The following is a 57,671-nucleotide window of genomic DNA, read 5'->3' as shown; positions in this document are numbered from 1 at the left end:
TAGAAGCTTCATAAAATCATTTTATTATTAAGTTTTTCTTTTTACTGAACTTGCTCTTTTGTGAGTTCAGTCAATGACTTTTCTTGTATATGGTAGAGTTTAGGTATCGAAACTCTGCCATTTTTTTTATCTATGTTATATTTTCCCCAGTTTTTAAATTTTGACTATTTGAGGCAAACCGCTTGGCGACCCCATTTTGGTACAACACAGCACTCCATTTATTAAAACCGTTTTATCGCTGGCGAATAAAAAGACGTGCAGAAAGTCTGGAATTATATCATCAGGAATGTCTGGAAAGATTTGGGCCGTTTGAAGATCCGAAGAATGTAAAAGCCATCTGGTTTCATGCGGTTTCAGTCGGGGAAACCAATGCTGCACAGCCACTCATTGAGCACTATCTCAAACTTGGACAGCCAGTTTTAGTGACCAATACTACAAAAACAGGTCAGGCACGTGCCAAGTCACTTTTTTTAAAAGAACCGTATCTAGATTTATTTCAAGCAGTCTATTTGCCTGTAGACCAAAAACCGCTTTTAAAACAATTCTTCGAATCATACAAACCGAGACTTTTAGCATTAGTTGAAACTGAGCTTTGGCCCAATTTAATTGATCAAGCCAAGTTACAGCATGTGCCTTGTTTGTTGCTTAATGCTCGCCTATCTGAAAAGTCAGCAAAAGGCTATAGCAAAGTCTCAAGTTTAACTGCCGGTATGTTAAAGCAAATCGACTGGGTATTAGCACAAGATAGTGCAACCCGTCAGCGTTATGTCGAGCTTGGTTTAGATGAGCATAAAAGTCAGGTCGTTGGAAATATTAAGTTTGATATTCATGCGCCCGAGGCTTTTATTAAAAAAGCTGCCCAATTGCATCAGCAGTGGTATTTGGAAAACCGTCAGGTTGTGACGATTGCCAGTACACATGCACCTGAAGAACAACAAATTTTAGAAGCACTTGCGCCTCATTTAAATTCCAATCGTGAGTTGGTATGCATAGTTGTGCCTCGTCATCCTGAACGCTTCGATGAAGTATTTGAAATTTGTCAAAATTTAAATTTAGTTACGCATCGTAGAAGTATGGGGCAAAGTATTCATGCCAGTACGCAGGTTTATTTGGCCGATAGCATGGGTGAGCTTTGGTTATGGTACGCTTTAAGTCAAGTGTGCTTTGTAGGTGGTTCTTTAAATGAGCCGGGTGGTGGACATAATATTTTAGAACCTATGGTTTTAAATGTACCTACAGTGGTGGGGCCGCGTTATTTCAACTTTCAAACAATTGTCGATGAGTTCATTGATGAAAATGGTGTACTGATTGCTCAAGATGCACAGCAGGTCGTTGATATCTGGTTGGCTTGTCTGGCAGAACCTGAAGCTACTGAACAGCTCGTTACACAGGCGCATAAAGTATTGCAGCGTAATCAAGGTTCGCTACAAAAACATATTGGGGTGATTAACCGGTATTTGGCCGAAAAACCATGAATATTGTTTTACTAGAACCTGAAGATACTCAGTCAGAAATCTGGTCGATTCATTCAAAGCGTCAATTACAACATTTACGTGAACATCTTGATATTACGGTTGGCCAAAATCTGAAAGTTGGTATTCGTAATGGCACGCGTTATGTCACAGAAATTGTTTCGATTGATGAGCAAGAAGTGTGTATACGCCCTATTCGTGAAGAAGCAGTACCGGCAAAACTTCCAGTTCATTTAATTGTGGCTTTACCAAGACCTAAAGTTTTGCGCCGTTTAATTATGGATAGTGTGACTTTAGGTGTTGAAAGAATCAGTTTGATCCATAGTTATCGCGTTGATAAAAGCTATTGGCAAACTCCATTTTTACAGCAAATAGATAACTATGTGACGCTTGGACTTGAACAAGCAGGTGACACCATCGTTCCTGAAATTCAAATGTATAAACGTTTTAAACCTTTTGTTGAAGACGTTTTGCCAACCCTCATTTCAGAAACATCTCCTGCCTATGTGGCTCACCCTTATGCCGAGCAGAGTATGCCAAGTAACATTGACCATGCTTGCAGTATTGTCGTGGGTCCCGAAGGTGGCTTTATTCCCTATGAAGTTGATTTACTCACAAAAAACGGCTGCCAAGCTGTGAGCTTAGGCAACCGTATTTTAAGAACCGAAACGTCTATTTCTTATATTTTAGGGCGTTTATTTAGCTGAGTTCTCAGCATTCAATGGCAAATGATTTGCAGCCATTTTTAATTCCTGAATTGGGTAAGGAATATTAATGCCATTTGCATTGAAGGCTTGTTTTACTTCGGCTTGAATAATGCTTGTAGATGATGAAATATCTGTCTCAGTGGTGTTAATCCACCAGCGTACCGTAAGGTTAACCGAGAAGTCTGCTAGAGCTGTCACGTTAACCGAGAAAGCAGGCTGACTCAGTACATTTCGGTCATTATTGAGAATATCTAAAATAATTTGTTTCGCTTTTTGCTCATCGTCGTCATAACCGATACCGACTACGAACTCACAGCGTCGTTGTTGGTAAGCCGTATTTACCGTTAAAGCACTCGTATAAACAGTTGCGTTTGGAATAACGATACGACGGCCGTCTGGTGAGCGTAAGAAGGTTGCACGAATCTGAATATCTTCAACAGTCCCTTCAAGTGAATTCACTACAATCGAATCGCCAATACGGAATGGCTCGCTCAATAAAATCAAAATACCTGAAAGCAGGTTTTGGAAAATATCTTTAAATGCGAAACCAATTGCGACAGAACCGATCCCTAAAGCGCTCATAAGTTGCCCTGGGGTAAAACCTGGAATCATGATGACAAGCGCAATTAAGAAACCAAAGAATAAAATTGCTGTACTGCCGACACGGTTTAAAACAAGAACCAAATTTTGGCGAGTATAAGAGCGATTTTCTAAAGTCTTACGAACAAAGAATTTAAATAATTTGGTCAGTAGCCAAAAAATAATAAAAACGGTAATCGCAATGCAGATATAAGGTACACGTTCCCAAAAACTATCTACGATTTTGTCGATAGTAGTATAGGCATCATGATATTTTTCGGTATGTGCTAAAACCGTTTGGGTGGTTTTAGTACCTGCTTCTTGCAAAAGTTCGCCTGTATTTTTTGCAACATCCGTTAAGGATTTTTGTTCATCAGCCACGACAAGTCTCTATTGAATAAATTCATGAAAGCTCTTTTAGCTTTCATCATAGTAGGAGATAAAATGTGCGCCTACTATAATGAGTTCAACTAAATAATAAAGTGTTTTTTAATTAAAAGTATTGCGTTCCTTTTTGTAAAATTTGTGTTGGGGTTTGAATAGTATCGGTACCAGAGAAGTAGTAAAAAAAGCCTGCGGTAGAAATAAGGCTAATCAAAATAGCCAATAAAATAAACCAAGCCATCAGTTTTTCAATAAAGGTTGAAGGTCGAGCTGGACCATATTGATTTGGACCTGCTGTACCGGAAGCAAGCAATAAATAGATCATGAAAAAGAACTGTACGACTGGAATAAATAACAGCAGCCCCATCCAACCACTTTTATTTAAATCGTGCAAACGTCGAACAACGAGAACAATATTTAAATAAATCAAAAATAGCCAAAAAGCCCAGACCACTAACGCACTTACGCCAGAAAGAGAACTGTAAAACTCAAAATTAAATAGATTACTTGAAAGCTGAAAACTTCCAAGAAATGAGGCCAGAATGAAATAACCTATAAGAGTGACTAAATAAATTAGGCCATAGCCACCCAAATAACTCATGCGGTTAAAGCGACCATGAATTGAAAAAGGGCTGTCTTTAAATGGAAGTTGTGGTGGACGTGAAGAGGGCGTTTCGGCAAACATATTATTTTATTCCTGTGTTGCGTATGAGAGACAAAATAATCTTTGTTGATGATCAAAACCATCAAATCTTGAAAAAATTATAAAAGTAAAAGCTATAGACAAATGTTTTAAATCAACTTAATTTTATAAAAATGTTCACAATTTCGTGTGCTTGAGCAAGTGATCAATATATGACCAAAGTCGCATTGTTTAGACTTTGAAAGAGTCATCATACTGCAAAGGCATGCAAATAAGATCCAGTAAAATAATAGCCACAGTCTCGAGATGGGATGCACAAGATCAAGGAAGTTGCGTATGAATGAGATCTATCCAGTACCAGAGGAATTTAAAAAAACAGCTCGTACTGTTGAAGCAGACTACTTTAAACGTTATCAACACTCTATCGAGAACCCAGATGAATTCTGGGCAGAGCAAGCTAAAATTGTCGATTGGATAAAGCCATTTACCCAAGTTAAAAATACCAGTTTTGACAAAGACAATTTCAAAATTGAATGGTTTGCTGATGGTGAGTTGAACGTATCAGCAAACTGTTTAGACAGGCATCTAAAAGAACATCCTCATAAACCCGCCATTATTTGGGAAGGAGACCATCCTTCTCGTCATAAAATCGTTTCTTATAAAGAATTACACGATGAAGTCTGCCGCTTTGCCAACGTTTTAAAGAAATATGGCATTGGTAAAGGTGACCGTGTTGTGTTGTATATGCCAATGGTGACTGAGGCTGCAATTGCTATGTTGGCCTGTGCCCGTATTGGTGCGGTTCACTGCGTGGTATTTGGTGGCTTCTCGCCAGACTCGTTGGCAAGTCGTATTGAAGATAGCCAAGCTAAACTAGTAATTACTGCAGACTCAAGCCTACGTGCTGGAAAACTATTACCCCTCAAAGAAAACGTTGATTTGGCTTTAGCATTGCCGGGTACTGAGTGCGTTGAAAACGTGATTGTGGTTTACCGCAATGCAAACCCGATTGAAATGAAGCCGGGTCGTGATTTGTGGTATCACCTCATTATTATGGAGGTAGATGCAAACTGTCCTCCAGAACCAATGAAGGCAGAAGACCCTTTATTTATTCTTTATACTTCGGGATCGACAGGAAAACCTAAAGGGGTGTTGCATACCACGGGTGGATACTTAGTCTATGTAACCAGTACATTTAAAGAGGTCTTCGATTTAAAACAAGATGATGTTTACTGGTGTACAGCTGATATTGGTTGGATTACAGGACATAGCTATCTGATTTATGGTCCGTTGGCAAATGGTACGACGACCTTAATGTTCGAAGGTGTGCCTCAATATCCAACATGGGCACGTCTTGGTCACGTGGTCGATAAACATAAAGTTTCTATTCTATATACAGCGCCAACTGCGATTCGTGCCATGATGCGAGAAGGCGATTCGTATGTACGTGAAAGTAATCGTAGCAGTTTGCGTTTACTTGGTTCGGTTGGTGAGCCAATTAACCCAGAAGCTTGGAACTGGTACTACAACGTTGTTGGCGAAGGCCGTTGCCCAATTGTTGATACATGGTGGCAAACCGAAACAGGTGGTATTTTGATTGCGCCATTGCCAGGTGCAACAGCATTAAAACCGGGTTCGGCAACACGTCCGTTATTTGGTATCCAACCAGCCATTGTAGATGGTGAAGGTAATGAACTAGACGGTGCCGCTGAAGGGAATCTTGTAATTAAAGATTCATGGCCGGGTCAGATGCGTACCATTTGGGGCGATCCTGATCGCTTTATTGAGGCATATTTCTCTACCTTTAAAAATACTTATTTTACAGGTGATGGTGCTCGCCGTGATCAAGATGGTTATTACTGGATTACAGGTCGAGTTGACGATGTTTTAAACGTTTCAGGCCATCGTTTAGGTACGGCTGAAATTGAAAGTGCTCTTGTTTCGCATGAGTCAGTAGCAGAAGCAGCGGTAGTGGGTATGCCCCATGATATTAAAGGACAGGGCATTTGTACTTTCGTGACCTTACAGGCGGGTGTGCCAGAGTCGGAAGAACTGCGTAAAGAGTTAATTAACTGGGTACGTAAAGTACTCGGGCCAGTAGCTTCGCCAGATGCACTGCATTGGGCACCTGCATTACCGAAAACGCGTTCTGGTAAAATTATGCGCCGTATTTTAAGAAAGATCGCGGCAAACGAGCTTGATAGTTTAGGTGACACCTCAACCTTGGCTGAACCGGCTGTAGTAGATCAGTTAATTGCAACGGTTTATCCCGATAAGCAAAACTAATTTTAAAAAGCCCCATTTGGGGCTTTTTTATTGAGATTCATTAAGTGTTTGCTAAAAAGTCAGCAGTATTTTGTACATTCGCAAACGTACTCAGCGCAGTTAAAAAAGCTGTTTGTACGTCTTCAGCTTTTGTAGTCTTTCCAGCATAGCTTAAGTCACGTGTTGCAGTAGCATCTGCAATTAATATGGGTTGATAGCCAAGTTCTTTGGCTGCACGTGTCCCTGAGTCAATACACATATGTGTCATCATGCCTGTAATCACGAGTTGTTCAATTTGATGCGCTTTTAAAAGTTCTTCTAAATTGGTTTCTAAAAAACTGTTTGGATAATGCTTTGTCACGATTAATGAATCACTGCCAGCACTAAGTTCAGGATGAAGTAAAACCCCATCTGTATTTTCTTGAAAGAAACTCGCTTGTGGCGGGTTAATATGTTGCACATAAATAATCGGTAAATTTTTCTCGTTAAAATATTGTTCAAGCTGCTTTATTTTATCGAGCGCTTGATCTGGTCCAACCAATTCCATTTTGCCATTTTTAAAATAATCATTTTGAACATCGATAACTAATAGTGCTTGTTTCATGAGAACACTCTTGTTTGTATAAGATAAAACAAGGTTATTCTCTACTGGCAAAATCGGCTATAGTCCTATGAAAGCATTAACGCCAGTTTTCTTTCGCCATGAAAAATGAATATTGAATTAGACCCGATTGATCTAAAAATTATTGCATTACTCAAGCAAGATTCCCGCTTAACCAATAAAGAAATCGGGCAGCGAGTTCACCGGACGGGCCAGGCTGTGGGTACTCGAATTGCTCAATTAATGGATGCAGGGGTTATCAAAAATTACACCATTGCCGTTCAATATTCGTATAAACAATTTATTCATTTGCATCTAAATGAACAACGCGCTTTTGAAGAAATTGAAAATTTAGTAAAGCAATACGAACAAATAGATGAATGCTTTAAAGTCATGGGCAATGCTTGCTACATGATTGTCAGTCATTTTGAACCTGCAGCATTAAATGAATTTATTGAGGTTCTTTCAAAATGGTGTCGCTATTCAGTTGAAACTGTCGTTCGAGAAGTTAAGAAACCTTAAAAAATAAAAGCTCCAAGCCGAGTCTTGGAGCCAATAAATCTTTATTTTAATTTGTTGTTTTTATTATCTTGCGCTGTTTTTAACTGGAGTTTTTTAGGCTGATTTCGCTTGGATTTCTACCTCCTTTTCCTGTTGAAGTTCTAACTCACGAACGAGCGGTAGAACTTTTTCTCCGAAATATTCCACCTCTTCAATAAAGTGTAAGAATCCGGAAAGTACCAAATCGACACCTACATTCTTAAGCGCCACAATACGCTCTGCAATTTGCTGAGGTGTACCAATTAAATTGGTTTTAAAGCCGTCGTTATATTGCACTAAATCTTCAAAACTTGATTTTGCCCAGTTACCTTGTTGCTCTGGAGAGGCTGCACCTGCTTCACGTGTTGCATCGCCAAAGGCATTTACGGCTTCAGTATTAGCTTTATCAATAATTTCTTGAAGTACCGCTTTTGCTTCTTCTTCGGTATCTCGAGCAATAATGAAAGCGTTCACACCAATTTTGACCTGATGGTTATTGGCTTTTGCTTTGATACGAATATCTTCTACTTGTTTTTGAATTTCTTCGACAGTATTGCCGTTAGTGAAATACCAGTCAGAAACACGAGACGCCATGTCACGTGCGGCACGTGAACTGCCGCCCTGAAAGACTTCAATGTGAGGTTTTTGCAAAGGCTTTGGTTTAAGCGTGTAGTTTTGGAACTGGTAGTATTTACCATCGAAACTATAGTTATCGGTGGTCCAGATTCCTTTTAGCGTACGAATAAACTCTTCAGAGCGAACATAGCGCTCGTCATGCTCTGGCCATTCCTCACCAATCGCATCAAACTCGCCTCTGAACCAGCCACTCACCACATTAATCGCAATACGGCCTTCAGTTAGATAATCAATTGTCGCGAGCTGTTTAGCTGCAAGTGCCGGTTTCCAAGGGCCGGGCAGAATAGCCGCAATCACCTTAAGCTTTTCAGTTTTTGCCAGTAATGCATGACTGAAACTCACGGATTCATGCTGGTTTTCTGCCCCATAGCCCGCCGTAAAACGAATTTGAGTGAGCGCATATTCAAAACCATTGTTTTCGGCTGCCTGAGCAAGTCGAACATTGTAGTCATAACTCCAGTCTGTACGCTGTTCGATGTTGCTCACAACAAGGCCACCGCTTACATTCGGTACCCAATAAGCAAATTTAATCGGTTGTTGTAATTGCTTCATGGTGCGCTCTCCCATTCGTTATTTTTATTTAGCGATATTGCGCTTAGGCAACATGCGTTAATGATTTACCAGACTTGTGATGCAAACGAGACTCTGCTGCATCAAGGTTTGGTACAGCTGCTGAAGGTAATACTTCTTCTTGCTCAATTTGCTTGTTAATACCAAGTTCTTGATTTGCTTGCTGAGTCTTAGATTTGATTACCTCTGCACGTTTACCTTTTGCTGGTGCCCATTCTAAAATTGGTAATGCACGAGCCACTGCTAGCGTAATACGGTCAGATAGTTGCTCGCTTTTTACCGCATATTCAGGGGTAAAGTCGCGATCTGTTGCATATACGCCAATTGGTAAAGTTTGTGCTTGGAAGAAGCTAAATAATGGACGAAGCTGATGCTCTAGTACTAAAGCATGGCGATCACTACCACCCGATGCTGCTAAAAGTACAGGCACATCGACTAAAGCTGTTTGTTCAACAAAATCGAAGAAATGTTTGAAAAGACCAGTAAAAGAGGCACGGTAAACAGGAGTACCGACAATTAGAGCATCTGCTGCTTCAACCGCTGCAAGATCATCTTGTACACGCTGCGGAAGTTGATTGCGATAAAATGCACCACCAAGTAATGGCCCAATTTCGCTTAATTTAATAAAATGAACTTTAACATCGATTGCTTCTGATAATTCATCAAGAATGGCTTGAACCAGACTTTCGGTTTTAGATGGGGTATTTAAGCCACCAGAAACGGCAACAATATTTAAAGGTTTTGGTGATGTGATACCAGTCATAATTTGGTCCTAAGCCTAAAAAAGAACATTGGACTTATTAATCAACATCAACGATAAACTGTAAAATAACGAAATTGGTCAACCTTATCAGTTTTAAATATAAAAGATTAATCATGGATTTTTATAGTTTGGTTTTCTATTAAGCTACTGTTTTTATTTTATATAATTATAGGTGATATATTTTTTATAATAAAAAAGAAGCTTATATAAAAAACAGATTAATTTTTATTAAAAGTTAAAAAACATCTGAAAATTTTGTCTAAGTTATGCATTTATCAATATTTTGCATAAAAATGGATACGATGAACGTATCTTTCATCTAAATAGTAGGGTTACAATAGGCCATACTTATGCTCAAGATTACTTTAATCGCTTATGAATATTTTAATCGTTGATGATCATCCTTTGTTTCGTCATGCTTTAATTCAAGCAGTACGTTATAGCCTGCCACAGGCACAAATTCATGAAACAGCTTCGGTTGATGAGTTTTATGAGCGTTTGGAAAATGGGGCAGAACCTGACCTAGTGTTACTCGATTTAAATTTACCGGGTGCTTCAGGTTTCTCCGCTCTCGTTTATGTAAGAGCTCAGTATCCTGCTATTCCAATTATTGTAGTTTCTGCGCATGAAGAAACTTCAATAATTCAGCGTGCAATTGCGCATGGCGCGATGGGTTATATTCCTAAATCGGCTCATCCAAGTCATATTGGTGAGGCGATTCGTCAAGTTTTAGATGGCGAAATTTGGTTACCACCAAACCTACCGTCAAATCTTAATCTTGATCCAAGAGCGGCAGATGAAACTGCTTTAGCGGAACGTATTCAGTCTTTAACCCCTCAGCAGTTCCGTGTTTTGATGATGGTTGCTGAAGGTTTGCTAAATAAACAGATTGCCTATGAACTCGATGTTTCAGAAGCAACCATTAAAGCGCATGTAACCGCTATTTTTAGAAAATTAGGTGTACAAAATCGTACCCAAGCTGTATTAGCAATTAGTGCATTAAATATTGAAGATAAGAAAATTTAAAAATAAAAAAAGACCTCAATTGAGGTCTTTTTTATGTTCCACTTAGGCAAGGCAATCTTGCTTAGGTGTGAGGCTGTCGCAGTACAGTGGGTTAAGAGCACATTGCAAATCATCGATCTGTTCTTGGGTCACATAGCCTTTACTTTTTAAATATTCAGCTACACGGTCATCACGCAAGCTTAAGAAAGCTGCATCATAAACACCTAAATCAACAAACAGGGCAGCTGTTTCCAGACTGTTGAATCGATCAAGGAAAATGTCATTGCCATACATTAAGAAGATATGGTCAAGTTTTGCTTTTTCATCAACATGCAGACGTTCAGCAAGTTGATGTGGAGGTGTTTTAATAAACAGTAAGTCAGAAAGCTCATCAAACTGAGTCATATCTAACTGGTTTTCGCCAAGTTTGACATGACCTAGCCAAGCTTTGAAAACTAAAACAGCACCACCACGTAGAAGCATACTCCAGATTTGATGACGTGTGTCATGGTCAAGATTTTCACTTTCAGCACTAAGAACTTTTAGAAAATTCTCTTCCTGTTGAGCTAACTTATCAAATAAACCTAAACCTTGAGGATGATAAGCAGCAGGTGCAAATACATCAAAATTTAGATCATGAAATACATTAAGCGCGAGTGGTACAGCACACTGATAAATTGTATTGAGTGCTTTGATATGCGATTCGCTAAGCTTGCTATGAGGAAAAATACTTTGCCAATCTAATTCTGGAAGTAAGGCATTAGCACTATATTGACGATAAAACTGTTGAGATGAAAGTTGCCCTTGCGGGTTGTTATCAGAAATATTCATGGCAGTTGTCCTTTGCTTTAATTCAAGAGCTGGCTATAGGCAGAAGTAAGTTCAAATATAAAATACGTTTGGAATATTTATGTGCTATGAAGAATGCAAGTAGAATACGACTAAAGTCTTATATGGTGTTTTTAAGTAAATAATATTTTTTAAAAACAGATATTTATTAAATTGTAACTAGGTGTACACGTGTTCACTTACAAAAAAGGTGAGCTTTGCCATAGGAAAGTAAGCATTGGAAACTTTGGTCAATCATTCATGGCCTAAAAGAAGACTTTTTGAGCAGTTCTGCCTATTTGCTTAAATTAACCACATAATTTTTGCCAAAAAATATCTCCCAAACCTATAGAAAGCTTGAGAGATGAAAATAATTAGTCAGTTGTGTTGGCAATTTTAAGTCCAGATAACCAAGCTCTTAATGAGGCAGGTTTAAGAGGTTTCTTCAGTAAAACGATATTTAATTCTTTTAATTGCTGTGGTAACTCAGGATGAGAGTCAGCAGTAATTAAAGCAACTGGAACATCGTGTTGACGATTTTGATTAATAAAATCAACACCAAGTTGATTGTTATTTAAGTGTTGGTCGATGAGCCAAACCTGAATATTCTCTTTTTGAATAATGTCTAAAGCCTGTTCAGGTTCAGTAGCTTTGAATACCTGATAACCCCATCGGCCTAATAAACTACTCATACCCTCTAAAATCGTTTCGTCATTGTCTAAGCACAAAATACGGTACGCTTTGGTTTTTAAAGGCACAGCTTGTACAGCTGGTGTTGTAACTTTTGGTGGCTCGACAATAGGTACTTCAATTATAAAACATGAGCCTTTACCCAACTCTGAGTAAACGTGAACTGGGTAATTGAGCAAACCAGTCATACGTTGTACGATCGCAAGCCCTAATCCTAAGCCTTGTTCACCCCAAGGTGATAAATGCCCACAACGTTCAAACTCTTGGAACAGTTTAACTCGTTGTTCTTCGGCAATACCTGGTCCGGTATCCCAAACGCCAATTCGAATATGTTTCGGCTGTTGTGCAGAACGGAGTACACCTACGACTACTCGGCCTTTAGCAGTATAGCGTAAGGCATTGCTGACAAAGTTTTGAATAATACGACGAATCCACTGTGGGTCGGTATCAATCCAGAACGATACATCATGAACTTTTAGTGAAATGTTTCGCTGTGCAGCGATCGATTTAAACTGCAACTCAAGGTCACTGAGTAAATCATGCAAAGGATAATGCTGTCTTTTTGGCTGGATACTGCCACCTTCTAAACGAGCAATATCGAGCAGGGCAGACAACATACTTTCGGCACCATAAAGTGCTCGGTCAAGTTGTTGTAACGTTTGGCGGTCTTCTTCTGTCGAAATACTTTGCTCAAGCACGGTACTAAACAGACGAGCAGCGTGCATGGGTTGTAAAAGATCGTGGCTTGCCGCGGCAATAAATCGACTCTTGGACATATTGGCTTGCTCACGTGCAAGTTGTTGTTCAGATAAAGCATCAGCAAGCTGTTGAGTTCGATCTTTTACGCGAGCTTCAAGTACGGCTTCGTTCGCACGGAAAGCGGTAATATCAGCAAATGTGGTGACAAAACCACCGCCTGAAATTGGGTTACCTCGCATTTGAATTACGCGGCCGTCTTTACGGATACGTTCAAACTCATGAGCGCTGCCGACTTTCATCCAGTGAAGACGTTTGCGCACATGTTCTTCGACTGAACCGGGACCACATTCGCCACGTTCAGCGTTATAACGAATTAGGTCGGCAATAGGACAGCCCACATAAACAAGGTCTTTTGGATAGCCAAATAGTTTTAAATATTGATTGTTCCACGCGACCAAACACATATTTTTATCAACTACACTGACCCCTTGGGTCATGTGGTCAATCATGGTCATGAGCAGATTTTGATTAAAACGTTGCCATTGTGAGGCTTGGTCTAAAATATTAGCGACTTGGCCTAAAGCGAGGCCGTTATTGATCATTGCTGTGGTCAGCAAGGTACGTGCAGAAGCTGCACCGATAATACCTGCTAGATATTGCTCGGTAAAACGCCACCACATGCCATTGGCAATCGTATTTGGATTGAGTGTGAGATGGTTTTGCTCACAAAAGTTCTCGAATGCTTGTGTGGTTGGCTGCTCACCTGTAATTCTTTTGGCTAAGGCAAATAGATCACCTACTTTTAAGCGAGCTGCGTCATGTGGAAGGTAAGTTAAATCGGTAGAGGTATGCGGTGAAGGTAAAGGCTTTGTTTCATAATAAAAAAAGCTTTCTGCCTGAATTTGTTCAGCAACACTTGGACGATAAATTTTTGAAATCCAGATGTATAACAGAATATTTAAACCGAGCGACCAAATCACGCCATGAGTTAAAGGAGCAAATGACTCAAAACCAAAAAGTGACTCTGGACGTAAAGCATTTATGCCAAATGGGCCGAAGAGCAAAATACTTTGCGCAGTTTCCTGATAGGCTTCTGGTAAGCTACGTAATATGGTTGGAAAGAGTAAGGTGTAACTCCACATTAAAAATCCAACGATGAGTCCAGCGTAGACACCTTGACGACTTCCACCTCGCCAATACAACCCACCAATCAGTGCAGGTGCAAACTGTGCTACAGCACTAAACGCCAATAATCCAAATACTGAAAGCTGGTTAATATCATTAAAGAAATGGAAAAATAAGAAGCCAAGTAGCATTACTGCGACAATACTAATACGACGGCTGAACTTTAGAACTTTAGGTAAATGTTTATCATGACGCGACAGCAATTTAAAACGCCATAAGGCAGGCATAATTAAGTCGTTACTGAGCATGATAGACAATGCAACTGACGACACCAGTAACATACCTGTGGAGGCTGAAAAGCCACCCAAAAAGGCCAATAAAGCGAGCCACTCTTGGTTATAACTTAAAGGTAAGGACAGTACAGCCACATCGGGTACGGTCAGGAATTTGGGTGCAGCATGCAAAGCCCAACTTGCGATTGGAATAATCGCAAGAATAGTCAAAATGAGATAAACCGCGAACCACTTACGAGCACCACGAATATGCTTTTCATCGCGTAGTTCAACCACTGCCACGTGGAACTGACGTGGTAAACAAATAATGGCTAAGCCTGCCAGCAAAGTTTGAATCCAGAAAGTTTCAGGGACACCAAAGAGCTGTACTTCCTGAAAAGTCTGGTTTACATCAGAGGTCATTTGGCTCAGGTTAGCTGGTGATTCAAAAATAAAAAATAAAGCCACACACAATAAGGCAAATAACTTCACGAACGACTCAAATGCAACAGCAAGCATAAGGCCGCCATGTTGTTCCGTGTTTGCAATTTGCCGTGTACCAAAAATCATGGCCAAAATTGCGAGTACACTGGTGAGCAATAACACGCTATTGGTAGTGGTATGAATATGCGAGTTTTGCTCCATAATGACAGAAGTACTTAAAGCAATAGCACGTAGCTGTAATGCGAGGTAAGGAATAATCGCGATAACGGCAAGAATAGTTACTAACGAGGCGAGTACACCACTTTTACCATAGCGTGCTGCGACAAAGTCAGCGATCGAGGAAATCGCATGGTGCTGACGAACTCGGCCTAAACGTCGCCAGATGTCATAACCAAACCAGACAAATAAAAGTGGCCCTAAATAAATAGGTAGGAAGATAACGCCTTCTCGAACGGCAGCGCCAGTTGCGCCATAAAATGTCCATGAAGAGCAGTAAACACCTAAAGTTAAACTAAATAAAAACATGCGGCCACGTGTGCCGAGACGACTGGCATGCTTCTCACCAAAAAAAGCACAGACAAATAAAAGCGCAATATAAAGAGTGAGAACCCCAATAATCAGCCAGCTGTTCATATGACCTACGTAAGTGAAACCTTGTGTCTATCATAACCTATGCCGAAACAAAGCTATAAATTGATTAAATTTTAACGACCAAAGTCTAAGTTACGACTAAGCTGGAATCTTGCTAACTTTAATTATGAAAAAATACATTAAAAAAAAGTGACCAAGGTTGGGCACTAGGTAAGGAGTTTGGTTATGGATCAGAGCCAAGTAGAACAGATTCTACGCAATCCAAAGTTTCAAAAAATGGTCAAGAAAAAAAGTGCATTAAGCTGGACGCTCACAATCATCATGTTAGTGCTATATGTGGGCTTTATGCTACTTGTGGGCTACAACAAAGAATTTTTGATGAGTTCCTTTAGTGGTGGTGTAACGACATGGGGTATCCCGCTTGGTTTAGGAATTATTGTTTTATCTTTCCTACTCTGTGGTGTCTATTCCTATATCGCAAATAATACCCTTGACCAATTGAGTGAAGAAGCGTTGAAGGAAGTTGAAGCCATCACGCACGAGAAAGGACTACACTAATATGAAATGGAATTCATTAAAAGCGAAAGCCCTAATGGGTGCAGCATCGCTCTATTCAACTGTTGCTATGGCAAGCCCAGACTTAGGTGAAGCAGAGCAACAAGCAACCAACTGGCATGCCATTATCATGTTTGTCATCTTTGTTGGTTTCACACTGTTCATTACTAAATGGGCTGCAAAACAAACTCAATCAGCACAAGACTTCTATACTGCGGGTGGGGGAATTAGTGGTTTTCAAAATGGTTTGGCGATTGCAGGTGACTATATGTCAGCGGCGTCTTTCCTTGGTATTTCCGCAATGGTGTTTAGCTCTGGTTTTGATGGCTTGCTTTATTCACTCGGATTTATGGTCGGTTGGCCAATCGTTTTATTCTTGGTGGCAGAGCGCTTACGTAACCTCGGTAAATATAACCTTTCCGATGTCGTGTCATTCCGCCTTGAAGAAAAACCAGTTCGTACTTTAGCTGCTTTTAGCTCACTTGTTGTTGTCGCATTTTACTTAATTGCGCAAATGGTAGGTGCAGGTCAGCTCATCAAATTGCTATTTGGTTTGAACTACAATATTGCGGTTGTCATCGTTGGTCTCTTAATGATGGCATACGTAATTTTTGGTGGCATGTTGGCAACCACATGGGTACAAATCATTAAAGCAGTGATGTTACTGAGCGGTGCGACCTTCATGGCATTTATGGTTATGAAAGCAGTTGGATTTAGTTTCAGCAACATGTTTACCCAATCAATTGAAGTCTTTAGTAAAGTTCATAGCATCAGCTTTGAAGACGCTTCTAAAATTATGGGTCCGGGTAAACTTGCAGCAAACCCAATTGATGCCTTATCTCTTGGTTTAGCACTTATGTTTGGTACAGCAGGTCTTCCACATATTCTTATGCGTTTCTTCACCGTAAAAGATGCAAAAGAAGCGCGTAAGTCGGTTGTGGTTGCAACAGGTTTCATTGGTTACTTCTATCTTTTAACTTTCATTATTGGTTTTGGTGCGATCCTGTTTGTATCAAACAACCCACAGTTCCTTGATGTTGCAAAAATGGCTATGACAGGCAAGCTTGAGCTTGTTGGTGGTAATAACATGGCAGCCGTGCATTTAAGTGACGCTTTAGGCGGTGACTTATTCATGGGCTTCATTTCAGCGGTAGCGTTTGCAACGATTCTTGCTGTTGTTGCTGGTTTAACACTTTCAGGTGCATCTGCAATTTCGCATGACTTATACGCTAACGTATTTAAGAAAGGTCAAACGACTCCAGCTTCTGAACTCCGTATGTCAAAAATTGCAACACTTGGTTTAGCAATCTTTGCCATGATTTTGGGTATCTTGTTTGAAAAGCAAAACGTAGCGTTCATGGTGGGCTTAGCGTTCTCTGTAGCGTGTTGTGCAAACTTCCCAGTACTTGTTCTTTCAATGTTCTGGAAAGGTTTAACTACTCGTGGAGCAGTTATCGGTGGAGTGGTTGGTTTGGTAACCGCAGTTGTACTGATCATCTTATCTAAAGCGGTATGGGTAGATACGTTAAAAATCTCTGATACACCAATCAACCCATTCAACGGTCCTGCGTTATTTGCTATGCCATTGTCATTCCTTTGCTGCTGGTTCTTCTCCGTGACTGATAACTCAGCACGTGCGAAAAAAGAACGCGATGCTTTCGATGCACAATATGTACGTTCAATGACAGGTATTGGTGCTTCTGGTGCATCAGATCACTAAAATCAAAACGTATTAAATATTTCATAAAAAGCCCTGTGGGGCTTTTTTTGTTTCTCCCATATAGTTATTAATAAGAAGCTCCTTAATAAAGAACAACTTGTTTATCCTATTTTTTGTACAGTATGATTTTCTATAATTCAAAACATAACGAAAAAACGGAAAATAATTAAATGCGATCTATCATCGAGTTCTGGGCAAGCTTTCGATTGCTGCCTTCGGCATGGTTGCTGTTTGTGCAATTCATTTTACTTATTTTGGCCATGCTGACTTTTGATAATGAGGCATATAGAACCTTCACTTGGGCGTTGGGAGTTCTTGCTTTACTTATTATTGCTAAGGTTATTCGTCAAACCCCGATGTTTACATTTTTAGGTCTCACATTTGTAAGTGGAGCAATTCTATCTTCAGCATTTATTTTATTAGGCTATGGCAATTTAACGATCCAAATTTTTGCCCATACTTGTGAAGCTTTAGCTTATTTTTCGGCAGCTTATGGTTTATTTCGTTATATGTTTGCCGACCGATATTTAACACGAGATGAACTCTTTGCAGCCGCAGCTGTTTTTACCTTAATTGCTTGGGGTTTTGCGTTTTTATACAACATTTGTCAGCTATTAATTCCCAATAGCTTTCAAAATCCAAACCATGTCCATCACATACAAACCTGGCTAGATTTATTGTTTTTAAGCTTTAGTTTGCAGTCAGCAACAGGGCTGTCCGACCTAATGCCTCTTAGTCCACCAGCACGTGTTTTAGCAATGCTACAAATGTTTTGTGGGGTGATGTATCTAGCACTTATCGTTACGCGTTTAATTGCATTACAGTACATCTCACATGCACCCAAAAAGAATTCTGATAAATAAAGAAGGAGGTGTTTCAATTTATTTACACCTTTGTAACTGCAATATTCTTTAAGTTTATTTAAAGTATTATCAGCTTTCTCTATTGAAAGATATAGCTTTATTCATTCCTGAATGTCTTTATTGGCTTTATGCCTGTCATTTTCATTAAAAATAACATGGAGGATTTATGCCTTCCAAACAAACGAGTTGGTTCGCAAATGTTAATCCCAATGTCTTTTTGGGTACGGTCATTATTATTGCTTTATTCCTAGCAGTTGTTGTGATCGCTCCGAGTTCTTTTGAACTTCTCACGCAGCAGTTAAAACAGTGGATCACTGATTCATTTAGCTGGTTTTATGTTTTATCGGTTGCTTTCTTTCTTATCCTACTGATTTATATTGCCTGTTCTTCGATAGGTCGGATTAAACTAGGCCCTGACCATAGCCAGCCCGAATACAGTAACGGTTCATGGTTTGCCATGTTATTTACTGCGGGTATGGGTATTGGCTTAATGTTCTTTGGCGTTGCTGAACCTGTCATGCACTATGTCAACCCACCAAGCGGTGAGCCACAGACCATTGATGCAGCACAACAAGCTCTGCGTGTGACCTTTTTCCACTGGGGCTTACATGCCTGGGCAATTTATGCTGTGGTCGGTTTAGCATTAGCTTATTTTGCTTATCGTCATAATTTGCCTCTAAAGACTCGTTCGGCTCTTTATCCGCTTATTGGTAAAAAGATTTATGGGCCTTGGGGTGATAGCATCGATATATTTGCCACCATTGGTACGGTATTTGGTGTAGCGACTTCTCTCGGATTTGGTGTCACCCAGATTAACTCTGGTTTACATTATTTATTTGGTGTCGAGCAAAGTACCCATATTCAAGTATTACTGATTATTTTTGTGAGTATTTTAGCCTCATTATCTGTGTTCTTAGGTCTAGATAAAGGGGTCAAACGCTTATCAGAACTAAACCTGGTTTTAGCTTTAATATTATTAGTATTTGTCTTCATTGCTGGCCCTAGTATTTATTTACTTCAAACCACTATTCAAAACACAGGGCAATATATCTCTAACCTTTTTACCATGACATTCAATTTATATGCTTATCAGCCAAATGGATGGATTGGGGGGTGGACTATTTTATATTGGGCTTGGTGGATTTCATGGTCACCATTTGTGGGCATGTTTATCGCGAGGGTTTCACGTGGTCGTACCATTCGAGAGTTTATTGTAGGCGTTCTACTTATTCCAACAGGCTTTACCATTATCTGGATGGGCTTTTTAGGAAATGCTGCGTTATTTAGCATTATTCATGAACATCAAACCACTCTCATTCAGGCTGTTCAGCAAGACTCTTCAGTTGCATTATTTGAGTTTTTAGGACACTTACCTTGGTCTGGTGTCATGAATGTTATTGCAACAATATTAGTCATTCTTTTCTTTGTGACTTCGGCTGACTCTGGTGCGCTGGTTACTGATTACTTAACAGCAAAAACTGATAACTCACCGACATGGCAACGTTTGTTTTGGACAGTACTCATGGCAGTGCTGGCTATTATTTTACTTTTAGCAGGTGGACTTGCTGCATTGCAGTCTTCAATCATTATGAGTGCATTACCATTTACTGTGGTCATGCTTTTAATGAGCTGGGGATTAATAAAAGCTTTGCATCTTGATGTCACGAAAATGCAAGCAATTCAGGAAGCTCGAATTACCCCACGTGCAATTCATAATCCGAGAAGCTGGCAGCAACGTTTAGGCCTAATCATGCACTATCCACATAGTGAAGAAGAGGTTAAGCAATATATTGAAAAGCAAGTTTATAGTGCTTTTGAAAATATTAAGCATGAGTTTAAGCGTCGTCACCTTGAGGTATCGATTAGTGAAGTTGAAGATGGTATGCAACTTCGAGTGGATCATCATCATGAAATTAATTTTATTTATAAAGTTGTTTCACGTGAAACAGTACCCCCAAGTTTTTTAATTGGACGTACTGAAGCTGAAGACGGGCAATATTTCCAAGCCGAGGTGTTTTTGAGAGAGGGCGGACAAAACTATGATGTAATGGACTGGACTCAAGAAGATTTGATTCAGGATATTATTGACCAGTATGAGCGTCATTTACATTTCTTAAATATCGTACGAAGTTAACAACCATAAAAAAAGGACTCAATAGAGTCCTTTTTATGAATTCAATTTCTAAATTAAATTAGAAACGGAATTTAGCATTTAAGCCGATAGTTTGAGTATCGTTGCTTGCATTTTTAACGTCAGCTTTCATGTAAGACGCACCAACAGCTACTGCTGGAGTGATGAAGTAGTTTACGTTACCACCCCAAGCTTGGCGGAATTCACCAAGGTCATTACCTTTGATGTTTGCTACGCCGTCGTTACCGATGAATGCAGCACCAACGCTCAACTTAGGAGTTAAGTAAAGGTCAGTTTTTAAACCGTATTGGTTTTCTTGACCGAAAGCACCAGCAGCTTCAAAACCGATTGCCATGTTAGTTCCGTCGATTGGACCTACATATTTAGCACGAGCTGTAATAGCATCTTGATCGTTTTGGATTGCAGCAGTTTGGTTAACAGCAGAGTAGATACCGTTACTGATGATACCGAAGTTATCTAAAGCGAATTGGTTAGCAACGCTTGTATAACCAACAGTCATCAAGAAGTTAGGTAACAACATTGCACCAACTTCTAATGCATAACGGTCGCCTTGGTCATCACGAGAAATCGCGTTTTTACCATCAACGTCAGTGTGGTTATAAGTAGCGCTAGCATATACAGGAAGGTAAGGAGTTGGAACGTATGCCTCACCTTTAACACCGTATGTACCTACACGGTAGTTTAAGCCGTTGTTTTGGTCGTATTGTTGGTAGCTGTAACCTAAAGACACGCTAGAAGCTTGGTTCAAGAAAGCTGCTTCAGCTAAAGGACCTTTAGTGGTATCAACATTTTTTAAGTAGTATGTACCAGCAACGTCACCAGTGAAGTTTTTATCGTTTGCAGTTGTGTCAACATATTCAGATTGACCTTGAACTTCAAATTGATAAGCATGAGCACCGGTCATGGCTAATAATACAGCAGTGGCTAAACCAAGTTTTTTCATAATCATTTCCAGCGTTAACAAGAGATAAAGCTGGGGTCATTGTATTGTAACAATTTATGAAGTCAATAATAGTTGAATTGTAATGTTAAGGAAATTTGACACTTATGTTAAAAATGGTTAAATAACCATCAATCGAATTGGTTTATGTCAACCAACTAAAAAAATTAGCATTAACAAGAAGCTAAACCTTAAGCTTCATATGGAATTAGCATCAAATGATTTAAAAATAATTACATTTGTAATTGGAAAAAATGATTTTATTAATCGGTTTTAACGTTAACCAATGTGTTGATTTGTTTATTAAATAACCACTCAAATATTGTTCTTGTTTCAGTTTTTATAAATTTTGAGTAATGGTTAACACTATTTTGATAAGTTTATCTAAATAATCTATCTATTTTGAATTATTATATAATTGAATAAGGCAAAAAAAATACGTTTTTAAATCAAAAAAACGATTAAAAAATTAATTCTGATCAATTTAATCAACTTTACAAAATTAGAGATAAGTCACACAATTCAATTGCAAAGTTTACTACCTAACATTTTTAAAGTTAGTAAGACTTTACCAGATACGATGTGGCATCACATCAGACTTTACGAGCTCAGCTTTCCCCAAGGTTGAGCTTTTTTTTATCTATAAGAAAACATTAATATTTGTTAAAAAAATTACATGAAATTTAACGTTTTTTCTTTGTATAAAAATAAATCCAATTTAATGTTGGGTTTCTGATGTTTGGAGAGCCATTTAACAACAAAAGCAGGTTTTTATAGAATTATGAAGCTTACTGTATTTGTAAAATAGAGATTTAATATAGTCATTCCATCATTTACATATTCGATGAGATATTTTATGAAATGTAAAGATGACGCCCTTAATCATATTACCTGAGCTTTGTTGCTGAACTTCTGTTCAGTAAAGTGCTAGGATGCGCATTACTTACTTCATTCTTTAGCAGTGATTATGGTAGGACATTTACGGAGTACCAACTAGAAATGTCAGGATTACGTTCAGAACATATCAGTAATCGACTATTTTTCTTTATGTTGGTCATTATTCTATCGTTACTGTTTATGGCTGTGCCTCTTATTGTCAGTAGCTATCAAGAATATTTAAAAACCAAACAAGCTTTGATTGAAATCAAAAGCTTAAAATTAATTGCTGAAGTTGCAAATAAAGTATCAAAAGAACGTGCACCAGCAAATAAATTAATGTCGAGTAACTCTGCTGACTTTCTAAAAAACCAAAAGAATTTAAAACAATATCGTCTTAGTGTTGATCAACAAATTGATGAAACGATTCGAGTTTTAAGAGAAGAGGGCTATTCGGATTTAGCTGATATTTTAAATACTAAATTTAAGAGTGACTTAAAGCGCGCACGTACAGTTGTAGATGATTATGTTGCTACACCCAAGCAGGCGAGAACTTCCGAAAAGCTTGATAATGCAATTTTAGCGATGTTTGGTGCTTGGGATAGCTGCCGAGATGTGTTGCAAAAGCTGATGTTGCAGTTAAAAAGTAAAGACAGCCAAATTAATAACTATTTTACTTTGATTGTTGTATTAACCGATATGCGGGATCAGGCTGGTCGCACTGCATCCAATGTTATTGCACCGATCACGTTTAAAGAAACGATTCCCAATGACAATCGGGCCCGTTCTTTGCAGACTCAACAACAAGCACGATATTTATGGGCGCTTGTAGACACATTACAGTCTGAACAAGCCAAGACTCAAGAATATCATCGTCTTTATTCAAGAGTTAAAACTGAGTTTTTGGATAAAGGCGTGCCTATTGTTGGTCAGCTTTTAGATGAAAGCCAAAAACACGAGGCTTATCACTTAACAGCTAATCAACTTACCGACCATATTGTTGGTAAATTTACCACTGTTATTGATTTACAAAAGTTTCTACTTAATAAGAGTGTCTCAATTGCGGTTCAAGAGAAATACTTAGCAAAAAAGAAATTCTTTCTGACTTTACTTATTTCGAGTATATCTTTAGCGGCTGCTTTACTCACTTTAATTTATGCAAAGAGAAGAGTCTTTGAACCTCTTATTCAAGCGCGTACTTTAATTCTTGAGTTGTCTCAGAGTACAGACTATCCAGTAGATGATTTGAATTCTAAAAAGGGTGAGTTTATTTCACTGTTTGAGGCAATTGATCGTTTGCAAAAAATGCTCAAGCAAAGAGATGCATTTGAATTTCAACTTAAAAATATAGCCAATACCGATCCTTTAACTGGTGTATCTAATCGTTTGGCTCTAGCAGAATATTTAAAAATTGTTGAGAGTTATCCAAATAAATTTTCAAAAACCTGTTTGATGATTATTGATATAGATCGCTTTAAAGATGTGAATGATCAATATGGTCATATTGTGGGTGATCAAGTCATTAGCCGTATTGCAGATCAGTTAAAAGCGAATGTGCGTGCTTCAGATTTAATCGTTCGTTATGGTGGTGATGAGTTCTTAATCTTGTTAGAGCAGATACCGTTTTTAGATGCCCGTCTATTGGCAGAAAAAATTCGTATTGCGATTTCTTTAGAAGAAGTTGATTTATCTAATACGCATGAAAAATTGCATGTATCGGTCAGTATTGGTTTTGCGATTGGAGCAACAAGCTGGATGGAACTGTTAGAAAAAGCAGACCGTTCACTTTTAAAAGCTAAAGCTCGGGGACGAAATGTCGTAGAGGGATAAGGTCTTATTACTATTTCATAAAAGAATTTATATAACTTAATTTGTGTATGCAGATTTTCTTACCTTACCATTAGAATTCAAAATTCTGTTTTTTAATAATATTTTCAATTAATTATTTGGTTTTCTTTTAATTTTATCTTATGAAATATTCTATCCATTTTTATAGTTGAATTTTTGACTTTGTTTTCAGCGGGTTGACATAGTTTTAAATAGAGTATAACTTTTTGTATAATTTATACGTATAACTTTTAACAATGAAATTATCAGCTTTAAAAAAAGTTCGTCTAGCAAACATGATGACTCAAACTGCAGTTGCAGAAGCTATGGGAGTCAGCCAACCTAATTATCAACGTTGGGAATCTGGAGCTGCCTCTATTCCTAAGAGTAAGCAAGCAAAATTAGCGAAAATTCTAAATTCAACTGTAGATGAAATACTTGGTAATCCTCGACCTTTTGATAATTTAGGAATTCATGATGAGATTAGTGATGAAAATACATATTTTGGAGAAATAGCATTTCATTTCAGATCTGGAAAAGGGCTTTTATTCCCAATTACTGAGGCTGAAAGATCTAGACTACACTATCGATTGAATAGTAAAGGCGACTTTATAGTTGTTGAATCTTTAGATAATAGAATCGCCTTTATTCGTCGAGCTTCAATACAAGATGTTTATCTCTCAAGTGAAGCATTTGATACTTTTGGTCCTGAAAAATATAAAGATTGGTTAGGATTGGATAGAATTGAAGATGAGGAATGGCTGGTTATAGAGAATATTGAGTGTTTAGAGTATGTAAAAGATCTAATAAGTGAAGAAAAAGTAAAAAACTATGTAAAGAAAATACTTTTAACCGAAGAAGAGTTAGATGCATTAATTGAACAAGATCATATAAAGAAGGAAGATAGGGAAAAGGTTAAAAGAGATGCATCTAAACAATTAAAAAAATTGTATGCCAGAGCAACAGAAATTCAATGGCAATTTACTAATGGAAAAATGAGAAGAGAGCCGATGTTTGAGGATCGCAAGTTGTATGAGGCTTTTTCCTGTCTTGAAATAGATCCAGAAGATGCAGACGAAATTATCTATTTACCTACAGAGGGATATCATAGGACAATTTTTATAAATACTTCAGAATTAGATTATATTTTTATTCCCGCACATAAATTTAATTATGGTCGTTTAGAGAGTTTAGAAGAAGAATTAGGTGAATAATAATTAGGCTAGAGGTCATTTAACCTTCTAGCCTAATTTAATTAAACTTTATTTAAGCATCGGTTTTAAGAAGCGACCCGTGTGGGAAATTTCAACCTCAGCGACTTGTTCAGGTGTACCTTCGGCAATGATCATACCACCACCCGAACCACCTTCAGGGCCTAAGTCGACAACCCAGTCTGCTGTTTTAATGACATCAAGGTTATGTTCAATCACCACAATGGTATTACCCTTGTTACGTAGCTCATGCAAAATATCGAGCAACTTAGCAATATCGTGGAAATGTAGACCTGTTGTAGGTTCATCCAAGATATATAAGGTTTTACCCGTATCTCGTTTTGCTAACTCACGTGCCAGTTTTACACGTTGCGCTTCACCACCAGAGAGTGTAGTCGCAGCCTGACCTAAACGAATATAGCCTAAGCCGACCTGAGTTAAGGTTTCTAAGCGGCGGTGAATGACTGGAATTGCACTAAAGAACTCGGCAGCATCTTCAACCGTCATTTCTAAAACGTCAGAAATGTTTTTGCCCTTATAACCCACTTCAAGCGTTTCACGGTTATAACGTTTGCCATGACATGCATCGCAAGGTACATACATGTCTGGTAAGAAGTGCATTGCGACTTTAATCATACCGTCGCCTTCGCAGGCTTCACAGCGTCCACCTTTCACGTTAAACGAGAAACGGCCTGCACTATAACCACGAGCTTTCGCTTCTGGCGTTTGAGCAAATAACTCACGGATTGGTGTAAATAGCCCTGTGTACGTTGCAGGGTTAGAACGCGGTGTACGGCCAATCGGGCTTTGATCAATATCAACGACTTTATCTAGATGTTGTAGACCATCAATTGAATCAAACTTTTCAGCTGTTAAAGTCGTTGCACCGTTGAGCTGTGTTGCAGCCAATGGAAGCAAAGTACGGTTAATCAGTGTTGATTTACCCGAACCTGAAACACCCGTCACACAAGTCATAATGCCAAGTGGAATGGTTAAATCGACATTTTTTAAGTTATGGCCTGCTGCACCAGAAAGTTTGATAAATTCATCTGGACGTGGTGATTCAGTACGTTTTTTTGGCACTTCAATTTTGAGTTTGCCAGAAAGGTATTGTCCTGTGAGTGAGTCGGCATGTTTAGCCAATTCATCATAAGTACCTTCAGCAATAATCACACCACCATGTACACCAGCACCCGGACCAATATCAATAATATGGTCAGCCGCACGAATCGCATCTTCATCATGTTCAACGACTAATACCGTGTTGCCTAAATCACGTAAGCGAATGAGGGTTTGTAATAAACGATCGTTATCGCGTTGATGTAGGCCAATTGATGGTTCATCGAGTACATACATGACGCCCATCAAGCCGGCACCAATTTGTGAGGCTAAACGGATACGCTGTGCTTCACCGCCCGATAACGTTTCGGCAGAACGAGCTAAACTTAAATAGTTAAGTCCAACACTCACCAAGAAATGTAAACGCTCTCGAATCTCTTTAAAGATTTTATCGGCGATTTCACCCTTAGCACCTTCAAGATTTAAATCTTGATAATAACTTTCAGCATCACCAATCGACATGCGGGTAATGTCGGCAATCGTTTTATCTTTAACGCGAACATGACGTGAAATTTCATTAAGACGTGAACCACCACATGCATCACACGCTGCATTAGACAAATATTGAGCTAAATCATCACGTACATAGTTACTTTCAGTTTCACGGTAGCGACGCTCAAGGTGTGGCAAAATTCCTTCAAATGGTTGCACGCGAGTATGTTTACGGCCACGTTCGTCGATATAGCTTAAATCGACTTTTTCTTTACCCGTACCTTGTAAGAATTTCTTTTGAGTGTCTTTATCTAACTGGTTCCAAGGCGTATCAAGTTGAAAACCGAAGTGGTCGGCAACTTTTTGTAGCATTGAATAGTAATAAGGACGTTGACGATCCCATCCACGAATAGCACCTTCGCTAATTGCCAACTCAGGATTTGGAATGAGCTTTTCAGAGCTAAAGTGGCTACGGGTACCTAAGCCATCACAAACAGGGCAGGCGCCAAACGGGTTGTTAAATGAAAATAAACGCGGCTCAAGCTCTGCGACTGCGCGATCACATTCAGGGCACGAGTGTTTTGCAGAAAAAACGCGATCTGGGTGTTCGCCATTCATCCATGATAAAACAGCAATATCGCCACCTAAACGCAATGCAGTTTCAAATGATTCCGCAATACGGTTACCTAAGTCATCACGTACTTTGAAGCGGTCAACCACAACTTCAATGGTGTGTTTTTTCTTTTTGTCGAGTTCTGGTGGCGTATCAATATCAATGATTTCACCATCAACACGCGCTCGTACAAAACCTTGACCTTGTAGTTGTTCGAACAGGTTACTGTATTCACCTTTACGTTCACGTACCACAGGGGCAAGCAACATCAGTGCTGTGCCTTCCTCAAGGTTTTTTACCGCATCGACCATTTCAGAAACGGTTTGCGCAACCATCGGCAAGTCGTGTTCAGGGCAGTAGGGCGTGCCGACACGTGCATAAAGCAAACGTAAATAGTCATAAATTTCGGTAATCGTACCCACCGTTGAACGTGGGTTATGACTGGTAGATTTTTGTTCAATGGCAATCGCTGGAGATAAACCTTCAATCGAGTCGACTTCAGGCTTTTCCATTTGCGATAAAAACTGACGAGCATAGGCCGAAAGTGATTCGACGTAACGGCGTTGTCCTTCGGCGTACAAGGTATCAAAGGCAAGAGAAGATTTTCCTGAACCTGATAGCCCCGTAATCACCACAAATTTGTCGCGTGGAATATCGAGTGACACATTTTTTAAGTTATGGGTACGTGCGCCTCGAATACGGATATGACTTTGGCTCATAAAACATCTCAATTATGTATTGATGAAAATTTAGGTGTTGTTTTGATTAGCACAGGGAGATATGGCTATTTATAAACAACAGACCCTATATGATAACGATTTAAAATTGTTCAAGTAGTACAAAATGATTTAAAGCGACAAATTGTGACGGTTAAACGACAATCGACAAAATTTGTTTAAATAAGCAGATTGTATTTTTAACATTCCTCACTCTACATTTCTACTCTCGCATATTTTTACAAGCTACATAATTTTACTAGACGACTGGTCTAATAGTGGAGTATGGTGTATGTATGAAACGATTAAACAAAAGCGAAACCACGCGACAACACATTTTAGATACCAGTTTTGAGCTGGTATTACATAAAGGTTTTGTTGGTGTTGGTTTGCAAGAAATTTTAAAGGCTTGTGACGTACCCAAAGGTTCGTTCTATCACTATTTTGCTTCGAAAGAGGCATTCGGCTGTGCGTTGCTCGAGCAATATATGGCTGATTATAAAGTTCGTATGGAACAACTTTGGCAACGCAGTGAGCAAAGTGCCCATGCTCGTTTAATGGCCCTATGGCAGGCATGGATTGATGATCCCGTAAACGGTAGTTGGGCTGAAAACTGTCTGATTGTGAAGTTAGCGGCAGAGGTTTCTGACTTATCAGAAGACATGCGCCAAATTCTCAATGACGGTGTGCACAAACTAACCCAACGTTTGGCTTTGCTACTCAAAGAAGGACAACAAGAAGGATCAATTCCTAAACATATTGAACCTTTAAAAACTGCGCAAGTCATGTATCAGTTATGGTTAGGTGCTGCTTTACTCACAAAACTGTCGCAAGACAAAGCACATCTACATTTAGCCTTAGAAACTACCCAACAACTCATAAAACCGATAGAGGAATAAAGCATGCGAAGTATTATCCATCGTAATTTTGGCGAGCCTGTAGACGTTTTAGAGCAGGCGGATATGCCAAAGCCAGAGCCAAAAGCAGGCGAAGTTCGTATTAAAACCATCATGTCTCCTATCCATAATCATGATGTATGGACAGTACGTGGAAGCTATGGCTACAAGCCAACTTTACCCGCGATTGGTGGTAGTGAAGGCGTTGGTATTGTTGATGCTTTGGGTGAAGGCATTACTCATGTACAGGTAGGGCAACGTATCGCAGTTGCGGCTGTGCATGGCAGTTGGGCTGAATACTTTATTGCACCAGCTCAAGGGCTTATTCCACTCAATAATGAAATTGATGACGAAACAGCAGCGCAGCTGATTGGTATGCCAATTAGTGCTCTCATGCTTTTAGACTTTGTAAATGTTCAACCAGGTCAATGGCTCATTCAAAACACGGCAAATGGTGCAGTCGGTAAAACAGTTGCGATGATTGCGCAGGCGCGTGGTTTACCAGTGATTAATCTGGTTCGTCGTACCGACGCAATTGCAGAGATGCAAGCATTAGGTATTCAACATGTTGTTGCGACTGATCAACCTAACTGGAAAGAGCAGGTTAAACAACTTCACGGTGATCAACCGCTGATTGCTGGTGTGGACTCGATTGGTGGCAGCGCAAGTGGTGAAATGCTGAATTTACTCAGTGAAAATAGCCTACTCGTTTCGTTTGGCAGTATGACTGGTGAAACCATGCAGATTTCATCGGGCGATTTAATTTTCAAACAAGCGACAGTAAAAGGGTTCTGGGCGAGTGTGGTCAACAAGGAAATGCCAGCAGAACGTAAAAAGGAACTGATTGTTGAGTTATTAACGCTAGCGACTCAGAAAAAATTAATCTTGCCTGTAGAAGGTGTGTTTAGTTTTGATGAGATTAAAACAGCTGCCCAAAGAGCAACGCAAGGTGCTCGACAAGGCAAAGTATTGTTAAAACCGTAACACACTAAAAGATCAGTCGAGAGACTGATCTTTTTTCATATCTTTAAAATAAAAAGGAAAACTGTATGATCGGACAAATATTGATTGCGCTTATAGCCATATTACATGTCTATATTTTAGTTTTAGAAATGTTTTTGTGGGACAAACCTTATGGCATGAAAGCCTTTGGAAATAATGCTGAAAAAGCAAAACTCACTAAAGTCATGGCACAAAATCAAGGGCTTTATAATGGCTTTTTAGCTGCGGGTTTATTTTGGTCTTTATTGGCTGATGCGCAGTTTGCCACATCAATTGCCAATTTCTTTTTAGGCTGTGTACTCATTGCAGGTATCTATGGTGGTCTAACTGCCAGTAAAAAGATTATTTATATTCAGGCAGTTCCAGCTTTGATTGCTTTAGTCGCTGTTAATTTTCTTTAAAAAGCGCACAATACAGCGTTTTGTTATGGAAATGATCAGGTAGGATCGGCACATGTGGGCGTTATTTTTAAAATGTATGTTGGGGGCTGGAGTTGTCCTCATTATTTCGATTTTATCGAAAAGTAAGGCATTTTATATTGCAGGTTTAGTCCCACTTTTTCCTACTTTTGCTTTAATTGCTCATGTGATTGTCTATCAGCAAAAAGGAGCCGAAGCATTACAAAAAACGGCTCTGTTTGGTCTATGGTCACTTATTCCTTATGCCATTTATTTAGTTGCGGTTTACATGCTGGCAACACGCGTGTCGATGTGGTCGTGTCTGGGCTTGGCAACCTTATGTTGGATGGTCGCTGCGGCAGGTTTAATTTATGGGTGGCAGTTGTTTCAGCATTAAAAGATTAAGAGAAACCCCTTAATCTTTTAAATTGAAGTATTTTTTATGACTGCTCAAGAACACGCGTTCTGAGCATGCCTTCAACTAAATTAATCATTTTTTTGCGGGAAAGAATTCGTGGCAATTGAGACGTTAAATAATTGCTACACCCCACTACAACCGTCGCTTTATTTTTATCTAATGCTCGAACTGTGGCAGAGACAACGTCATCTACCGTAGAGCTTTTCATTCCACTGGTATCGGCATTTGCGACCTGAGTAAAATTGGTTTCGGTATTGCCTGGGCAAACAGCGATAAACTTAACACCCGAAGTGCCATATTCCCCTGCAAGTGCTTCAGTAAACTGCAAAACATAAGATTTAGTTGCGCCATAAACAGCAATATAAGGGAGAGGTTGAAAGGCACCTGTCGATGAAATATTAATCATGATGCCTTTTTTGTTCGAAAGCATATGTGGCAAAAACAGATAACATAAAGACGTTACACTGCTGATGTTAAGTGTAATCATTTCTTGATAGGTAGAAATCGATTGATCAAGGAACTTGGTCCATTTTCCAAATCCTGCGTTGTTAATTAAAATTTCTACCGATAATTTTCTTGCCTGCACTTCATTAAATAAGGTTTGAGCTGAATTGGGTTGAGCTAAATCTAAAACAATCACTTCAACATTTACGCTATATTTTTTTCTCAGTTCATCGGCTAAATCATTTAGTTTTTGTTCGGAGCGTGCCGTTAAAATCAGGTGGATTCCTAAAGATGCAATTTTTTTAGCATACGCTTTACCTATTCCTGAAGATGCTCCTGTTATTAATGCTGTTGAATTTTTAAATGTAGAAAGATGAGCGCTCATTTTATTTATCCGTAATACATGAAGCTCTTACGATAAACCTTGTCCCTAAGGGCAGAGTCAAGCACTAAATTCAAAAGCTATTTTTAGATTTTTATGCATCATTTTAAGCAGAAATTTTACTGGTAATATAAGTTTCAATAATCTCATCTTCCAGTTGTTTTAAATCTACTTGCAAACGATTTAATGCTTCTTTTTGTTCAATAATTTGTTGATTCTTTTTTTGAATAAGCTGCTGCGCAATTTCTACCGGAAAGCGATTATTTTTATATTTTAAAGCTGACAACTCATAAAGCTCAGAAAGGCTAAATCCTACTGCTTGTGCAAGGCGAATCATCTTAACTGATTTGACATCAATCTCTTCATAAATACGATAATTCCCTTTTCTTTTTGCGACTGGTAGTAAGCCTAATTTTTCATAATGCCGAATGGCTTTAGGAGTGGCTCCAGTTAAAGATGCTAATTCGCCGATATACATACTTATCTCGCATTTTATTAAGAATCGATCAGCTATGAACAATCTGATCGATTCTTTTAAAGTTTTAAATATGGTCTAAACCTAACCATTGTCTTTGATGGTAAGCACTGTCCCAAAATAACCACTCAAGTTTTGCACCCATCGTATAGGCTGCATGCATTTTTTCTAGTGTGTCTGCATCACAACGTGCTGCGACTTTGTCTACAGTCGCAATCACATTACGAACAGCCGTATGGAACTCTTCGCCAGCATAGGTATCAACCCATGCTTGGTAAGGATTATTAGCAACTGATTTGCTTACAATATCTTTACCAACTTCAGCGTAAATCCAGAAACAAGGTAAAAGTGCAGCAAGTACAACAGGGTAGCTTTCTGACCAAGCCGTTGCGGTTAAAAATGAAGTGTAATGATGGCCTGCCAAGGTTAATGGTGTATTTTGAAATTTTTCTTTGCTTACGCCAAAGTTTTTCATGAAGTCATCATGCAAGCTACGTTCAACCACAATTGCGATTTTTGCGGCATCTGAGAACTGCATAATATCGTCAGCATCAAATGCTTTGGCTGCTGCAACAGCAAGTACACGCCCATACGCCACTAAATATTGAGCATCTTGAATAACATAATGACAAAATGCTTCTTTATCTAAAGTACCGCTAGCAAGTTCCTGATTAAAAGGCAGGTCGAGAATTTTTTGATATAAATTTAAATTACGTTGCCAGAGTTCTTGAGAAAAAAGCATAAATTCATTCCATTTAAAATAAGACAGCTGAACCAGATTTTAAATCAATTTTAAAATACAAAAATAATAATAATAGATATATCGAAAGAAAATATTTAATACGATTAACCAGTTAATTAAGAATTATAAATTTCTTTATTAAACAGAGGGATAAAGTAAAGAGAATAACGGCACAAAACAACATCGTTTTGTGATTAATTATCGATATAATAACCGCGGTTTTAAGAAAGATTAAATTTAGTTCTTGGTATAGGTCTGATCCATGAAGCATTTCCAATTTTCGATATTTTTTACGGTGGTGTGTTTAGCACTATCCGCGTATTGGGGTTTTACCCATGGGCCTGAAGCTGGCGTGTCTACCATGCTTAAAGCTTTAACCATTACCGCAATTTTAGCTGTAATGGAGGTTTCTTTATCTTTTGACAATGCTGTCGTGAATGCATCGGTTTTGCGTAATTGGGATCCGTTCTGGAAAATGATCTTTTTAACGGTGGGTATTTTAATCGCCGTTTTTGGTATGCGTTTGATTTTCCCTGTTGTGATTGTTGCTGTAACCGCAGATATGGGGGTAATTGAAGTTGCAAAACTGGCACTCAATGATCCGAAAACTTATTCTGAGCGCTTAATGGCGCACCACGCTGAAATTTCAGCTTTTGGTGGAACATTCCTGTTGTTGGTTTTCCTAAACTTCTTCTTTGATGACGGAAAAGAAACGCATTGGTTTAGATGGCTTGAATCTAAACTTACGAGTTTGGCTAGCGTACCCGCAATGTCAGTATTCCTTGCTTTAATCGCTTTAATTGTGATGGCAGGTTATGTAGATGATCATCAACGTTTAGCCGTGACCATGGCCGGTATTTGGGGCATTGTGGTTTATATTGGTGTTGAAGTATTAAGTCACTTGCTAGGTGGTGAGCCTGAAATTGATGAAAATGGTAATGCTGTATTACAAGATGGCTCGGGTGCTGCGTCTGGTGTGGTTAAAGCTGGTTTAGGCGGTTTCTTATATCTTGAAGTATTAGATGCATCATTTAGTTTTGACGGTGTGATTGGTGCATTTGCAATTACCAGCGATGTTGTTGTGATTATGCTAGGTCTTGCGATTGGTGCTATTTTTGTTCGTTCAATGACTGTTTATCTTGTTGAAAAAGGTACGCTAGATGCTTACGTGTTCTTGGAACATGGTGCACATTATGCAATTGGTGCTTTAGCATTCATTATGATTGCAAGCGGTACGGGTGTGCATGTACCTGAAGTGGTCACAGGGTTAATTGGTGTAGCGTTTATTGTGTGGGCTGTCATTGCTTCAATTCAATATACCAAGCGCGAGCAAGAGTCTCCTTAAGCTAATTTTCAGTAAAGTTCGATATTATAAAGAGGCTAAATGCCTCTTTATTTTTTTTAGCCGAAATCGTTATTTTAAATCATCTCTCCCGTATTTTTAGAAACGAATCGGCTTATAATTTGCCTAGTTTGATAACGTGTATTGATATGATGAATGCTTTGGAACGCCGCTCAACTTTTGCTTTAAGTAGTATTTTTGCGCTACGCATGTTGGGTTTGTTCATGATTATTCCTGTCTTCTCTGTAGTCGGGCAGTCATATCAATATGCGACTCCGGCACTTATTGGTTTGGCCGTAGGTGTATATGGTCTAAGTCAGGCGATTTTACAAATTCCATTTAGCTTGCTGGCTGACCGTTTTAGCCGTAAACCGCTTGTAGTCTTTGGCTTATTGCTTTTTGCTATTGGTGGTGCAATTGCGGGTTTATCTGACACTATTTATGGCGTCATTATTGGCCGTACCATCGCTGGTGCTGGTGCGGTTTCGGCAGTGGTCATGGCACTTTTAGCTGATGTGACGCGTGAAGAGCAGCGTACTAAAGCCATGGCCGCCATGGGCATGAGTATTGGTTTATCTTTTGTTGTCGCGTTTAGCCTTGGGCCTTGGCTCACAAGTCTTGTCGGTATTTCTGGTCTATTCTTTGTGACAACCATTATGGGCCTAATCGCGATTTCGATGCTATTGCTTGTACCTAAAGTGACTCGTCACCATCGTAATTATCAGCAAGGCTATATGGCACAGCTTAAGCAAGTCATTCAAATGGGTGATTTAAACCGTTTACACGTTTCGGTTTTTGCATTGCATTTATTGCTGACAGCCATGTTTATTTATGTGCCTTCACAGCTGATCGAGTTTGCGCATATTCCTCTGGCGAGCCACGGCTTGGTGTATTTGCCACTGTTGGTGATTAGTTTATTTTTTGCATTTCCAAGCATTATCATCGCTGAAAAATATCGCAAAATGCGAGGCATTTTCTTAACGGCAATTACAGGTATTATTGTGGGGTTGCTGCTTCTCATATTTGGTTATCAGTCTAAATATGTCTTGCTCGCAGGCTTAGGTATTTTCTTTATTGCCTTTAATGTAATGGAAGCTTTATTGCCTTCTTGGTTATCAAAGTCAGCTCCAATCCAGTCAAAAGCTACTGCCATGGGTGTAAATGCCAGTAGCCAGTTCTTAGGTGCTTTTTTTGGTGGCACGCTAGGTGGTCAATTATTGATGTTACATAATACTGCGATTGGATGGAGTGTCTTAGCAGGGATTGCTATAATATGGCTGCTAATTAGTTTTGGTTTAGCTCAGCCGCGGTATCTGTCATCTATTGTGTTGCCATTACCGCAAGTGCAACAGGTGAATGAGTGGACCACACAGCTATTGGCAATTCGTGGTATTGAAGAAGTTGTGGTGATGCCTGACCAGCAGGTTGCTTATATTAAAGTCGATAAACAGACTCTTGATGATGCTGCACGACGTGATTTAACGCAGTTGTTTGGTAAAGAGGTAGCCATTTAAGCATAACTCTTATAAAGTAAAACATAGAAATTATAGGATGAAGACAGCTAATGCGTGGTGTAAATAAGGTTATTTTGGTTGGTACTTTGGGTCGTGATCCTGAAACAAAAACTTTTCCAAATGGGGGTTCGTTGACCCAATTTTCGATCGCGACAAGTGAATCTTGGACTGATAAAAATACAGGTGAGCGTAAAGAACAAACAGAATGGCACCGTATTGTTTTGCATAACCGTTTAGGGGAAATTGCTCAGCAGTTTTTACGTAAAGGTTCTAAGGTTTACATTGAAGGTTCATTACGTACACGTCAATGGACAGATCAAAATGGCCAAGAGCGTTATACGACAGAAATCCGTGGCGACCAGATGCAAATGTTAGATGCTCGTCAACAAGGTGAACAAGGTTTCGCTGGCGGTAATGATTTTAATCAACCACGTTTTAACGCACCTCAACAAGGTGGCGGTTATCAAAATAATAACAACCAAGGTGGCGGCTACGGTCAAAACAATGGTGGTGGTTATGGTGGCCAAGGTGGTTTCGGTAATGGTGGTAACAGCCCGCAAGGTGGTGGTTTTGCTCCTAAAGCGCCGCAACAACCAGCATCTGCACCAGCTGATTTAGACGATGATTTACCGTTCTAATCAAAGTTTCAAAAAAGGCGAGTTTATCTCGCCTTTTTTATTATTCAATTCCTAGCAAACGTAGAAGTGCCGTGCCAACAGCGGCCAAACAAATCACCAATAAAAGCGGAACTTTTTTCCAAACCAAGAATAGTGCTAGTACCACCCCAAATATACGCGCGAAACCTGCGAAATGTTGGCCTTCAAAAAATGTAGTGGTCACTGCAATGGCACAGAGCAAAACGGTTGCGCCATTTGAGAGTAAAACTTGGTATTTTTCAGAAAACGAAAACTTGGCGCCTAAGTGAAAGCCAGCAAAACGAATACCATACGTTCCAAGTGCAAGTAGAGCTATACCTAAAATAATAAGTAACTGTTGACTCATTTCTTTCTACCCCATATTAAGCCAAAAAGCGAAATCAGGATTGGAAGCCCTGAGGCTAAAAAAGGTGTAGTCATCAGTGCTAAAGTTGACCCTGCAAATGCAGCTTTTCGTGTAGATTTATTCTTTAAAGCATTAAAAGTCAGTGCAATTAAAATGGCAGGGAAAATTGCATCTAAGCCAAATGTTTTCGGGTCTGGAATAGCACTTCCAATAAAATAGCCAGCCGTGACACCGAGGGGCCAAGTCAGCATAATGCATATACCACATAACCAGTAAGCAGCCTTTTTTGTTTCAAAATCAGGCTGTGCCATACCAAACAAAACGCTCTCATCGTTCATGATGTGAGACCCGAAATATCGAGAGAATTTACCTCGGATTAGTTCATTGACCGCAATACCAAAAGGTAAGTGCCTTAAATTGACGAGTAGTCCTGCAATTGCAGCTGTAATTGGGCTACCACCAACTGCCAAGAAGCCAATAAAAATAAATTCAGCAGTTCCTGCAAGCACAAAAATAGATAGGCAAAGCGGAATCCACAGTGCTAAGCCATAGCTTGCAGCGAGTGAACCTAAAGACATACCAACAACACTGGTTGCTAGACATACAAAGAAAATCGAGCGGGTGGTGTCTTTACTAAGTTTCTTAATGAGAGCGTATGTGGACATAGTATGATATAACGAACGATTTTCCATTATAATGAATAAGTCTGATTGTTTTGTCAAAACGAACGATCGTTTTTTTTATAGAACGGGTGCGGTGAATGTCTCAGCCAATTGAAATTATTGCCAAAGGTTTAACGCGTGAACGCCAAAGAGCAGGGCTCTCATTGGCAGAAGTTGCTCGCCGTGCAGGTGTTGCCAAATCTACACTTTCGCAGTTAGAGGCCGGGCAAGGTAACCCAAGCATTGAAACCTTATGGGCACTTTGTGTTGCACTGAATATTCCATTCGCACGCCTGATGGAAGAACCAAGCAATCAAGTGCAAGTCATTCGCTGTGGTGATGGGCCAACGGTGAGTTCCGAGATTGCCAATTACAAAGCAATTTTGTTGGCGACTTGTCCACCGCATGCGCGCCGTGATGTATATTTATTGATTGTGGAGCCGGGTGAAGACCGACTGTCAGAGCCGCATCCAGTTGGTTCTGTAGAACATATTATTGTGGTCGAAGGCAAAGCTTTAGTGGGTTTAATTGATGAGGCAGTTGAGCTTGGCGTCGGAGACTATATTTGTTATCCAGCCGATCAAAAGCATATATTTAGAGCCTTAGAAACAGGAACAAAGGCGTTATTAATTTCTGAACAAAACTAGAAGCTTTAAATTCATTTAAGTGAAGTTTTTTTCTTTTAATGAATTTAAACGTTTATTATTCATTTGTTCTAATCAGCCTTAGTAAGTTTTCTTGGGATAATGTTTTATTGTCGACTTCTTCAACCAGAGTAATTGCTTTACGAAGCAAATTTAATCCTTCATCTGTCAACTCAACTTGTTGTTCGCGTAAATCTAAAGCATAAGGTGAAATGGTAATTAATTTATTTTTTTTTAGGCGCTGTAAAATAAGAGAAACCTGCATTTTGGGCATGCCAGACATTTCAACGATTACTTTCTGCCGGATATAGGGGGTGGAAATCGATACATTTTGTTGTAATTGCCAACCAATAATCGCGAGTATGCTGAAGTTCTGCTGAGTCAAATCTAATGGAGCTAAAACTATATCAATCTGTCTTTGCCACTTAATAAATGTTTGCCAAAATCTGAATCCTATACTTTCCATTGGAGAGGTATGTGTAAATATATCTGGTTTTACCATTTCAATAAGACCCGTTAAGTAAAGTTATAATTTTTAAAAATTTATAGGAAGCACAAGTATAACTTATTTAAAATATGCGTTCTGCTAATGGCAGATAAGCTAACTTCAAGTTATATCAGTTATTTATCTTACAATGTGTCATAGATCAAAATTATAATAAGAAAATAAATTTGAAATGAATAGGGTTTAGTTATATTGCTGGACCGCTTCCTGAGGAAGCGGAGGCTAGAGTAAAAATTATTTAATGAAGACTTCAAATTTTGATAATTAAATAATATTTTGAGAGTAGATCTATAATTTAAAATTTTCTCCTAGGTTTTATTATCCTTAATTAAGTTCGCATCATGCTGACTTATTTCAAAAAAACCTCTTCGTGCAAGTATTCCCCAGTTCGGATTACTTGTAAGCTCTAATCCTTTAATATCTTTGATGGGTTTAGATACAAAATCTGGATCAAAGATTACATCTTTTCTGAAAGGTTTAAAATCTGGAGTTTGCTCAAACTGATAGATTTCATTGTTTAAAAAAGAACATCTAAATGCGATTAGTTTTAATTCCTTACCAGCACGCATTTCAGTTCTTGGACAATATATAAATACCTCATCACCAGCATGAGTCGCGATGAGGGGACCTTTTTTTCCATGACAGACTTGAAGAATATTTAGCTTTGAAGCAATTAAAGCATGTTCATAGGAAATCACAGCGATCCATGATTTCATTGCTTCAACTCTTTTTGCATTATTTCAACAAGATTATTAACACTTTGAACAATATTCTGCTTTAAATTTTCCCAAATATTATCTTTAAAAAAATCATAGTTATGAGCTTGAACACAAATAGTATGTTCAATTCTGTCATCAGAACATGCTGCACTTTTTTCGATAAGTGAATGTCCAATAGACATGGAGCCTATAGGAGTATGACTAGTTGTTGTAAAATGCTGTTCATCAATAAATGATGTTACGCAAACAGGAACTAAATCCGGAGCTCCGTAGGGAAGAATATTAATATTTTTCCCAAGCTTTATTTTATTTCCATCGGATTGGATTTCTAGTAAACCTTTATCCCAGTTGCTCCAGTTGGCAATATCATTCCAGTGCTTCCAGATAAGTGGAAAGGACTCTTTTGGAATCTTAATACTATAGCTAAATGTTAACGTTTTAAGTTTATTGTTCATTAATTTTGCCTTTTATATAAGTTAATAATAGTTTTATTAAAGAATAATCAGTTGTTATGAATGACAGATTTAGCTCGAAATGAGTTGATATCGCTAGTCATATTTAAATAAAACTTTAATAGTAAAATAATATACTATTATTTTATTAATTACAATTTTAAAATTTTTATGCTTAATTTTTATTCGATTACCCATAAGTTATTTTTTATAAATTTAAGGTACTTTTATAACTCCTAACCAAACACATCGATATTTCATATTTAGAAATCTGATTGTATTTTTATGTAAATTATTTATAGAAATATTAAATTCATGAAACGAATCTAGACCAATTTTGCATATAAATTTTGCAATTGGCTCTCTCTTTTATTACAAAAATGGCTCTCGTTTCTTGAGTGCCGAAACGACAAATTAAAGCCATTGGAAGTATGCATACGGAAGCGCCGGATCAGCTCAGTGAATTTTCTGTTTTAGGAATTGAGCAAAACGGCTAAATTTTTAGGGGATATTTTTTGGCTTCGGAGGATTTCCGAGTCTAGCCGATATCCTCCATATATTAAGGAAAATGATATGGCAGCTCATCAAAATGGTTCTGAAGCCAATCACTCCCAAAGTTTAAAACATGGACTTAAATCACGCCATCTAACCATGATCTCGATAGCAGGGGTTATTGGTGGCTCTCTCTTTGTTGGCTCAGGTAGTATCATCTACAACACAGGTCCTGTGGTTTTCTTAACCTATGCTTTAGGTGGACTACTCGTTTGGTTCATCATGCGTATGCTAGGCGAGATGGCCGTTTTAAACCCCGACAGTGGCTCTTTTTCAACTTATGCGGACCGCGCAATTGGTCGTTGGGCAGGTTTCTCAATTGGGTGGTTGTACTGGTGTACGCTGGCAATGCTCATGGGGTGGGAAGCTTATGTGGCAGGTAAAATTTTAAATAACTGGTTCCCGTTTATACCGATCTGGGTCTATATGACTGTCGTCATTGCTGCATTGGTTGCTGTCAATTTGCAGAACGTAAAGAACTATGGTGAATTCGAGTTCTGGTTCGCTCTCATCAAAGTGATTGCGATTGTGATCTTCTTGGTGATTGGTAGCTTAGCCATCATGCATTTGTGGCCTTGGGGTAATCCAGCTGCATCTGGTATCAGTAATCTAACCTCTCAAGGTTTTATGCCTAATGGTGGTTCATCCGTTATTACCGCCTTACTTGGGGTCATGTTTGCCTATATTGGCGCTGAAATTGTGACTGTAGCAGCGGCAGAGTCTGCAAACCCATCTAAAGAAATTCGTAAGGCTTCGAACTCAGTGGTTTGGCGAATTATTTTATTCTACGTCGGTTCAATGTTTGTGGCGGTATGTTTAATTCCTCACAACAATGAACTTTTGAAAGATTCTACTTGGGGAACCTATAGCGTTACGTTGTCTGCGCTTGGTATTCCGGGCGCGCGTCATATCGTAAACTTTGTGGTTCTAACCTCGGTATGTAGTTGCTTTAACTCAGCGCTTTATACGTGTTCACGTATGTTGTTCTCATTATCTAAACGTGGTGATGCACCGAAAAGCTTTGGCTCTGTAAACAGTAAAAGTAGTCCGTGGGTGGGCGTGATTGTGTCATGCTTCTTTTCTGTAATTGCCGTGATTTTAACTGCAACCAAGAGTATGGATGTGTATGACTTTTTCATGCTAACAACAGGTGCAGCAACATTGTATGTATACCTGACGATTGCTTATTCTCAGCTTCGTATGCGTAAAAAGTTAGAAGCTGAAGGCGTGAAAATTGACTTTAAAATGTGGATGTTCCCTTACTTAACTTACGTGGTGATCTTTGCAATTATTGGTGCAATTCTTACCATGCTGATTGAAGGCACCTATTTTAAAGAGGTGATTTACACTACAGCATTGTTCGGCATTATTGTGTTCTTCGGTTTGCTGTCTGAAAAACTAGGTTGGGGTAAAGAGCGTAGAGCGACTCATTTAACTCATAGCCATGAAGAAAAGTTAGTTTAATTTTTTAAATAAAAAAGAGCCTCACTGCGAGGCTCTTTTTTATTTGTCTTAATACGGATGAATCTTTAATTCAGCGTAGGTACGCCTGCTTCACGTAAGCATTGAAGCAAGACACCAAAAGCCATCACCATATCTTTTTCATTTACACAAGCGAAGCCCATGAGCAATCCACGTTCGGCATGTGCATGCGACTGCATGTAGTACTGAGACAGTGGTCGAACTTTGACACCACGTTCAAGCGCAGTCGCCGCAATCGCAACATCATCGCAAGCGTTTGGAAGTTTTAAAACTAGATGTAACCCTGCGGCTTCATCATATTCATGAATAAATTCGGGGCCAAGGTAGCGTTGAATTAAGCTCACCAAGTAGTCGCGGCGCTTGCCATAGAGTAGGCGCATACGGCGAATATGCGCTTCGTAATGGCCTTCACGAATAAATTCAGCTAAGGCTTTTTGCTCAAGCAAATGGCCCCCACGGTAAAGCTCGGCTGCCACAATACGTAGTGGTGAAAAAAGTGGTTTAGGTACGACCAAATAACCAATTCTTAAAGAGGGGTAAATGGTTTTACTAAATGTGCCCATGTACAGCACAGGTGCATCATTTTCTAAGCCTTGCAAAGACGGATACGGTTGACCTGAGAAACGAAACTCACTGTCGTAGTCATCTTCTACAATCCAGCTATTATGCTGGCGTGCAATTTCAATCAGTTTGCGTCGTCGATCTAGGCTTAAATGTGAACCCAGCGGATATTGATGTGATGGTGTGACAAAAATGAGCTTAGGCGGCTTTGTCGGATTTTCTTCAGGAATAATACCTTCAGCATCGACAGGCATCGGTTGAATATCGAGGCCATTAATTCGTAAGGTATTACGCATTCCCCAATAAGCGGGATCTTCAAGCCAGATTCGATCACCAATATCACTCAGTGCACGCGAGACCAAATCAATCGCTTGGTGAATGCCTTCGGTAATAATAATCTGGTCTGCATCGCACTGAACCGAACGTGCAACACGTAAGTAATCTGCCAACGCACTTCGAAGCTCGATACAGCCACCAGCGTTGCTATAGATCAGGCGGTTAATGTCTGGTTCGCGGCTTAGGCGTGCTTGAATACGACTAAAAATATGATGTGGAAACTCTGTTACATCGGGTGCTCCCGGCACAAAAGCTCCCCATTGGTGTGGCGACGCTGCTGCATAGCCTAATAAGTTAGAACCACGCTGCGAAAGGGCATAAGAGCTTTGAACTTTCGGGCTTGAAACCGCTTTTTTCTTATTTTGAGTATTTAAAAAACTCTCTGGTAATTTTTCGGCAACCCATGTGCCATGACCTGTACGGGCTTCTAAGTAGCCTTCAGCTTGTAGCTGTTCATAGGCGGTAAGCACTGTATTTCTAGAAACATGAATTTCACTGGCTAAGTCGCGTGACGCAGGTAGACGAGTCTTGGGCTGGATGACTCCATCAATAATGGCACCACGCAGGCAACGGAAAAGGCGTTGATGTAGTTTCCCTTCAGTGTCCTGTTGGAGTCGTTGTAGCAAATGATCTCCAAGTAAACTACGCAATTGGCTCTCTCCTACAGTTAAAAAGTGGCTCTCGTCAGTTGGCGTCAGACGAGCGAAATTACATGCATAGGCAGTCGTTGTAAAGCACCCTGAAAATTAAGCACAGGATGCAAGAAACCAAAGCTGCAACTGATGATGAAAATATGAGGGAATCAAATGGATAATCAACATTCTGCACTTAACGCACGTAAACAGCAAGCAACTCCACGTGGTGTAGGCGTGATGTGTCAGTGGTATGCGGAAAAAGCTGAAAATGCCACGCTTTGGGACAAGGAAGGCAACCAATTTATCGACTTTGCAGGTGGTATCGCAGTTTTAAACACAGGCCATCGCCACCCTAAAGTGATTGCAGCAGTAACTGAACAACTTACTAAATTTACGCACACTGCCTATCAAGTAACACCTTATGAAAGCTATGTGGCTTTGGCTGAACGTATTAATGAGCGTGCGCCAATTGCTGGTCCTGCGAAGTCAGCGTTTTTCACAACAGGTGCAGAAGCAGTTGAAAATGCGGTGAAGATTGCTCGTTCTTATACCGGTCGTCACGGCATTATTACTTTTGGTAACGGTTTCCACGGTCGTTCATTTATGACTATGGCAATGACAGGTAAAACTGCGCCTTACAAACGTGACTTTGGTGTAATGCCAGCGGGTGTGTTCCACGCACGTTACCCTGTACCTGCTAAAGGGATTTCAGTAGATGCAGCGATCGAAAGCGTTGAAGATATTTTCAGTGAAGATATTGCACCACATGATGTTGCGGCAATCGTACTTGAGCCAGTGCAAGGTGAAGGCGGTTTCAATGTGGTACCAGCTGAGTTCTTAAAACGTTTACGCGCAATTTGCGATAAGCACGGCATTTTACTTGTGGCTGACGAAGTGCAATCTGGTTTTGCGCGTACTGGTAAATTGTTTGCAATGAACTATTACGAGACTAAAGCAGACCTTATCACGATGGCGAAAAGCTTAGGTGGTGGTTTCCCTATTTCGGGTGTTGTAGGCCGTGCAGAAGTGATGGATGCACCAAACCCAGGTGGTCTAGGCGGTACTTACGCAGGTAGCCCGATTGCGGTTGCAGCTGCGCACGCGGTAATTGATGCGATTGAAGAAGAAAACTTATGCGACCGTGCAAATGAATTAGGTGCAGAGTTAGTAACTACCCTTAAAGATATTCAACAAGCAACAGGCGATGTCGTAACTGATATTCGTGCTTTAGGTTCAATGGTTGCAGTAGAACTTGAAACGGCTGAACAAGCAAAAGTTGTACAAAACTATGCAATGGAAAACGGGTTGTTACTTCTTACTTGTGGTAAATACGGTAATGTAATTCGTTTCTTATATCCATTAACCATTCCTGCTGAGCAATTCCGTCAAGGTCTTGATATTTTGAAACAAGGTTTTGCGACACTCAAAGCAGGTAGTGCAAAAGCAATGGAGCAATCTGCATGATTCAAAATAATTTGCAGTATTTATTAAAACATCCTGATATTGCATTAGAAGCACCTGCATCAAATGACTATATCGAGGTGAATGATGCTGCTACGGGTGAAACTTTGGCATGGGTGAAAACCTATGACCGCGCAGGGGTTGAAGCCGCAATTAATCGTTCAGCAAAAGCGCAGGCTGCTTGGAAAAAGCAAACTGCCTTGGCGCGTGCTGATGTGCTATTGGCATGGTACAACCTCATGCTTGAGCACAAAGAAAATCTGGCTCAAATCTTAACAGCTGAGCAAGGTAAGCCATTGGCAGAAGCACGTAGTGAAATTGGTTATGCAGCATCGTTCATACGCTGGTTTGCTGAGCAAGCGCGACGTATTGATGGTGAAGTATTAACACCTACGTTGCCAAATCAACGTCTGCTCGTGATTAAACAAGCAATTGGTGTTACTGCTGCCATTACGCCGTGGAACTTCCCAGCTGCCATGATTACGCGTAAAGCAGGTCCAGCGATTGCTGCGGGTTGTTCAATGTTGGTTAAACCGGCAGAGCAAACGCCGTTAACTGCTTATGCACTTGAAGTATTGGCGTTACAGGCAGGCTTACCAGCTGATGTTTTAATTAACATTAGTGGTGATGCGGTTGAAGTAGGCAAAACACTATGCGAAAGCGATATTGTTCGTAAGTTAAGCTTCACAGGTTCAACCCAAGTTGGCCGTATCTTGATGCAACAATGTGCGCCAACTATTAAAAAGCTTTCACTTGAACTCGGTGGTAATGCACCAGTTGTGGTATTTGACGATGCCAATCTTGAACAAGCTGTTCAGGGCATCATGGCAAGCAAATATCGTAACAGCGGTCAGACCTGTGTTTGCGCTAACCGTATTTATGTTCAAGACGGTATTTACGATGCGCTGGCAGACCGTTTGGTTGAAGCTGTGTCTAAGCTGAAAGTTGGTGATGGTCGTCAAGAAGGTTCAACTCAAGGGCCTTTAATTGATGAAGATGCGATTGCAAAAGTTCAGTCTCATATTGCAGATGCAACTAAGAAAGGCGCGACAGTTCGTATTGGTGGTCAGCGTTCGGCACTTGGTGGCACATTCTTTGAACCAACAGTTTTAACTGGTGTAACGCAAGACATGAAAGTGTCTAAAGAAGAAACCTTTGGTCCGCTTGCACCGCTATTCCGCTTTAAAACTGAAGATGAAGCAGTGGCAATGGCGAACGATACCGAGTTTGGTTTAGCTGCTTATTTATTTACTCAAAGCACAGCTCGTCAATGGCGAGTGGGTGAAGCACTTGAGTATGGAATGGTCGGCATTAACACGGGTGCAATTTCAAATGAAGTTGCTCCGTTTGGTGGCGTAAAACAATCAGGTCTAGGTCGTGAAGGTTCAAAATTCGGCATCGAAGAATATGTCGAAATGAAATACCTCTGCGTAGACTTATCTGAGTAAGGAACAAAGCGGGTTCGTTTTGTTCTGAACGAAAACATGCAGTTATGCTGTATGTGATGTTTCACAAAAAACCGGTCATGCCCATTCATGACCGGTTTTTTTATTTAAGTCGGCAAATACCCTTCATGGCTTTCGGGTAAACGCCTGAGTTCTTCAATCAATGTTTCAATGAGTTTTTCGACCACCAGACGTTGGCCTTTTCTAGACACATAAACCAGTTGTAGCATGCCAATATTCGACTTCCAGTCAGGAAGAATATGCACAAGTGTGCCTTTACGAATTTCAGATTCGACAGTTAAAAAGGGAAGATCGGCAATGCCTAAACCATCCATCACGGCATAGTAAACACCTGCCAAGTCATTACTTTTGATTCGTGGTTGATAAGGCACATCAACTGATTCACCATTTCGAATATTGCATAAATGCCAAATATAATTTTGCTTTTGCGTGCCTAAGCTAATACTTGGAAAGTCTTGTAATTCAGAATAATGCTCAATGGTACGGCCTTGTAATAATTCAGGCGAAGCCACTAGACAGTGGTCGGTTTTAATTACATCCCGAACAATTAAATTTGAATCTTCATTGGGTTCGAAATTAGTTCGAATCGCGAGGTCGATGTCATCGTGCAAAATATCTACTCGACGGCTGGTCAGCTCAAGAGCAATCTCAACTTTTGGATAGGTTTTTAAAAACTGATTTAAAATTTTTCTAATTTGAAAATGCATCATTAATGGTGGGCAGCTGACTTTTACTACTCCTTGAGGCTCACTTTTTTGCTTTAACAAAACGTTTTCTGCGCATTCAACTTGGGCAATAACTTTGCAGCATTCTTCGTAGAACTCTTGGCCTAAATCGGTCACTTTAAAATGGCGAGTTGTTCTTTGAATGAGGCTAACGTTAAATTTATTTTCAAGGTCAATAATGCGTCGGCTGAGTTTGGACTTACTAATATTTTCAGCTTCACTGGCCGCACTAAAGCCGCCGTGTTTTACGACTAAATAGAAATAATAAAAATCATCAAAAGAGCTTATCAATGTCCGATCAATCCATTTAAATTTAAGATTAGAGCGCTTAAGCACTCTAATCTTGGCAATTCAGCTTATTTTTGCGATGTATTAAAGCTATAGCTAGTCATCAGGTTGCGGTAATCAGGAATATGATTTGAGAATAGTGCACCTAAGCCTTCTACGTCATTACGCCAGTCACGGTGTAACTCACATGCCATGCCGAACCAAGTCATCAGCTGAGCACCTGCTTTTGACATACGGTCCCAAGCAGCATCACGTGTTAATTCATTGAAAGTACCAGAAGCATCGGTAATCACAAACACTTCAAAGCCTTCAGCGAGTGCAGATAAAGCTGGGAATGCCACACAAACTTCAGTGACCACACCTGCAATAATTAGTTGTTTTTTGCCTGTCGCTTTAACTGCTTTTACGAAGTCTTCATTGTCCCAAGCGTTGATTTGACCAGGGCGTGGAATAAATGGTGCATCTGGGAAAAGTTCTTTTAATTCTGGAACTAAAGGACCGTTTGGACCATTTTCAAAACTGGTCGTTAAAATAGTCGGTAAGTTAAAATATTTTGCTGCATCTGCAAGCGCTAATACGTTATTTTTAAATTTATCTGGTTCGATATCTCGAACTAAAGAAAGTAAACCAGCTTGGTGGTCAACTAAAAGAACCGCAGCATTATCCTTGTCTAAACGGACGTAATCTTGAGCCATTTTTATATCCTCATGTTATCAAAATGAATAATTAAAAATTATTAAGTAGGTCGTTAGTGCCTAAAATTATGGTAGTTGAGTTTGTTGTCGTGATTAAGTCTAAAAAATAGGATTAAGAATTTTAAAAATAGGACGATCTTTTGAAGCGTACCTCAAACTTTAAGATTGTCTCATATATGAAATAATGTGTTGCTAAACCTGATCTATAAACTGCAATTATTGAGGCGTAAAATCAATCCCAGTTCAAGAAAATCCTACATATATAGGAGAGATCAGATGAAGAAATTTCTTGGTGCATATCAAAATAACCACATGCATTGGGTTGGTGATGGTTTCCCTGTATATAACCTGTTCTCTTATGACCGTTTAGGCCAAACCCTAAGCCCATTTTTGTTACTGGATTATGCAGCGCCTTATAATTTCTCACCAACCACCGAACAACAAGGTGTCGGGTCGCATCCTCACCGTGGCTTTGAAACCGTGACGATTGCCTACCAAGGTGAAGTAACACACAAAGACTCAAGCGGCGGCGGCGGAACCATTAAAACGGGTGACGTACAATGGATGACTGCAGGTGCAGGCGTGTTACATGAAGAGTTCCATTCTCCTGAATTTGCAAAGCATGGCGGTCTGTTTGAAATGGTGCAATTGTGGGTAAATTTACCTGCTCATTCAAAAATGACCCCTGGAAAATACCAAGCAATTGAAGCGAAAGAAATTCCAGACATCGCGCTAGATGATCACGGTAGTCATTTACGTGTGATTGCAGGTGAATATGCAGATGCAAAAGGTGCCGCAACGACCTTTAGCCCATTAAACGTATGGGATGGTAAGTTAGTCAAAGGCCAAAAACACACCCTTTATGTGCCTGAAGGACATACTACACTTGTTGTTGTTTTAGATGGTGCTGTGGTCATTAATGATACCAACCGTCTTGAAGGTAAAACCGTTGCGATTTTATCTCGTGAAGGTGTTGAGTTTAGTTTAAATGCCGAAGAAGACACTAAATTCCTAGTGTTGACTGGCCAACCACTGAATGAACCAATCGAAGGTTATGGCCCATTTGTCATGAATACCAAAGCCGAGATTATGGAAGCGATTAATGATTTTAATCGTGGAAAATTTGGTTCTCTCATGCAAGAAGCATAAATTGTTTATTTGAGCTTAATTAGCTATTTAAGCAAAGTAATAAAAAGCCCGCTATCAAGTGTGAATAGCGGGCTTTTTCGCTGTAAAGTTTCTATTTTTATGATAGATATCATTATTGTTTGGGCATTGTTTTATGTGACTTAGTTCTCATTGTTGTGATGGCATGATATCGTAAAATGAGTGTTTTGTAAAATATTTGATATAAATTTAGTTAAATTATCTCATTTTATTTAAAAGAATTTTTTTTAAATTTTTAAAAAATATAAAGTTTTATCGACTTATTTTCTTTTGTAAAGTTTTATAAATAAATTTGCATTCATCAGAGAAAATTTTTCTGTATAAATTCATGTAAAAAATAAAAATCTGGTAGTTTTTAATACGGTGTTTTTTTTAGGTATGAGTGATAATCAAAAAAATTCTCGAAAAATGGGACATCATTTTGGATATCGCAATTATTGGTAGTGGAATGGCAGGACTTGCAGCAGCAAGAATTCTGAAAGATGCAGGACATACAATCACGATATTTGAAGCACTTCCTGGCCGGGGAATGGATAGCCATAGCATTGAGTTCGATGGTGGGATTATTGATGCGCCATTGCGTGTTATGAACCCGCATCTATGGAAAAATACACTCAGCCTTGCTGCACACTTAGGTATTAAAACTTTCCCAGTTCGTACCTATATGTCTTGTAGCTGGTTATTTGAAGATCGTACTGAAACATGGTTAACCACATCTCGTAGCCGTATTGGTAATTTCCCGATTATCAATAACCGTAAAGGCATCCAGCAGTATGGCTGGCGTCTTGTGAAAGGGATGTTGCAATTAAAAACTGCGATCCACCAGTTTTTCAAATCTAAAAATCAAGATATTACTCTCGCTGAATTTATTAATCAGAACGACATAGAAGAAGTATTCTGGCACGGTGTAGTGATGCCAGTGCTCTATACCATTTGTACATGTAACCCAAAAACAATTGGTGACTGGCCTGCAAAAAACCTTCTTGAGTTTTTGCGTCACTTAACTGATGGCGACATGCTATTGCGTATGAAAGGCGGTACACCTGCATTTGTAGACAGCTTAATTAAAGGCATAGATATCCATAGCGGTTCGGCAATTAAGAAAGTTGAGCAACAAGGCGAAAAAGTACTGGTTGAAAATGCGCAAGGCGATAAGGGCACATATGACCGCGTTATTGTGGCGACACCAACATCTAAGATTGAAGAGTTCTTAAACCCTGAACAGTTTGCAGAAGATATGAATCTGCTTAAACAGTTCCGTTTTGAACAAGGTGACCTGGTTATTCATACCGATGCGACAGTCATGCCACCACGCCGTAAAGACTGGTCAGTGCTCAGTTATATGATGGATCGTAAGTTTACTCGTCAGCAGTTTACGGTTTGGATGAATGCGGTTGAGCCATCACTTGTAGGTAAAAATCCTGTATTCCAAACTTGGCGTCCAGTGACTGATATTGACCCTAAAAAAATCATTTCAAAAGTGACCTTAACGCGTGCAGTTGTAGACTCGCAAACCATTGCTCTAAACAAAGAGTTACAGCAACGTCATTTAGAACCAAATCGTAAAGTATTTTACTGCGGTTCATGGTCATGTGATGGCTTGCCAATTTTAGAGTCAGCCGTGACTTCAGCAATGCATATTGCTGAAATTTTAGGTGCACCTTTACCATTTGTAGGTTTAAAACCTCAGGTTGAAGTTGCTCCAGAACTCGGCTACTAAAATTGTGAAAACAAAAGTTCGAGCAGCTCTTTCTCGACTCATTCCCCATAAATATGCCATTGATGCATCAAGCTTGGGAGATGATGGAGAGCTTGCTTGGACAAATTTGGGTTTTTGGAAAAATACCCAAAACTATCCTGAAGCTTGTCGCCAATTGGCCGACCATTTGGCACAAGCTGTCAATTTAAATTCAAAAGATTATTTACTCGATTTAGGCTGCGGACAGGGTGCAAGTTTATTGCACTGGTTACAACACTATCAGCCCAAAAGTATGAGTGCCGTTGAGCTACAAGCTCCATGTGTGAATAAAATTCAAAAACTTATTCCTGAAATAAGTCAGATTTTTTGCGGTTCATTTTTAAATTTAAAACAATTTAAATTCAAACAAGCTTTCGATGTGGTGATGTGCATTGATGCGGCTTACCACAGTTCTTTAAATTCATTTCTAGATTCGGTCACTCCCGTTTTAAATTCAAAAGGTCGCTTAGGTTTTCACTACTTAATGCGAGCTGAATCATGTCAAAACATGACAATGCTGCAAGAACAAAAGTATCGTTATTTACTTAAAGCAGCCGACGTGACTTGGGATGCTGTACCAACTGAACAAATTCTAAGAACGAGCTTGGAACAGCACGGTTTTACAGATATTCAAATTGAAGATTTATCTGAACAAGTATTATTAGGTTTTTCAGAGTATATTCAAAAACAACAAGGACAATCTCATAGCCGAGGGTTGGCGAATTTTAAAATTCAAATGACTGCAAAGTTATGCCAACAACTCTGCGAAAGTGGGTATGTCCGTTATATTCAAATAACAGCAATAAAAAAATAGGATGAGCCATGTCAGCCAAATATCAAGGATCGTGTTTATGTGGAGCTGTGAGCTACCAAAGTGAAGCAGCGCCACGTTATAGCTTTAATTGCCATTGTCGAGATTGCCAAAAAGCCACAGGTTCAGCATATGCACCAATTGCTTTTTTTCACCAATCTGAATTGAAAGTGAATGGTGAACTTAAATATTTTGAGACCGTAGGTTCTTCTGGCCGTTCCATTAAAAGAGCATTTTGCCCGACTTGTGGTTCTCAGCTTTTTGGCTTACCTGAAATTGCCCCAGAAATGATTTCAATACGTGCAGGTACGCTTGATGACCCGAGTCTCTATCAGCCTAGAGCAGAGGTGTTTGTGAGCCAAGCCTACGCTTGGGATACGTTGAACCCAAACCTTAGACACTTTGAAAAAATGATAGAGAAGAAGAAAGAAGGGTAGAGGTAGTCTGACAAGCCCGTACGCTTTTTCCTACGTCCATTCAGGAAATTGACGTCTTTCTATGACTTCATGAATTACCTATGATGAACTCATCAGGAACAGGAAGTTCCAAAACGTAAAACAACAATAATAAGTTTAAGCATCAGGACGTGAGGTATTACAGGATGTATACCTAGTAACGAAATACGAAAAAAGCCCAACAGGATGTTGGGCTTTTTTTCATTTCTTATTAAAGAATTTATTTCACACTGAGGATAATAGATTCACAAGCCAGAATATAAAACCTACAGATAACAAAAAACCCCATAAATCAAATATTCATGAGGTTTAATGATGGTGCCGGCACACGGATTCGAACTGTGGACCTACTGATTACAAGTCAGTTGCTCTACCAACTGAGCTATGCCGGCGATGTGGAGTGAATTTTACAGTTTCTTAAAAAAATTACAAGCCAAAAAATGAGCATTTGAATTTTTTCTATCAATTTTTAAGCGCTTATGCGTTTGAACTTTAAAAATGGCCTAAAGCTTCAACATATAAATAAAAGAATCAACATGTTCACCACTATTTAAAGTGACTTGAACAGGTACTCTTTCGTACTCTTCACCTTCAAAGTCATCCAGTAATTTCCAGTTTGCATCTAGATGTTCCGAGCTAAAAACAAAACCTTGCACTTGGTTAGCACTATCATCGAGTACAATTCCCGGATAGCCTAAATCTGCTCCCCAACCTTCATGACGTAGGGTTCCGTTTACCCAGCCTTCCGACCATTGTCCGCCAATATTTTCAAGTATATGGGCATTAGGGCGGCCGGGACCTAAAGTGCCATAAACAAATAAACTCGACATGTGATTTTCCTTTAAATTACTCATTAATGTGCTTTTGCGTGTGCGGTATAAACCACTAAAAATATTCCCAATACTGACAATACAACCGCCAAAGTGACAATCGCACTCCAGCCACCGTGTAACCAGAACCAACCACCTGCCGAACCGACAATACTTGAACCCATATAGTAAAAAAGTAAATACAGAGAACTCGCATGGGCTTTGGCTTGTTTGCTTTCAGCACCCACAGAACTACTGGTGAGTGAGTGGGTAATAAAGAAACCCGTGGTAATAAAGGCAATCCCAATAATAATGCCAAAAAGCGAGCTGAGCAGGGTCATGAGGCTACCCACAATCATGAGCGCAAAGCCACTCATCATCATGGTTTTTTTACCAAAGCGATCGGCTAAGCTACCTGCCAACGATGAAGACACCATACCAAAGCTATACGACAAGAAAATAAGGCTAATTTGTGTTTGGCTCAGTGAATAAGGCGCGCCGCTTAAACGGAAAGTCGCGTAGTTAAATAAGGTCACAAACACACTGGTGAGCAAGAAGCCAATCGCAAAAAGGCGTAATAATTTAGTATTACTTAAGTGCGTACGCCACATTTGCATGTGAAAGCCTAAATTTAGCCCTTTTTTTTGCACAAAATTACGTGAAGCAGGGAGTAAGCTTAAAAAGGCAATTGAGCAAATAAAACAGATTGCGCCCAGCAAACCTAAAGCGGTGCGCCATGAAAAATATTCAATCAAAATGCCCATGCCGACACGGCCCATCATGCCGCCAAAGGCTGTCCCTGCAATATACAACCCCATGGTTTTACCCAAGTGTTCAGGTGCAATTTCTTCGGCAATCCAAGCCATTGTCACTGCGGGTACACCACCGAGCAGCAAACCTTCTAACGCTCGTGCCATCAGCAAACTGTGCCAGTTCGGGGTAAACATTGAGACAATATTAAGAACTGCTGCACACAGCATCGATGTAAAGATTACCCCGCGACGGCCAATCGCTTGTGAAAACGCGCTTGATAGCACAATCGAAATCGCTAAAAAGGCAGTCGTTAATGACAGTGCCAAAGAGCTACTCGCAGGACTAATCTGGAAACTTTGGCTAAATGCAGGCAACAGCGGCTGTACACAATAAATCAGTGAGAAACTGGCAAAACCTACGAGGAATAAGGCGAACCCTGCATGCTTATAGGCTTTAGTACCTTTATGAATCCACTCACGTGAAAGCAGCGAAGTCGCTTCTGTGTTTAAAGTGCTGGGTGTAGATGAAGAGCTCATATCATGACCATGACAGAAAGAAAGAGCAGTGCTTTGGGCATGCTGCATCGATAAAATTCGATGAATTAAAATTAGCAATTTAGAGGGTATTTTTCTAATATATTTAATAATAGGTCATGATATGTTTTATATATAGCGATGGAACTCAGACATATACGCTACTTTTTAGCAGTAGCAGAAGAAAAAAACTTTACCAGAGCTGCGCAGCGTTTAAACATGAGCCAGCCGCCTTTAAGCATGCAAATACGCGACTTAGAAGAAGAATTAGGTGCAGATTTATTTATTCGTTCACCACATGGAGTGGAGCTGACCGAAGCTGGGCTTGCCTTTTTAAATGCGATACAGCCTGTACAGCAGCGTGTAGAAGATGCAGCAAACCTTGTTAAACAAGTGGCAAATGGCGAAGTAGGTCAACTACGATTAGGGTTTACAGGCACTTCAATGCTGAACCCTCTCATTCCTAAATGTGTTCGCTATTTTCAGCAGCAATATCCGAAAGTAGATTTAAAGCTTGAAGAAGCCAATACCTTGTTGCTCATCGACCTATTGCTTGAAGACCGTTTAGATGTGGCAATTATTCGCTCACCACGCAACATTCCAGATAGTCTCATTCTTCAAGAATTATTAGCAGAACCACTCATTGCGGCTTTGCCTTCCGAGTCTTTGAGTTTAGATGATTCAACGCAAGAAATTGATTTAACTACACTGCGAGAGCTTGATTTTATTGTCTCGCCACCATCCATTAGCGCAGGGCTTTTTGATGCAATTAAACAAGCCTGTCATGAGCGTGGTTTTGAACCGAAAATCGGACAAAACGCCCCGCAAATTGTGTCGATTTTATCGTTGGTGTCTGCAAACCTAGGTGTGTCTTTGGTGCCGGAGTCGACTAAACAATTGCAAATACAAGGTGTTGCGTATCGTTCTTTAAAAGCGCCTGTACCTACGGTGGGTTTAGGACTTGCCTATAAAAAACATGCCCCTTCACAGATGGCGATTAACTTTGCCAGTGTGGTACAAGTGGCTTGTCACCACGCCAACGAAATAAATGAAATTGGCTAATTTGATTTCGGCGCTCTGTTCATTAAAAAGATGCCTGAAATAATAAAGATTGCACCATATAAAAACGACAAAGTCGGCTGCTCATGAATGAAAACCCAAGCCATAAGCGCTGCAAAAATAGGTTCGGAAAGCTCGGTGACTTGTACCTTTGCTGCACTCATATAAGACAGTGCTTTAGTGGTACAGAAAAAGCCGAGTATGGTCGGTAGAACAGCTAAACCAATCAAACCTAAAAGAATGTCAGTATTAAAATGAATACTATGCAAGTTTATTAAAAACGGAACGGCAAGATAAACGCTGCCAAAGAGCAATAAGTACTTGGTAAGAAACAGCCCGCCGTTTAATTTGAACCTTTTAACTAAAACCGAAAATAGGCCATAACCCGTGCCTGCAATAGAAGCATTGATCAGCATTAATAAACTATTTTCACCTTTCCAAGAAATAATACTAATACCAGCAACTGCTAATAATGTTCCAACAAGAGAATGAATATAGATGCTTTCTTTTAAAATGAATCGACCAAAAAAAAGGGCAGAAATAGCAGCCGAAGCCATGAGTACCACCACGACATTGGCGGCAGCACCATGGTTATAGGCAATGGTTTCAAAAAAGAATAAAGAGAAAATCCCTAAAAAGGCACAGATGGCAATTTGAGTAAAAACGCTGAGCTTGCTTGGCGTGCTACTAATGTAGGCAATCTTTTGGCTCACAGGCACTTTAAATAAAAACACGCTTAAAAAGAAAAACGCGATAATGGTTTTTAAAAAGGCAATATCTTGTGGGTTTAAACCGCTATGCATGAGTAATTTACTAATGACACCAATAGATGCATTTAAAGCTGCTGCACAAAGTGCAAATAGAGTTCCAATAACAAGATTATTCACTCTTATAATTCTTCCTAAGTTTTACGCATGAAGTCTACAATATTTTTTGGATGAATATTCAACAAAAATAACCAATTATCGCTTGGTATTTTCAACGATTTATATTGAATTGATTTAATAAATTTTTATTTAAGACTAAAAGCATTGTAAGGGACTTTTGTTTCAAATAATTGTGATTTATAAAACTTACTCATATTATATAATTAGTTAATTATTAAAGAATTTTAAAAATGATTAAATCTATTATTTCAGGTTGTGCGGTTCTTACACTTTCGGCTTTGGCGGTCACACATGCAGAGCTTTCTTTTGAACAAGAATTACAACAAGGCTGTAATAAAGTGAAGCAATACGCGAGCTTAGGTAAGAAAAACTACGACCAAAAACAGTATAAAAAAGCGCTCGAAAACTTCCAAAGCCAAGCCTCTTGGACTGCATTTTGTAAAGCCAATGAAGATGAAACCACAGTTAAATTTACCGACCGTGATATTGAAGTTGCCAACAATAATGTGGGCTTAGCCTACGCCAAATTGGGTCAGCCACTGTGGGCGAGAGCATGGTTTATGCTCGATGAAAAATCAAAGTCGAGCCTGTTTAATCTTCAGCAGTTACCAGCCCCTAAAGCGTCAAATGATCTGTCTGGTGAGTATGTGCGTTACTCAGGTTTTGGTGAGTGGGATCACATCACGGTAAGCCGTGAGAAGGGTCAATATGCAATCAGCTATGCTGGTTTATATATGGGTCTTAGAAGCTTAATTTATGGCCCAAACATGGGGCAGTTCGATACCAAAATGCCGACCAATGCCAAGCAAACTATTTATAAAGACGAAGACTGCCGCATTCAGCTCGATTTTAAAACGAGTGCGAAATTAGGCAATTACATTCAAGTTAAACAAAACGAGGGTAACTCGGGCTGTGGCTTTGGACATAACGTTTATGCAGACGGCACTTATTTAAAAGTTGAGTCTGGAAAATAATAAATTCCTTAGTTTTATTTTTTAAGATTTAAAAGGAAACTTGAATGTTAAGTTCGGCAAATATTGGCCATGGAATTATGATGGGCATTGTAATGCTCGTCAGTCTCTTAGTAATTATAATTGCAGTAATTGTTGGGCTATACGGTAAAAAGCGTAAAAATAAGTCTGAGACAGAAAATATAACCTTTATCATTCTATTATGTATTGGTATAGCTGGTTTGCTCTATTCATATATGGGATAGCTGCATGTACAAACTGGAATAAATTCAAAAATATGAGTAGCGAAAAATCATAAGATTAATTTTTTAGGAACTAAATAATGAAAAATATATTTGTACGTTTACTACTTCTTTCGACGGTTATTTTGTCTGCTCAGGTTTATGCAGATGTAGCAAATACAACATGTAAAGAAGTGAAATTTCAAAAAGCCGATGAAGCGTGGAGTGGGCACTATTATTTACATGGCGTGATGGAAGTCGGTTCGGAACTTTTACTTCAGCCAGACGGCAAGTTTAAATGGATGCTTGCTGTGGGGGCATTAGACCAATATGCCGAAGGCTCATGGTGGAAAAACGGTGACTGTATTGGTTTAAAGCCAGAAGCTAAATTTAAAAAGGGTTTAAGTATTTTCCCTGAAAGCCTAACGATTTCAGATAAATCTTTAGACGCGATCTGGGACGGTGGACGCCAACAAGGCACATATAGCAAAGACTAAATAAAAAAAGTCCGACACTGAGTCGGACTTTTTTTATGGCTTATATATTAGTGGTTGACCGCAGCAAGTTGCTGAGCGTTATAGCGTGCGCCCATGTTTGGGTATCTCGCGATAATCGCTTGAATTTCTGCCAA

At 39.5% G+C, this 57,671-nt stretch carries 55 protein-coding genes and 1 tRNA gene (2 of these 56 cut by a window edge); 31 read left to right on the top strand and 25 right to left on the bottom strand.

Annotation, left to right across the window (positions count from 1 at the left end):
• The 3 genes from B554_RS0113800 to B554_RS0113790 form a co-directional block, all read left to right on the top strand.
• Positions 1 to 14 carry the final stretch of an alkene reductase gene (locus B554_RS0113800; protein WP_019458520.1) on the top strand. 1,045 nt of this gene lie to the left of the window's left edge, so the window shows 14 of its 1,059 coding nt (coding positions 1,046–1,059); the start codon falls outside the window, past its left edge; the stop codon is at positions 12 to 14.
• 168 nt (positions 15 to 182) lie between these two features.
• Positions 183 to 1,475: a 3-deoxy-D-manno-octulosonic acid transferase gene (locus B554_RS0113795; protein ID WP_019458519.1), complete on the top strand. Its 1,293-nt coding sequence runs from the start codon at positions 183 to 185 to the stop codon at positions 1,473 to 1,475.
• On the top strand, positions 1,472 to 2,179 hold the full coding sequence (locus B554_RS0113790; protein ID WP_019458518.1) for a 16S rRNA (uracil(1498)-N(3))-methyltransferase: 708 nt from the start codon (positions 1,472 to 1,474) through the stop codon (positions 2,177 to 2,179). Before B554_RS0113795 ends, B554_RS0113790 begins: the two co-directional genes overlap by 4 nt.
• On the opposite strand, the gene B554_RS0113785 is transcribed toward B554_RS0113790, so the two are convergent.
• Together B554_RS0113785 and B554_RS0113780 are read right to left on the bottom strand one after the other, a co-directional pair.
• Positions 2,168 to 3,139 (bottom strand): mechanosensitive ion channel family protein, encoded by a 972-nt coding sequence (locus B554_RS0113785; RefSeq protein WP_019458517.1) that lies wholly within the window; start codon positions 3,137 to 3,139, stop codon positions 2,168 to 2,170. The genes B554_RS0113790 and B554_RS0113785 overlap by 12 nt on opposite strands.
• A 112-nt stretch (positions 3,140 to 3,251) precedes the next feature.
• Positions 3,252 to 3,827, bottom strand: a complete 576-nt coding sequence (locus B554_RS0113780; RefSeq protein WP_019458516.1) for a DUF805 domain-containing protein — start codon at positions 3,825 to 3,827, stop codon at positions 3,252 to 3,254.
• 294 nt (positions 3,828 to 4,121) lie between these two features.
• Here B554_RS0113780 and acs point away from each other — a divergent pair, with 294 nt between their 5' ends.
• Positions 4,122 to 6,071 carry an acetate--CoA ligase gene (acs, locus tag B554_RS0113775; protein ID WP_019458515.1) on the top strand — a complete coding sequence of 650 codons (1,950 nt, stop codon included), beginning with the start codon at positions 4,122 to 4,124 and terminating at the stop codon, positions 6,069 to 6,071.
• A gap of 40 nt (positions 6,072 to 6,111) precedes the next feature.
• Here acs and B554_RS0113770 read toward each other — a convergent pair whose 3' ends face one another.
• The gene (locus B554_RS0113770; protein WP_019458514.1) at positions 6,112 to 6,654 is read right to left on the bottom strand and encodes a cysteine hydrolase family protein; all 543 of its coding nucleotides are present in this window, start codon (positions 6,652 to 6,654) and stop codon (positions 6,112 to 6,114) included.
• Positions 6,655 to 6,759: 105 nt separating this feature from the next.
• Between B554_RS0113770 and B554_RS0113765 the strand changes: the two genes are divergently transcribed.
• On the top strand, positions 6,760 to 7,173 hold the full coding sequence (locus tag B554_RS0113765; RefSeq protein ID WP_019458513.1) for an Lrp/AsnC family transcriptional regulator: 414 nt from the start codon (positions 6,760 to 6,762) through the stop codon (positions 7,171 to 7,173).
• Between the two features lie 93 nt (positions 7,174 to 7,266).
• Here the strand turns inward: B554_RS0113765 and sfnG are convergent, their stop codons facing one another.
• Positions 7,267 to 8,379: a dimethylsulfone monooxygenase SfnG gene (sfnG, locus tag B554_RS0113760; protein ID WP_019458512.1), complete on the bottom strand. Its 1,113-nt coding sequence runs from the start codon at positions 8,377 to 8,379 to the stop codon at positions 7,267 to 7,269.
• A gap of 43 nt (positions 8,380 to 8,422) precedes the next feature.
• Positions 8,423 to 9,160, bottom strand: coding sequence for an FMN reductase (gene msuE / locus B554_RS0113755; protein WP_019458511.1), 738 nt, complete (start codon positions 9,158 to 9,160; stop codon positions 8,423 to 8,425).
• A 375-nt stretch (positions 9,161 to 9,535) separates the two neighbouring features.
• Between msuE and B554_RS0113750 the strand changes: the two genes are divergently transcribed.
• Complete coding sequence (locus tag B554_RS0113750) at positions 9,536 to 10,186, top strand: response regulator (RefSeq protein WP_004704978.1); 651 nt, start codon at positions 9,536 to 9,538, stop codon at positions 10,184 to 10,186.
• A gap of 42 nt (positions 10,187 to 10,228) precedes the next feature.
• Here B554_RS0113750 and B554_RS0113745 read toward each other — a convergent pair whose 3' ends face one another.
• Entirely contained in the window at positions 10,229 to 10,996 is a 768-nt protein-coding gene (locus B554_RS0113745) for a hypothetical protein (protein ID WP_019458510.1), read from the bottom strand.
• 371 nt (positions 10,997 to 11,367) lie between these two features.
• Positions 11,368 to 14,856, bottom strand: a complete 3,489-nt coding sequence (locus B554_RS0113740) for a PAS domain-containing hybrid sensor histidine kinase/response regulator (protein ID WP_019458509.1) — start codon at positions 14,854 to 14,856, stop codon at positions 11,368 to 11,370.
• 183 nt (positions 14,857 to 15,039) lie between these two features.
• Between B554_RS0113740 and B554_RS0113735 the strand changes: the two genes are divergently transcribed.
• The 4 genes from B554_RS0113735 (at position 15,040) to B554_RS0113720 (ending at position 20,086) form a co-directional block, all read left to right on the top strand.
• Complete coding sequence (locus B554_RS0113735) at positions 15,040 to 15,372, top strand: DUF485 domain-containing protein (RefSeq protein ID WP_000372818.1); 333 nt, start codon at positions 15,040 to 15,042, stop codon at positions 15,370 to 15,372.
• Position 15,373: 1 nt separating this feature from the next.
• Positions 15,374 to 17,089 carry a cation acetate symporter gene (locus B554_RS0113730; protein ID WP_019458508.1) on the top strand — a complete coding sequence of 572 codons (1,716 nt, stop codon included), beginning with the start codon at positions 15,374 to 15,376 and terminating at the stop codon, positions 17,087 to 17,089.
• A 170-nt stretch (positions 17,090 to 17,259) separates the two neighbouring features.
• Complete coding sequence (locus B554_RS0113725) at positions 17,260 to 17,952, top strand: ion channel (RefSeq protein ID WP_004704983.1); 693 nt, start codon at positions 17,260 to 17,262, stop codon at positions 17,950 to 17,952.
• Positions 17,953 to 18,118: 166 nt separating this feature from the next.
• The gene (locus B554_RS0113720) at positions 18,119 to 20,086 is read left to right on the top strand and encodes a BCCT family transporter (RefSeq protein WP_019458507.1); all 1,968 of its coding nucleotides are present in this window, start codon (positions 18,119 to 18,121) and stop codon (positions 20,084 to 20,086) included.
• A gap of 58 nt (positions 20,087 to 20,144) precedes the next feature.
• Here B554_RS0113720 and omp33-36 read toward each other — a convergent pair whose 3' ends face one another.
• Positions 20,145 to 21,047 carry a porin Omp33-36 gene (gene omp33-36 / locus B554_RS0113715; protein WP_019458506.1) on the bottom strand — a complete coding sequence of 301 codons (903 nt, stop codon included), beginning with the start codon at positions 21,045 to 21,047 and terminating at the stop codon, positions 20,145 to 20,147.
• 996 nt (positions 21,048 to 22,043) lie between these two features.
• On the opposite strand from omp33-36, the gene B554_RS0113710 reads away from it, so the two are divergent.
• A complete protein-coding gene (locus B554_RS0113710) occupies positions 22,044 to 23,750 on the top strand; it encodes a GGDEF domain-containing protein (RefSeq protein ID WP_019458505.1) in 1,707 nt (568 codons plus the stop codon).
• Positions 23,751 to 24,004: 254 nt separating this feature from the next.
• Positions 24,005 to 24,961 carry a helix-turn-helix domain-containing protein gene (locus tag B554_RS0113705; RefSeq protein ID WP_025465223.1) on the top strand — a complete coding sequence of 319 codons (957 nt, stop codon included), beginning with the start codon at positions 24,005 to 24,007 and terminating at the stop codon, positions 24,959 to 24,961.
• Between the two features lie 48 nt (positions 24,962 to 25,009).
• Here B554_RS0113705 and uvrA read toward each other — a convergent pair whose 3' ends face one another.
• The gene (gene uvrA, locus B554_RS0113700) at positions 25,010 to 27,841 is read right to left on the bottom strand and encodes an excinuclease ABC subunit UvrA (protein ID WP_019458503.1); all 2,832 of its coding nucleotides are present in this window, start codon (positions 27,839 to 27,841) and stop codon (positions 25,010 to 25,012) included.
• A 293-nt stretch (positions 27,842 to 28,134) separates the two neighbouring features.
• Between uvrA and B554_RS0113695 the strand changes: the two genes are divergently transcribed.
• From B554_RS0113695 to B554_RS0113680, 4 genes are all read left to right on the top strand, one after another.
• A complete protein-coding gene (locus B554_RS0113695; RefSeq protein WP_019458502.1) occupies positions 28,135 to 28,737 on the top strand; it encodes a TetR/AcrR family transcriptional regulator in 603 nt (200 codons plus the stop codon).
• Between the two features lie 3 nt (positions 28,738 to 28,740).
• The gene (locus B554_RS0113690; protein WP_019458501.1) at positions 28,741 to 29,718 is read left to right on the top strand and encodes a zinc-binding dehydrogenase; all 978 of its coding nucleotides are present in this window, start codon (positions 28,741 to 28,743) and stop codon (positions 29,716 to 29,718) included.
• 65 nt (positions 29,719 to 29,783) lie between these two features.
• The gene (locus B554_RS0113685) at positions 29,784 to 30,137 is read left to right on the top strand and encodes a DUF1304 domain-containing protein (RefSeq protein WP_019458500.1); all 354 of its coding nucleotides are present in this window, start codon (positions 29,784 to 29,786) and stop codon (positions 30,135 to 30,137) included.
• Positions 30,138 to 30,189: 52 nt separating this feature from the next.
• Entirely contained in the window at positions 30,190 to 30,531 is a 342-nt protein-coding gene (locus B554_RS0113680) for a GlpM family protein (protein WP_019458499.1), read from the top strand.
• Positions 30,532 to 30,574: 43 nt separating this feature from the next.
• Here the strand turns inward: B554_RS0113680 and B554_RS0113675 are convergent, their stop codons facing one another.
• From B554_RS0113675 to tenA, 3 genes are all read right to left on the bottom strand, one after another.
• A complete protein-coding gene (locus B554_RS0113675) occupies positions 30,575 to 31,381 on the bottom strand; it encodes an SDR family NAD(P)-dependent oxidoreductase (protein ID WP_004884868.1) in 807 nt (268 codons plus the stop codon).
• Between the two features lie 103 nt (positions 31,382 to 31,484).
• Positions 31,485 to 31,856: a MerR family transcriptional regulator gene (locus B554_RS0113670; RefSeq protein ID WP_019458498.1), complete on the bottom strand. Its 372-nt coding sequence runs from the start codon at positions 31,854 to 31,856 to the stop codon at positions 31,485 to 31,487.
• A gap of 64 nt (positions 31,857 to 31,920) precedes the next feature.
• Positions 31,921 to 32,595 carry a thiaminase II gene (tenA, locus tag B554_RS0113665; protein ID WP_019458497.1) on the bottom strand — a complete coding sequence of 225 codons (675 nt, stop codon included), beginning with the start codon at positions 32,593 to 32,595 and terminating at the stop codon, positions 31,921 to 31,923.
• 262 nt (positions 32,596 to 32,857) lie between these two features.
• Here tenA and B554_RS0113660 point away from each other — a divergent pair, with 262 nt between their 5' ends.
• From B554_RS0113660 to ssb, 3 genes are all read left to right on the top strand, one after another.
• On the top strand, positions 32,858 to 33,940 hold the full coding sequence (locus B554_RS0113660) for a DUF475 domain-containing protein (RefSeq protein ID WP_019458496.1): 1,083 nt from the start codon (positions 32,858 to 32,860) through the stop codon (positions 33,938 to 33,940).
• A 146-nt stretch (positions 33,941 to 34,086) separates the two neighbouring features.
• A complete protein-coding gene (locus tag B554_RS0113655) occupies positions 34,087 to 35,451 on the top strand; it encodes an MFS transporter (protein ID WP_019458495.1) in 1,365 nt (454 codons plus the stop codon).
• A 50-nt stretch (positions 35,452 to 35,501) separates the two neighbouring features.
• Entirely contained in the window at positions 35,502 to 36,089 is a 588-nt protein-coding gene (gene ssb / locus B554_RS0113650) for a single-stranded DNA-binding protein (RefSeq protein ID WP_004705007.1), read from the top strand.
• A gap of 40 nt (positions 36,090 to 36,129) precedes the next feature.
• Here the strand turns inward: ssb and B554_RS0113645 are convergent, their stop codons facing one another.
• Positions 36,130 to 36,453, bottom strand: coding sequence for an AzlD domain-containing protein (locus B554_RS0113645; protein ID WP_019458494.1), 324 nt, complete (start codon positions 36,451 to 36,453; stop codon positions 36,130 to 36,132).
• Positions 36,450 to 37,145 carry an AzlC family ABC transporter permease gene (locus B554_RS0113640; protein ID WP_029767856.1) on the bottom strand — a complete coding sequence of 232 codons (696 nt, stop codon included), beginning with the start codon at positions 37,143 to 37,145 and terminating at the stop codon, positions 36,450 to 36,452. Before B554_RS0113640 ends, B554_RS0113645 begins: the two co-directional genes overlap by 4 nt.
• A 68-nt stretch (positions 37,146 to 37,213) precedes the next feature.
• Between B554_RS0113640 and B554_RS0113635 the strand changes: the two genes are divergently transcribed.
• Entirely contained in the window at positions 37,214 to 37,762 is a 549-nt protein-coding gene (locus tag B554_RS0113635) for a helix-turn-helix domain-containing protein (RefSeq protein WP_002117406.1), read from the top strand.
• A 55-nt stretch (positions 37,763 to 37,817) separates the two neighbouring features.
• On the opposite strand, the gene B554_RS0113630 is transcribed toward B554_RS0113635, so the two are convergent.
• From B554_RS0113630 to B554_RS0113620, 3 genes are all read right to left on the bottom strand, one after another.
• Entirely contained in the window at positions 37,818 to 38,261 is a 444-nt protein-coding gene (locus B554_RS0113630; protein WP_155757404.1) for a MarR family winged helix-turn-helix transcriptional regulator, read from the bottom strand.
• A gap of 311 nt (positions 38,262 to 38,572) precedes the next feature.
• The gene (locus tag B554_RS0113625; RefSeq protein ID WP_019458491.1) at positions 38,573 to 38,980 is read right to left on the bottom strand and encodes a hypothetical protein; all 408 of its coding nucleotides are present in this window, start codon (positions 38,978 to 38,980) and stop codon (positions 38,573 to 38,575) included.
• Positions 38,977 to 39,438, bottom strand: a complete 462-nt coding sequence (locus tag B554_RS0113620) for a hypothetical protein (protein ID WP_019458490.1) — start codon at positions 39,436 to 39,438, stop codon at positions 38,977 to 38,979. The genes B554_RS0113625 and B554_RS0113620 overlap by 4 nt, the downstream gene beginning before the upstream one ends.
• A gap of 570 nt (positions 39,439 to 40,008) precedes the next feature.
• Here B554_RS0113620 and B554_RS0113615 point away from each other — a divergent pair.
• Positions 40,009 to 41,451, top strand: coding sequence for an amino acid permease (locus tag B554_RS0113615; RefSeq protein ID WP_019458489.1), 1,443 nt, complete (start codon positions 40,009 to 40,011; stop codon positions 41,449 to 41,451).
• A 65-nt stretch (positions 41,452 to 41,516) separates the two neighbouring features.
• On the opposite strand, the gene B554_RS0113610 is transcribed toward B554_RS0113615, so the two are convergent.
• Positions 41,517 to 43,016: a PLP-dependent aminotransferase family protein gene (locus B554_RS0113610; protein ID WP_019458488.1), complete on the bottom strand. Its 1,500-nt coding sequence runs from the start codon at positions 43,014 to 43,016 to the stop codon at positions 41,517 to 41,519.
• A 156-nt stretch (positions 43,017 to 43,172) separates the two neighbouring features.
• On the opposite strand from B554_RS0113610, the gene gabT reads away from it, so the two are divergent.
• A complete protein-coding gene (gabT, locus tag B554_RS0113605; protein ID WP_019458487.1) occupies positions 43,173 to 44,465 on the top strand; it encodes a 4-aminobutyrate--2-oxoglutarate transaminase in 1,293 nt (430 codons plus the stop codon).
• On the top strand, positions 44,462 to 45,910 hold the full coding sequence (locus B554_RS0113600) for an NAD-dependent succinate-semialdehyde dehydrogenase (protein WP_019458486.1): 1,449 nt from the start codon (positions 44,462 to 44,464) through the stop codon (positions 45,908 to 45,910). The genes gabT and B554_RS0113600 overlap by 4 nt, the downstream gene beginning before the upstream one ends.
• A gap of 104 nt (positions 45,911 to 46,014) precedes the next feature.
• Here the strand turns inward: B554_RS0113600 and B554_RS0113595 are convergent, their stop codons facing one another.
• Both B554_RS0113595 and ycaC read right to left on the bottom strand, forming a co-directional pair.
• Positions 46,015 to 46,989, bottom strand: coding sequence for a LysR substrate-binding domain-containing protein (locus B554_RS0113595; protein WP_019458485.1), 975 nt, complete (start codon positions 46,987 to 46,989; stop codon positions 46,015 to 46,017).
• Between the two features lie 20 nt (positions 46,990 to 47,009).
• Positions 47,010 to 47,636 carry an isochorismate family cysteine hydrolase YcaC gene (gene ycaC / locus B554_RS0113590; RefSeq protein ID WP_004705039.1) on the bottom strand — a complete coding sequence of 209 codons (627 nt, stop codon included), beginning with the start codon at positions 47,634 to 47,636 and terminating at the stop codon, positions 47,010 to 47,012.
• 276 nt (positions 47,637 to 47,912) lie between these two features.
• Here ycaC and B554_RS0113585 point away from each other — a divergent pair, with 276 nt between their 5' ends.
• The 4 genes from B554_RS0113585 (at position 47,913) to B554_RS0113570 (ending at position 51,789) form a co-directional block, all read left to right on the top strand.
• Positions 47,913 to 48,785 (top strand): pirin family protein, encoded by an 873-nt coding sequence (locus B554_RS0113585; protein ID WP_019458484.1) that lies wholly within the window; start codon positions 47,913 to 47,915, stop codon positions 48,783 to 48,785.
• A 439-nt stretch (positions 48,786 to 49,224) separates the two neighbouring features.
• A complete protein-coding gene (locus B554_RS0113580) occupies positions 49,225 to 50,523 on the top strand; it encodes an FAD-dependent oxidoreductase (RefSeq protein ID WP_031944959.1) in 1,299 nt (432 codons plus the stop codon).
• 4 nt (positions 50,524 to 50,527) lie between these two features.
• A complete protein-coding gene (locus B554_RS0113575; RefSeq protein ID WP_019458482.1) occupies positions 50,528 to 51,355 on the top strand; it encodes an SAM-dependent methyltransferase in 828 nt (275 codons plus the stop codon).
• Between the two features lie 8 nt (positions 51,356 to 51,363).
• Complete coding sequence (locus B554_RS0113570; RefSeq protein ID WP_019458481.1) at positions 51,364 to 51,789, top strand: GFA family protein; 426 nt, start codon at positions 51,364 to 51,366, stop codon at positions 51,787 to 51,789.
• 334 nt (positions 51,790 to 52,123) lie between these two features.
• Here the strand turns inward: B554_RS0113570 and B554_RS0113565 are convergent.
• From B554_RS0113565 to sxtP, 3 genes are all read right to left on the bottom strand, one after another.
• A tRNA-Thr gene (locus tag B554_RS0113565) sits at positions 52,124 to 52,199 on the bottom strand.
• A 111-nt stretch (positions 52,200 to 52,310) separates the two neighbouring features.
• Entirely contained in the window at positions 52,311 to 52,637 is a 327-nt protein-coding gene (locus B554_RS0113560; protein WP_019458480.1) for a gamma-glutamylcyclotransferase family protein, read from the bottom strand.
• A 23-nt stretch (positions 52,638 to 52,660) separates the two neighbouring features.
• Entirely contained in the window at positions 52,661 to 53,905 is a 1,245-nt protein-coding gene (gene sxtP, locus B554_RS0113555; protein WP_025465221.1) for a multidrug efflux MFS transporter SxtP, read from the bottom strand.
• Between the two features lie 138 nt (positions 53,906 to 54,043).
• On the opposite strand from sxtP, the gene sxtR reads away from it, so the two are divergent.
• On the top strand, positions 54,044 to 54,964 hold the full coding sequence (gene sxtR / locus B554_RS0113550; RefSeq protein ID WP_019458478.1) for a multidrug efflux pump transcriptional activator SxtR: 921 nt from the start codon (positions 54,044 to 54,046) through the stop codon (positions 54,962 to 54,964).
• On the opposite strand, the gene B554_RS0113545 is transcribed toward sxtR, so the two are convergent.
• The gene (locus B554_RS0113545) at positions 54,961 to 55,848 is read right to left on the bottom strand and encodes a DMT family transporter (RefSeq protein WP_019458477.1); all 888 of its coding nucleotides are present in this window, start codon (positions 55,846 to 55,848) and stop codon (positions 54,961 to 54,963) included. The two genes, sxtR and B554_RS0113545, sit on opposite strands and share 4 nt — an antisense overlap.
• 230 nt (positions 55,849 to 56,078) lie before the next feature.
• On the opposite strand from B554_RS0113545, the gene B554_RS0113540 reads away from it, so the two are divergent.
• The 3 genes from B554_RS0113540 to B554_RS0113530 all read left to right on the top strand — a co-directional run bounded on the left by B554_RS0113540 (position 56,079) and on the right by B554_RS0113530 (position 57,537).
• Positions 56,079 to 56,822 (top strand): hypothetical protein, encoded by a 744-nt coding sequence (locus tag B554_RS0113540; protein WP_019458476.1) that lies wholly within the window; start codon positions 56,079 to 56,081, stop codon positions 56,820 to 56,822.
• Positions 56,823 to 56,866: 44 nt separating this feature from the next.
• On the top strand, positions 56,867 to 57,064 hold the full coding sequence (locus B554_RS0113535) for a hypothetical protein (protein ID WP_019458475.1): 198 nt from the start codon (positions 56,867 to 56,869) through the stop codon (positions 57,062 to 57,064).
• Between the two features lie 77 nt (positions 57,065 to 57,141).
• The gene (locus B554_RS0113530) at positions 57,142 to 57,537 is read left to right on the top strand and encodes a hypothetical protein (RefSeq protein ID WP_019458474.1); all 396 of its coding nucleotides are present in this window, start codon (positions 57,142 to 57,144) and stop codon (positions 57,535 to 57,537) included.
• Between the two features lie 47 nt (positions 57,538 to 57,584).
• Here B554_RS0113530 and B554_RS0113525 read toward each other — a convergent pair whose 3' ends face one another.
• Positions 57,585 to 57,671 carry the final stretch of an aldo/keto reductase gene (locus B554_RS0113525; RefSeq protein ID WP_019458473.1) on the bottom strand. The gene runs 915 nt beyond the window's last position, so the window shows 87 of its 1,002 coding nt (coding positions 916–1,002); its start codon lies beyond the right edge, outside the window — the gene reads right to left on this strand; it ends in the stop codon at positions 57,585 to 57,587.

Origin of the sequence: Acinetobacter sp. GG2 (genome assembly GCF_000292385.1) — a bacterium.
GTDB lineage: Bacteria > Pseudomonadota > Gammaproteobacteria > Pseudomonadales > Moraxellaceae > Acinetobacter > Acinetobacter seifertii.
Note: the sequence above shows the minus strand (reverse complement) of the source record. Positions and strands in the feature narration are given on the sequence as shown.

Coding starts and splice junctions, on each gene's coding strand:
- B554_RS0113615 (WP_019458489.1), top strand. CDS start 40,009: ATGGCAGCTCATCAAAATGGTTCTGAAGCCAATCACTCCCAAAGTTTA.
- B554_RS0113765 (WP_019458513.1), top strand. CDS start 6,760: ATGAATATTGAATTAGACCCGATTGATCTAAAAATTATTGCATTACTC.
- ycaC (WP_004705039.1), bottom strand. CDS start 47,636: ATGGCTCAAGATTACGTCCGTTTAGACAAGGATAATGCTGCGGTTCTT.
- B554_RS0113685 (WP_019458500.1), top strand. CDS start 29,784: ATGATCGGACAAATATTGATTGCGCTTATAGCCATATTACATGTCTAT.
- B554_RS0113635 (WP_002117406.1), top strand. CDS start 37,214: ATGTCTCAGCCAATTGAAATTATTGCCAAAGGTTTAACGCGTGAACGC.
- msuE (WP_019458511.1), bottom strand. CDS start 9,160: ATGACTGGTATCACATCACCAAAACCTTTAAATATTGTTGCCGTTTCT.
- B554_RS0113645 (WP_019458494.1), bottom strand. CDS start 36,453: ATGAGTCAACAGTTACTTATTATTTTAGGTATAGCTCTACTTGCACTT.
- sxtP (WP_025465221.1), bottom strand. CDS start 53,905: ATGAGCTCTTCATCTACACCCAGCACTTTAAACACAGAAGCGACTTCG.
- B554_RS0113570 (WP_019458481.1), top strand. CDS start 51,364: ATGTCAGCCAAATATCAAGGATCGTGTTTATGTGGAGCTGTGAGCTAC.
- B554_RS0113530 (WP_019458474.1), top strand. CDS start 57,142: ATGAAAAATATATTTGTACGTTTACTACTTCTTTCGACGGTTATTTTG.
- B554_RS0113740 (WP_019458509.1), bottom strand. CDS start 14,856: ATGAACAGCTGGCTGATTATTGGGGTTCTCACTCTTTATATTGCGCTT.
- tenA (WP_019458497.1), bottom strand. CDS start 32,595: ATGCTTTTTTCTCAAGAACTCTGGCAACGTAATTTAAATTTATATCAA.
- B554_RS0113705 (WP_025465223.1), top strand. CDS start 24,005: ATGAAATTATCAGCTTTAAAAAAAGTTCGTCTAGCAAACATGATGACT.
- B554_RS0113585 (WP_019458484.1), top strand. CDS start 47,913: ATGAAGAAATTTCTTGGTGCATATCAAAATAACCACATGCATTGGGTT.
- B554_RS0113745 (WP_019458510.1), bottom strand. CDS start 10,996: ATGAATATTTCTGATAACAACCCGCAAGGGCAACTTTCATCTCAACAG.
- B554_RS0113600 (WP_019458486.1), top strand. CDS start 44,462: ATGATTCAAAATAATTTGCAGTATTTATTAAAACATCCTGATATTGCA.
- gabT (WP_019458487.1), top strand. CDS start 43,173: ATGGATAATCAACATTCTGCACTTAACGCACGTAAACAGCAAGCAACT.
- B554_RS0113690 (WP_019458501.1), top strand. CDS start 28,741: ATGCGAAGTATTATCCATCGTAATTTTGGCGAGCCTGTAGACGTTTTA.
- B554_RS0113660 (WP_019458496.1), top strand. CDS start 32,858: ATGAAGCATTTCCAATTTTCGATATTTTTTACGGTGGTGTGTTTAGCA.
- B554_RS0113540 (WP_019458476.1), top strand. CDS start 56,079: ATGATTAAATCTATTATTTCAGGTTGTGCGGTTCTTACACTTTCGGCT.
- B554_RS0113730 (WP_019458508.1), top strand. CDS start 15,374: ATGAAATGGAATTCATTAAAAGCGAAAGCCCTAATGGGTGCAGCATCG.
- ssb (WP_004705007.1), top strand. CDS start 35,502: ATGCGTGGTGTAAATAAGGTTATTTTGGTTGGTACTTTGGGTCGTGAT.
- B554_RS0113720 (WP_019458507.1), top strand. CDS start 18,119: ATGCCTTCCAAACAAACGAGTTGGTTCGCAAATGTTAATCCCAATGTC.
- B554_RS0113770 (WP_019458514.1), bottom strand. CDS start 6,654: ATGAAACAAGCACTATTAGTTATCGATGTTCAAAATGATTATTTTAAA.
- sfnG (WP_019458512.1), bottom strand. CDS start 8,379: ATGAAGCAATTACAACAACCGATTAAATTTGCTTATTGGGTACCGAAT.
- B554_RS0113780 (WP_019458516.1), bottom strand. CDS start 3,827: ATGTTTGCCGAAACGCCCTCTTCACGTCCACCACAACTTCCATTTAAA.
- B554_RS0113655 (WP_019458495.1), top strand. CDS start 34,087: ATGATGAATGCTTTGGAACGCCGCTCAACTTTTGCTTTAAGTAGTATT.
- B554_RS0113535 (WP_019458475.1), top strand. CDS start 56,867: ATGTTAAGTTCGGCAAATATTGGCCATGGAATTATGATGGGCATTGTA.
- B554_RS0113790 (WP_019458518.1), top strand. CDS start 1,472: ATGAATATTGTTTTACTAGAACCTGAAGATACTCAGTCAGAAATCTGG.
- B554_RS0113675 (WP_004884868.1), bottom strand. CDS start 31,381: ATGAGCGCTCATCTTTCTACATTTAAAAATTCAACAGCATTAATAACA.
- sxtR (WP_019458478.1), top strand. CDS start 54,044: ATGGAACTCAGACATATACGCTACTTTTTAGCAGTAGCAGAAGAAAAA.
- B554_RS0113735 (WP_000372818.1), top strand. CDS start 15,040: ATGGATCAGAGCCAAGTAGAACAGATTCTACGCAATCCAAAGTTTCAA.
- uvrA (WP_019458503.1), bottom strand. CDS start 27,841: ATGAGCCAAAGTCATATCCGTATTCGAGGCGCACGTACCCATAACTTA.
- B554_RS0113640 (WP_029767856.1), bottom strand. CDS start 37,145: ATGGAAAATCGTTCGTTATATCATACTATGTCCACATACGCTCTCATT.
- B554_RS0113670 (WP_019458498.1), bottom strand. CDS start 31,856: ATGTATATCGGCGAATTAGCATCTTTAACTGGAGCCACTCCTAAAGCC.
- omp33-36 (WP_019458506.1), bottom strand. CDS start 21,047: ATGAAAAAACTTGGTTTAGCCACTGCTGTATTATTAGCCATGACCGGT.
- B554_RS0113630 (WP_155757404.1), bottom strand. CDS start 38,261: ATGGTAAAACCAGATATATTTACACATACCTCTCCAATGGAAAGTATA.
- B554_RS0113710 (WP_019458505.1), top strand. CDS start 22,044: ATGTCAGGATTACGTTCAGAACATATCAGTAATCGACTATTTTTCTTT.
- B554_RS0113620 (WP_019458490.1), bottom strand. CDS start 39,438: ATGAACAATAAACTTAAAACGTTAACATTTAGCTATAGTATTAAGATT.
- B554_RS0113625 (WP_019458491.1), bottom strand. CDS start 38,980: ATGAAATCATGGATCGCTGTGATTTCCTATGAACATGCTTTAATTGCT.
- B554_RS0113750 (WP_004704978.1), top strand. CDS start 9,536: ATGAATATTTTAATCGTTGATGATCATCCTTTGTTTCGTCATGCTTTA.
- B554_RS0113695 (WP_019458502.1), top strand. CDS start 28,135: ATGAAACGATTAAACAAAAGCGAAACCACGCGACAACACATTTTAGAT.
- B554_RS0113725 (WP_004704983.1), top strand. CDS start 17,260: ATGCGATCTATCATCGAGTTCTGGGCAAGCTTTCGATTGCTGCCTTCG.
- B554_RS0113560 (WP_019458480.1), bottom strand. CDS start 52,637: ATGTCGAGTTTATTTGTTTATGGCACTTTAGGTCCCGGCCGCCCTAAT.
- B554_RS0113680 (WP_019458499.1), top strand. CDS start 30,190: ATGTGGGCGTTATTTTTAAAATGTATGTTGGGGGCTGGAGTTGTCCTC.
- acs (WP_019458515.1), top strand. CDS start 4,122: ATGAATGAGATCTATCCAGTACCAGAGGAATTTAAAAAAACAGCTCGT.